Consider the following 55,015-nt stretch of genomic DNA (forward strand, 5'->3'; position numbering starts at 1 on the left):
TGATAGTGCGGATTCCCGTGTGAAAGTAGGTAATCGTCAGGCTCCCCTAAGCCAGAAACCCCCGCCCGAAAGGCGGGGGTTTTTGCGTTGGCGCGACGGAAAAGTCTTATGCCTTCGTGACTTGGTAGTAAGCTCTGCTGCCAGCGTGTCGCCCGAGGTCCCCTGCCTACATATATCGATCAGCCGCCCCAGCGGACGACGCATCGACAGGCCGAGAACGGATGCCTGTAGGCACAGCGCTAAGCAGTACACCCTCCCGGCTACCTGCTCCCTATAGTCACTTCGGCAGTCCGAACTGCGGGTTAATCTTGTGCTGCCCGCCAGAGCATGGTGCCGCTTGAGTGCGTCCCTCGGGCGGTCGGTAGCTCCTCGGAAATCGAACGGGTTATCGGCCCGCTGGACATCTATCGCTTCCAGCGATGGTGCACCACACCCCGCGATATCCGGACGCGTACTGCAATGAACTGCGGCCGATTTCCGATATCTCCCTCCGGCGACGAGCCGCAGCTGCGGTCCGTTCCGTCAAGATTTAGGGCTTGGCCGGCCGCGACCTGGTGGTCTCAGTCCGTGCAGCATGGGCGGCCCGGTGGCGTGTCCACGACATCGTCACTTGAGGGCGGCCAGGGTGGCGCGTAAGAGCGTGCACGGTGGGCACGTGTAGGTCGGGGCGAAGTTGTGCTGCCGATGTTTTGTGCCTTGGGCGCCTGCTATTACTCGATTGCGCCGACCGGGAGTGGCCTAGCCGGAGGCATTTTCAGCTCGATCGGCGTATGGCGACCGTCCTAACGGTCGCCATACAGCGAACTATGGCTGCACGGGCACTGGGGGGGCTGCTTATAACGCGCCCCAGCCATCGCCGACGAAGAGCGCGTCCGCCGTCGTGCGGAGATCACGCGCTTCGTAGCGTGCGCGAGCAACAGCGGATCTGCGATCCCAGCTCCAGCACAACGAAGCGCATTATGTCGAGCCCGTCTCCACGACATCCGAACCGCCGCCAAACACTCCAACCGACGCCGTTCCAATTGCCCGGCATGGAAATTGCGAAATTTTTTCGTCTACCTGCTTGGCATTCCGGGCAGGAGGTCGTATGATGGCGGTCTTTCGTTTTCAGCAAAGATGCAAATCGCTGCTGAAGACGGGGTCTGACGAAGATGTGGACGCCGATCGGCGGTCCTCTCGAGCTTGCCTTTAGCCGGGCGAGTGCGGGCGTCGGGTGTGTCGGTCTGGTGCCTGGAAGAAAATGAAAATAATCTTCCGGATGTGCTTGACAAGAGTGTGATGCACCCCCATAATCGTCAGTTCTCTACGGAGGGGTGCCCGAGTGGCTAAAGGGGGCAGACTGTAAATCTGTTGGCTTACGCCTACGTTGGTTCGAATCCAACCTCCTCCACCAGAACATCAGCGCAGAGAGCGGTAGGGAATCGTTAGTGGCCCGTGCGGGTGTAGCTCAATGGTAGAGCAGAAGCCTTCCAAGCTTACGACGAGGGTTCGATTCCCTTCACCCGCTCCAGTCCGCGAAGTTGAAGCGTTACATGCCCATGTGGCTCAGTGGTAGAGCACTCCCTTGGTAAGGGAGAGGTCGGCAGTTCGATCCTGCCCATGGGCACCAGCAGTAAAAAGTCAGTGTCTGTTTGCGCGCGGCGCAACATGTGAAATTCCTTTCGGGAGTTGAAAATGGCCAAGGAAAAGTTTGAGCGGACCAAGCCGCACGTCAACGTTGGTACGATCGGTCACGTTGACCACGGCAAGACGACGCTGACGGCAGCGATCACGACGGTGCTGACGAAGAAGTTCGGCGGCGAAGCGAAGGCCTACGACCAGATCGACGCGGCACCGGAAGAGAAGGCGCGCGGCATCACGATCAACACGGCACACGTCGAGTACGAAACGGCGAACCGCCACTACGCACACGTCGACTGCCCGGGCCACGCCGACTACGTGAAGAACATGATCACGGGCGCAGCGCAGATGGACGGCGCGATCCTGGTTTGCTCGGCAGCAGACGGCCCGATGCCGCAAACGCGCGAGCACATCCTGCTGGCACGTCAGGTTGGCGTTCCGTACATCATCGTGTTCCTGAACAAGTGCGACATGGTGGACGACGCTGAACTGCTCGAGCTGGTCGAGATGGAAGTTCGCGAACTCCTGTCGAAGTACGACTTCCCGGGCGACGACACGCCGATCGTGAAGGGTTCGGCCAAGCTGGCGCTGGAAGGCGACACGGGCGAGCTGGGCGAAGTGGCGATCATGAACCTGGCAGACGCACTGGACACGTACATCCCGACGCCGGAGCGTGCAGTTGACGGCGCGTTCCTGATGCCGGTGGAAGACGTGTTCTCGATCTCGGGTCGCGGCACGGTGGTGACGGGTCGCGTCGAGCGCGGCATCGTGAAGGTCGGCGAGGAAATCGAAATCGTCGGTATCAAGCCGACGGTGAAGACGACCTGCACGGGCGTTGAAATGTTCCGCAAGCTGCTGGACCAGGGTCAGGCAGGCGACAACGTCGGTATCCTGCTGCGCGGCACGAAGCGTGAAGACGTGGAGCGTGGCCAGGTTCTGGCGAAGCCGGGTTCGATCACGCCGCACACGCACTTCACGGCTGAAGTGTACGTGCTGAGCAAGGACGAAGGCGGCCGTCACACGCCGTTCTTCAACAACTACCGTCCGCAGTTCTACTTCCGTACGACGGACGTGACGGGCTCGATCGAGCTGCCGAAGGACAAGGAAATGGTGATGCCGGGCGACAACGTGTCGATCACGGTGAAGCTGATCGCGCCGATCGCGATGGAAGAAGGTCTGCGCTTCGCAATCCGCGAAGGTGGCCGTACCGTCGGCGCTGGCGTCGTCGCCAAGATCATCGAGTAAGCCAGTTATTCGTTGATCGACAGTTTTGGGGCTGGCAACAGCCGGCCCCAACATGGTTTAGGGGTATAGCTCAACTGGCAGAGCGTCGGTCTCCAAAACCGAAGGTTGGGGGTTCGATTCCCTCTGCCCCTGCCAAAAATCGCCACGTGTCACACGTGGCATTTGTTTTAAGGTGTTATGGCGAATCCATCCGTCGAAACTGTAAATACCTCCGGCGATAAGCTGATGCTGGCCCTGGGCGTATTGCTGGTCTTGGCCGGATTCGTGGGCTTCTTCTGGCTGGGCAACCAGCAGTGGTATGTCCGCGGTGCCGCATTGGCGGTAGGTATCATCGCCGGCGTGGCCGTCGGTCTGATGTCCGCACCTGGCAAGAGCCTCATCGCCTTTGCTAAGGATTCGTACAAGGAAGTCCGCAAGGTCGTTTGGCCCACCCGCAAGGAAGCAACGCAAACCACACTCGTCGTGTTCGGTTTCGTGCTCGTGATGGCGATTTTCCTCTGGTTGAGTGATAAATCGATCGAATGGGTGATTTTCTCGGCGATTCTGGGTTGGAAATGATATGAGCGATACTCCGGCATCCCCGAGCGGAAAGCGTTGGTACGTCGTGCACGCCTACTCCGGCATGGAGAAGAGCGTGCAGCGTGCGCTTCAAGAGCGCATCGAACGTGCCGGCATGCAGGACAAGTTCGGTCAGATACTCGTTCCGACCGAAGAAGTGGTCGAAGTCAAAGGCGGTCACAAGGCAGTGACCGAGCGTCGTTTTTTCCCCGGCTACGTGCTGGTGGAAATGGAAATGACGGACGAAACGTGGCACCTCGTGAAGAACACCGCGAAGGTCACCGGTTTTGTCGGCGGTGCGCGCAACCGCCCGACCCCGATTTCCCCGAAGGAAGTCGAAAAGATCATGTCGCAGATGCAGGAAGGCGTGGAAAAGCCGCGTCCGAAGACCCTGTTCGAAGTTGGCGAGATGGTGCGTGTCAAGGAAGGCCCGTTTACGGACTTCAACGGCACCGTCGAGGAAGTCAACTACGAGAAGTCGCGCGTGCGTGTATCGGTCACGATCTTTGGCCGGTCCACTCCGGTCGAGCTCGAGTTCGGCCAGGTCGAAAAAGTTTGATCCCGATTCGGTGGGCAGCCCAGGCTGCCCACCTTCGCGCTTACGGCCCGCGTCATGGCCGTTGAGGAGCGTCAGTAGCCAGCGGCGAACGCGCGTTATCACTCACCGAACGCCGCCTGGCGTTCCAACGAGGTTTTCAAATGGCAAAGAAGATTGTCGGCTTTATCAAGCTGCAGATCCCTGCAGGTAAAGCCAACCCGTCGCCGCCGGTCGGTCCGGCACTGGGCCAGCGCGGCCTGAACATCATGGAGTTCTGCAAGGCGTTCAACGCGCAGACTCAAGGCATGGAGCCGGGTCTGCCGGTGCCGGTGGTCATCACGGCATTCGCTGACAAGAGCTTCACGTTCGTGATGAAGACGCCGCCGGCGACCGTCCTGATCAAGAAGGCGGCGAAGGTGGACAAGGGCTCGAGCAAGCCGCACACCGACAAGGTCGGTTCGATCACGCGCGCTCAAGCCGAAGAAATCGCGAAGACCAAGATGCCGGACCTTACGGCAGCTGATCTGGACGCAGCCGTTCGCACCATCGCTGGTAGCGCACGCTCGATGGGCATCACCGTGGAGGGCGTGTAAATGGCTAAGATCTCCAAGCGCCGTCAGGCATTCGAAGCGAAGGTCGATCGTCAGAAGCTGTACGCGATCGAAGACGCACTGGCACTCGTGAAGGAATGCGCGAGCGCGAAGTTCAACGAGTCGATCGACGTCGCAGTTCAGCTCGGCATCGATGCGAAGAAGTCGGACCAGGTCGTTCGTGGTTCGGTCGTTCTGCCGGCAGGTACGGGCAAGTCGGTTCGCGTTGCGGTGTTCGCGCAAGGCGAAAAGGCCGAGCAGGCTCGCGCAGCAGGCGCCGAAATCGTCGGTATGGAAGACCTGGCTGAGCAGATCAAGGCCGGCCAGATGGACTTCGACATCGTGATCGCTTCGCCGGACACGATGCGTATCGTCGGTACGCTCGGTCAGATCCTCGGCCCGCGCGGCCTGATGCCGAACCCGAAGGTCGGCACGGTCACGCCGGACGTCGCAACCGCAGTGAAGAACGCAAAGGCAGGTCAGGTGCAGTTCCGCGTCGACAAGGCCGGTATCATCCACGCAACGATCGGCCGTGCGTCGTTCGAAGCGACCGCACTGCGTTCGAACCTGTCGGCACTGATCGAAGCGCTGCAAAAGGCCAAGCCGGCAACGAGCAAGGGCGTCTACCTGCGCAAGATCGCACTGTCGAGCACGATGGGCGTCGGCGTGCGCGTCGACCAGGCTACGCTGGCAGCGCAGTAAGCAAGTATTCGGGCCGCCTCGTTCGCGAGGCGGCCTAAATGGGCTTTGGGCGGTTGTTCGTGCAGCAAGGCGAACAACCGGTTATCAAAGACCGTTGGTGGGACGCAGCAGGCAGGCGATCCCTTAATTCAAGCCAACGCAGATGGCGAACCCGAAAAAGTTTTGCAGTGGTGAAGCCGCAGGTCGTGAAGCGATTCACGGCATGAGGTGGAAATACTCCTAACGAGGTCGGACGCCGTTGTTGAACGAGGTACGTGAGGTAGCCCTATCGGCAAGCCGAACGTATCGTTTCTGGAGGCTAACCGTGCCGCTTAATAGAGAAGACAAGCAAGCCGTCGTCGCTGAGGTTGCCGCGCAAGTCGCGAAGGCCCAGACCGTTGTGCTGGCTGAGTATCGTGGAATTGCGGTTGGCGATCTGACCAAGCTGCGCGCGAAAGCGCGTGAGCAACAGGTTTACCTGCGCGTGTTGAAGAACACGCTGGCGCGTCGCGCCGTCGAAGGTACGCCGTTTGCTCCGCTGGCAGAGCAGATGACTGGTCCCCTGATCTACGGCATCTCGGAAGATGCCATTGCTGCTGCTAAGGTCGTCAACGACTTCAGCAAGGGCAATGAAAAGTTGGTCATCAAGGCTGGTTCGTTCGATGGCAAGGTGATGGACAAGGCTGGCGTGCAAGCGCTGGCAAGCATCCCGAGCCGCGAAGAACTGCTCTCGAAGCTGCTGTTCGTTATGCAATCGCCTGTTTCGGGCTTCGCGCGCGCTCTCGCCGCGCTGGCCGAGAAGAAGCAAGCGGAAGCTGCGTAAGCGAACGTGCATCAGCGTCATTGATCGCTGGCTGTATCCGAATTCAATTTAGGAGTATTTCAAATGGCAATCGCAAAAGAAGACATCCTGGCAGCAGTCGAAGGGATGACCGTTCTGGAACTGAACGAACTGGTCAAGGCATTCGAAGAGAAGTTTGGCGTGTCGGCAGCTGCAGTGGCAGTCGCTGGCCCGGCAGGCGGCGCAGCCGCTGCTGTGGAAGAGAAGACCGAATTCACGGTCGTCCTGACTGAAGCAGGCAGCAACAAGGTTGCAGTCATCAAGGCAGTTCGCGAACTGACGGGCCTGGGCCTGAAGGAAGCGAAGGACGTCGTTGACGGCGCACCGAAGGCTGTCAAGGAAGGCGTCGACAAGGCTGCTGCTGAAGAAGCCAAGAAGAAGCTGGAAGAAGCAGGCGCGAAGGTCGAAGTCAAGTAAGTTTCGACGCGCTGTGCGAAGGCTGGCGGTATTTTCACCGCCGGCCTTTTTGTGCTTTGTGGGGACGTTATTCTGGCACTCTTTCGGGAGCCCGAATGATCGGCCCCAGAAGCCAAAGAAAACCGTCAAATCGTTGCCGATGTCGCGACTGGCGTTTCTCTTTGTCTTCTGAAGCGACTGCAGAAGGCAAGTTTGGTCGGGTAGCGGGCAACACAGGCATCCGCTGCCGTCAGCCAGCGGTTGGTAGCGGCCAACCACCAAGCTTCTCGGCTCGTTCAAGCCATCGGGCGGCCATCGGGTCTCAGTCGGTGAACACTCGGGTTTGAAACGTCCAGGTATCCCGCCTCGACAGCACCCGCCGTGATTCGGAGATCGTATGCAATATTCCTTCACCGAGAAGAAGCGCATTCGCAAGAGTTTCGCGAAGCGCCCCATCGTTCACCAAGTTCCGTTCTTGCTGGCCACCCAGCTTGAATCATTCAGCACGTTTCTGCAAGCTGATGTGCCGGCAACGCAACGCAAGCCCGAAGGCTTGCAGGCCGCGTTCACGTCGGTATTTCCCATTGTTTCGCACAACGGTTTCGCGCGCCTCGAGTTCGTGAGCTATGCGCTGTCCTCGCCGGCATTCAACATCAAGGAATGCCAGCAGCGGGGCCTGACCTACTGCTCGGCGCTGCGCGCGAAGGTCCGCCTCGTCATCCTCGACAAGGAATCGCCGAACAAGCCGGTCGTCAAGGAAGTGAAGGAGCAGGAAGTGTACATGGGCGAAATTCCGCTCATGACGCCGACGGGCTCGTTCGTCATCAACGGCACCGAGCGTGTCATCGTCTCGCAGCTGCACCGTTCGCCGGGCGTGTTCTTCGAACACGACAAGGGCAAGACGCACAGCTCGGGCAAGCTGCTGTTCTCGGCACGGATCATTCCGTACCGCGGCTCGTGGCTCGACTTCGAATTCGATCCGAAGGACATCCTGTACTTCCGCGTCGACCGTCGCCGCAAGATGCCGGTCACGATCCTGCTGAAGGCCATCGGCCTCACGCCGGAACAGATCCTCGCGAACTTCTTCGTGTTCGACAACTTCACGCTGATGGACGAAGGCGCGCAACTCGAGTTCGTGCCCGAGCGCCTGCGCGGTGAAGTCGCGCGTTTCGACATCACCGATCGCGACGGCAAGGTCATCGTCCAGAAGGACAAGCGGATCAACGCGAAGCACATTCGCGACCTCGAAGCCGCGAAGACCAAGTTCATCTCGGTGCCGGAAGACTATCTGCTCGGCCGCGTGCTGGCGAAGAACGTCGTTGACGGCGACACCGGGGAAGTGATCGCGAGCGCGAACGACGAAGTCACGGAAAGCGTGCTCGAGAAGCTGCGCGAAGCCGGCATCAAGGACATCCAGACGCTCTACACGAACGATCTGGATCAGGGTCCGTACATTTCGTCGACGCTGCGCGTCGACGAAACGACCGACCGTACGGCCGCGCGCATCGCGATCTACCGCATGATGCGTCCGGGCGAACCGCCGACCGAAGAAGCGGTCGAGGCGCTGTTCAACCGTCTGTTCTACAGCGAAGAAGCGTACGACCTGTCGAAGGTCGGCCGCATGAAGTTCAACCGCCGCGTCGGCCGTGACGAAATCGTCGGCCCGATGACGCTGCAGGACGACGACATCCTCGCGACGATCAAGATCCTCGTCGAGCTGCGCAACGGCAAGGGCGAAGTGGACGACATCGACCACCTCGGCAACCGTCGCGTGCGTTGCGTCGGCGAACTGGCGGAAAACCAGTTCCGCGCCGGTCTCGTGCGTGTCGAGCGCGCGGTGAAGGAACGCCTCGGCCAGGCCGAAAGCGAAAACCTGATGCCGCACGACCTGATCAACTCGAAGCCGATTTCGTCGGCGATCCGCGAGTTCTTCGGTTCGTCGCAGCTGTCGCAGTTCATGGACCAGACCAACCCGCTGTCGGAAATCACGCACAAGCGCCGTGTTTCCGCACTGGGCCCGGGCGGTCTGACGCGCGAGCGCGCAGGCTTCGAAGTCCGCGACGTGCACCCGACCCACTACGGCCGCGTGTGCCCGATCGAAACGCCGGAAGGTCCTAACATCGGCCTGATCAACTCGCTCGCACTGTACGCGCACCTGAACGAGTACGGCTTCCTCGAGACGCCGTACCGCAAGGTCGTGGACAGCAAGGTGACCGACCAGATCGACTACCTGTCGGCGATCGAGGAAGGCCGCTACATGATCGCTCAGGCGAACGCCGCGATCGACGAGAACGGCCAGCTGATCGACGAACTCGTGTCGTCGCGTGAAGCCGGCGAAACGATGATGGTCACGCCGGATCGCATCCAGTACATGGACGTCGCGCCGTCGCAGATCGTGTCGGTGGCAGCTTCGCTGATTCCGTTCCTCGAGCACGACGACGCGAACCGTGCACTGATGGGCTCGAACATGCAGCGTCAGGCCGTGCCGTGTCTGCGTCCGGAGAAGCCGGTCGTCGGTACGGGCATCGAGCGCACCTGCGCGGTCGACTCGGGCACGACGGTTCAGGCGTTCCGCGGCGGTGTGGTCGACTACGTCGACGCAGGCCGTATCGTGATTCGCGTGAACGACGACGAAGCGGTCGCAGGTGAAGTCGGTGTCGACATCTACAACCTGATCAAGTACACGCGTTCGAACCAGAACACGAACATCAATCAGCGTCCGATCGTGAAGATGGGCGACAAGGTCTCGCGCGGCGACGTGCTGGCCGACGGCGCCTCGACGGACCTGGGCGAGCTCGCGCTCGGCCAGAACATGCTGATCGCGTTCATGCCGTGGAACGGCTACAACTTCGAAGACTCGATCCTGATCTCGGAGAAGGTGGTCGCGGACGATCGCTACACGTCGATCCACATCGAAGAGCTGAACGTCGTTGCACGCGACACGAAGCTCGGGCCGGAAGAAATCACGCGCGACATCTCGAACCTGGCGGAAGTCCAGCTCGGCCGTCTCGACGAATCGGGCATCGTGTACATCGGTGCTGAAGTCGAAGCGGGCGACGTGCTGGTCGGCAAGGTCACGCCGAAGGGCGAGACCCAGCTGACGCCGGAAGAGAAGCTGCTGCGCGCGATCTTCGGCGAGAAGGCTTCGGATGTGAAGGACACGTCGCTGCGCGTGCCGTCGGGCATGAGCGGCACGGTGATCGACGTCCAGGTGTTCACGCGCGAAGGCATCCAGCGCGACAAGCGTGCGCAACAGATCATCGACGACGAACTGAAGCGCTACCGTCTCGACCTGAACGACCAGCTGCGCATCGTGGAAGGCGACGCGTTCCAGCGTCTCGCCCGCATGCTGGTGGGCAAGGTCGCGAACGGCGGTCCGAAGAAGCTCGCGAAGGGCACGAAGATCGACCAGGCTTACCTGGAAGATCTCGACCACTACCACTGGTTCGACATCCGCCTCGCGGACGACGAAGCAGCGGCGCAGCTCGAAGCGATCAAGAACTCGATCGAAGAGAAGCGTCACCAGTTCGACCTCGCGTTCGAAGAGAAGCGCAAGAAGCTCACGCAAGGCGACGAACTGCCGCCGGGCGTGCTGAAGATGGTCAAGGTGTACCTCGCGGTGAAGCGCCGCCTGCAGCCTGGCGACAAGATGGCAGGCCGTCACGGTAACAAGGGTGTCGTGTCGAAGATCGTCCCGATCGAAGACATGCCGTACATGGCCGACGGCCGTCCGGCCGACGTCGTGCTGAACCCGCTCGGCGTGCCGTCGCGGATGAACGTGGGTCAGGTGCTCGAAGTTCACCTCGGCTGGGCCGCGAAGGGTCTCGGCTGGCGGATCGGCGAAATGCTGCAGCGTCAGGCGAAGATCGAGGAACTGCGCGTGTTCCTGACGAAGATCTACAACGAGTCGGGCCGCCAGGAAGATCTGGAAAGCTTCACCGACGAAGAGATCCTCGAACTCGCGAAGAACCTGCGCGAAGGCGTGCCGTTCGCGACGCCGGTGTTCGACGGTGCAACCGAGGAAGAAATGGGCAAGATGCTCGACCTCGCGTTCCCGGACGACATCGCGCAACAGCTCGACATGAACCCGTCGAAGAACCAGGTCCGCCTGTACGACGGTCGCACGGGCGAGCAGTTCGAACGTCGCGTGACGCTCGGCTACATGCACTACCTGAAGCTGCACCACCTTGTCGACGACAAGATGCACGCGCGTTCGACGGGCCCGTACTCGCTCGTCACGCAGCAGCCGCTGGGTGGTAAGGCGCAGTTCGGCGGCCAGCGTTTCGGTGAAATGGAAGTGTGGGCACTCGAAGCGTACGGCGCGTCCTACGTGCTGCAGGAAATGCTGACGGTGAAGTCGGACGACGTGACCGGCCGGACGAAGGTCTACGAGAACCTCGTCAAGGGCGATCACGTGATCGATGCAGGCATGCCGGAATCCTTCAACGTGCTGGTGAAGGAAATCCGCTCGCTCGGTATCGACATCGATCTCGACCGCAATTAATCGGACTACGGAGAGAAGGCAATGAAAGCTCTGCTCGATCTATTCAAGCAAGTCCAACAGGAAGAAGTTTTCGACGCGATCAAGATCGGTCTGGCCTCGCCGGACAAGATCCGTTCGTGGTCGTTCGGCGAAGTGAAGAAGCCGGAGACCATCAACTACCGTACGTTCAAGCCGGAACGCGATGGTCTGTTCTGCGCGAAGATCTTCGGGCCGATCAAGGACTACGAGTGCCTGTGCGGCAAGTACAAGCGCCTGAAGCACCGCGGCGTGATCTGCGAGAAGTGCGGCGTCGAAGTGACGCTGGCGAAGGTGCGTCGCGAACGCATGGGCCACATCGAACTGGCCTCGCCGGTCGCGCACATCTGGTTCCTGAAGTCGCTGCCGTCGCGTCTGGGCATGGTGCTCGACATGACGCTGCGCGACATCGAACGCGTGCTGTACTTCGAAGCGTACGTGGTGATCGAACCGGGCATGACGCCGCTGAAGGCGCGGCAGATCATGACCGAAGAGGATTACTACAACAAGGTCGAGGAATACGGCGACGAATTCCGCGCCGAGATGGGCGCGGAAGGCGTGCGTGAGCTGCTGCGCGCGATCAACATCGACGAGCAGGTCGAGACGCTGCGCACCGAGCTGAAGAACACCGGCTCGGAAGCGAAGATCAAGAAGTATGCGAAGCGTCTGAAGGTCCTCGAGGCATTCCAGCGCTCGGGCATCAAGCCCGAGTGGATGATCCTCGAAGTGCTGCCGGTGCTGCCGCCGGAACTGCGTCCGCTCGTGCCGCTGGACGGCGGCCGTTTCGCGACGTCGGACCTGAACGACCTGTATCGCCGCGTGATCAACCGTAACAACCGGTTGAAGCGTCTGCTCGAGCTGAAGGCGCCTGAAATCATCGTCCGCAACGAAAAGCGGATGCTGCAGGAAGCCGTCGACTCGCTGCTCGACAACGGCCGTCGCGGCAAGGCGATGACGGGCGCGAACAAGCGTCCGCTGAAGTCGCTTGCCGACATGATCAAGGGCAAGGGCGGTCGCTTCCGTCAGAACCTGCTGGGCAAGCGCGTCGACTACTCGGGCCGTTCGGTCATCGTGGTCGGCCCGACGCTGAAGCTGCACCAGTGCGGTCTGCCGAAGCTGATGGCGCTCGAACTGTTCAAGCCGTTCATCTTCAACAAGCTGGAAGTGATGGGCGTCGCGACGACCATCAAGGCTGCGAAGAAGGAAGTCGAGAACCAGACGCCGGTCGTGTGGGACATCCTCGAAGAGGTGATCCGCGAGCATCCGGTGATGCTGAACCGTGCGCCGACGCTGCACCGTCTCGGTATCCAGGCGTTCGAGCCGGTGCTGATCGAAGGCAAGGCGATCCAGCTGCACCCGCTCGTCTGCGCGGCGTTCAACGCCGACTTCGACGGTGACCAGATGGCCGTTCACGTGCCGCTGTCGCTCGAAGCGCAGATGGAAGCGCGCACGCTGATGCTGGCGTCGAACAACGTGCTGTTCCCGGCCAACGGCGATCCGTCGATCGTGCCGTCGCAGGATATCGTGCTGGGTCTGTACTACGCGACCCGCGAAGCGGTCAACGCGAAGGGCGAAGGCCTCTCGTTCACCGGCGTGTCGGAAGTGATCCGCGCGTACGAGAACAAGGAAGTCGAGCTCGCATCGCGCGTGAACGTGCGGATCACCGAAATGGTCCGCAACGAGGACACGTCGGAAGGCGCGCCGCAATTCGTGCCGAAGATCTCGCTGTACGCGACGACCGTCGGCCGCGCGATCCTGTCGGAGATCCTGCCGCACGGCCTGCCGTTCTCGGTGCTGAACAAGCCGCTGAAGAAGAAGGAAATCTCGCGCCTGATCAACACCGCGTTCCGCAAGTGCGGTCTGCGTGCGACGGTCGTGTTCGCCGACCAGCTGATGCAGTCGGGTTTCCGTCTCGCGACGCGTGCCGGTATTTCGATCTGCGTGGACGACATGCTCGTGCCGCCGCAGAAGGAAACGATCGTCGGCGACGCCGCGAAGAAGGTGAAGGAGTACGACCGTCAGTACATGTCGGGTCTCGTCACCGCGCAGGAACGCTACAACAACGTGGTCGACATCTGGTCGGCAACGTCGGAAGCGGTCGGCAAGGCGATGATGGAGCAGCTGTCGACGGAGCCGGTGATCGACCGCGACGGCAACGAGACGCGCCAGGAGTCGTTCAACTCGATCTACATGATGGCCGACTCGGGCGCCCGGGGTTCGGCGGTGCAGATTCGTCAGCTGGCCGGTATGCGTGGCCTGATGGCGAAGCCGGACGGCTCCATTATCGAGACGCCGATTACCGCGAACTTCCGCGAAGGCCTGAACGTGCTGCAGTACTTCATCTCGACCCACGGTGCACGTAAGGGTCTGGCTGATACGGCACTGAAGACCGCGAACTCGGGTTACCTGACGCGTCGTCTCGTCGACGTCACGCAGGATCTGGTGGTGGTCGAGGACGATTGCGGCACGTCGAACGGCGTCGCGATGAAGGCGCTGGTCGAAGGCGGTGAAGTCGTCGAAGCGCTGCGCGACCGTATCCTCGGCCGCGTCGCGGTGGCGGACGTCGTCAATCCGGAAACGCAGGAAACGCTGTACGAATCGGGCACGCTGCTCGACGAAACGGCGGTCGAGGAAATCGAACGCCTCGGCATCGACGAAGTGCGCGTGCGCACGCCGCTGACCTGCGAAACGCGCTACGGTCTGTGCGCGGCCTGCTACGGCCGCGACCTCGGCCGCGGCTCGCTGGTGAACGTCGGCGAAGCAGTCGGCGTGATCGCGGCACAGTCGATCGGCGAACCGGGCACGCAGCTGACGATGCGTACGTTCCACATTGGTGGTGCGGCATCGCGTGCGGCAGTGGCGTCGTCGGTCGAAGCGAAGAGCAACGGTATCGTGCGTTTCACGGCGACGATGCGCTACGTGACGAACGCGAAGGGCGAGCAGATCGTCATTTCGCGCTCGGGCGAGGCGCTGATCACCGACGATATCGGCCGCGAGCGCGAACGTCACAAGATCCCGTACGGCGCGACGCTGCTGCAGCTCGACGGTGCGACGATCAAGGCCGGCACGCAGCTGGCGACGTGGGACCCGATGACGCGTCCGATCATCACCGAGTACGGTGGTACGGTGAAGTTCGAGAACGTCGAGGAAGGCGTGACCGTCGCGAAGCAGATCGACGACGTGACCGGTCTGTCGACGCTGGTCGTGATCGACGTGAAGCGCCGCGGTTCGCAGGCGTCGAAGAGCGTGCGTCCGCAGGTGAAGTTGCTCGACGCGAACGGCGAGGAAGTGAAGATCCCGGGCACGGAGCACGCGGTGCAGATCGGCTTCCAGGTCGGCGCACTGATCACCGTGAAGGACGGTCAGCAAGTGCAGGTGGGTGAAGTGCTCGCACGTATCCCGACCGAAGCGCAGAAGACGCGTGACATTACCGGCGGTCTGCCGCGGGTGGCGGAACTGTTCGAAGCGCGTTCGCCGAAGGATGCGGGCATTCTCGCGGAAGTCACCGGCACGACGTCGTTCGGCAAGGACACGAAGGGCAAGCAGCGTCTCGTCATCACGGACCTCGAAGGCAATCAGCACGAGTTCCTGATCGCGAAGGAAAAGCAGGTGCTGGTCCACGATGCTCAGGTCGTCAACAAGGGCGAAATGATCGTGGACGGCCCGGCCGATCCGCACGACATCCTGCGTCTGCAGGGTATCGAGGCGCTGTCGCGCTACATCGTCGACGAAGTGCAGGACGTGTACCGTCTGCAGGGCGTGAAGATCAACGACAAGCACATCGAGGTGATCGTTCGCCAGATGCTGCGTCGTGTGCAGATCACCGACAACGGCGATACGCGCTTCATCCCGGGCGAACAGGTCGAGCGTTCCGACATGCTGGACGAGAACGATCGCATGATCGCCGAGGGCAAGCGCCCGGCTTCGTACGACAACGTGCTGCTCGGTATCACGAAGGCGTCGCTGTCGACCGACTCGTTCATCTCCGCGGCATCGTTCCAGGAAACGACCCGCGTGCTGACCGAAGCGGCGATCATGGGCAAGCGGGACGATCTGCGCGGCCTGAAGGAAAACGTGATCGTCGGCCGTCTGATTCCGGCCGGTACGGGTCTCGCGTTCCACAAGGCACGCAAGGCGAAGGAGATGTCCGACCGCGAGCGTTTCGACCAGATCGCAGCGGAAGAGGCATTCGACTTCGGCACGCCGAGCGCGCCCGCGGAAGAGCCGCAACACCCGGCAGCCGAATAAGCGCGGGGCGGCGCGAGCCGCTTCCCGTTGCCTTATTCGCTGTCGTCGAAACCGCCCGGTCCGCCGGGCGGTTTTTTTTGTCCGTCGTCCACGCGCATGACGGGCTTGCCGCACGATCGGGCAGGCCCGTCATGCGCGCGCGCGAACCCGTCCGATCGGCCGACGTTGCACGATACGCCGTGCGTTGTGCGGGCGGGTTGTTAAAATTGCGGTCATCCTTCCGCTGTCCTATCTCTCATTCATGTCCCGCGCCCTCGAAATCCTCGACGAAGTCTTCGGTTATTCCGCCTTTCGCGGCCAGCAGGGCGAGATCGTCGAACACGTCGCCGGCGGCGGCGATTGCCTCGTGCTGATGCCGACGGGCGGCGGCAAGTCGCTGTGCTACCAGATTCCTGCGCTGCTGCGCCGCGAGGCCGGGCAGGGCGCCGGCATCGTCGTGTCGCCGCTGATCGCGCTGATGCAGGACCAGGTCGCCGCGCTGCGCGAAGTCGGCGTGCGCGCCGCGTACCTGAACTCGACGCTGTCCGGCGCCGAGGCCGCCGCGACCGAGCGCGCGCTGCGCGAAGGCGAGATCGATCTGCTGTACGTCGCGCCGGAGCGTCTGATGACCGGCCGCTTCCTCGAGTTGCTCGAGCGCGCGAGGATCGGCCTGTTCGCGATCGACGAGGCGCACTGCGTGTCGCAGTGGGGGCACGATTTCCGGCCTGAATACATCCAGCTGTCGGTGCTGCACGAGCGTTTCCCGTCGGTGCCGCGCATCGCGCTGACGGCCACCGCCGACGCGATCACGCGCGACGAGATCATCCATCGTCTCGCGCTCGACGATGCGCGCGTGTTCGTGTCGAGCTTCGACCGCCCGAACATCCGCTACCGGATCGTCGAAAAGGACAACGCGCGCGCGCAGCTGCTCGACTTCATCCGCGCCGAACACACGAACGCGGACGGCACGACCGACGCGGGCGTCGTCTACTGCCTGTCACGTCGCAAGGTCGAGGAGACGGCCGAATGGCTGAAGGCGCAAGGCGTGCGCGCGCTGCCGTATCACGCGGGGATGGAGTTCGAGGTGCGGCAAAAGCACCAGGAAATGTTCCAGCGCGAAGAAGGCGTCGTGATGTGCGCGACGATCGCGTTCGGCATGGGCATCGACAAGCCCGACGTGCGCTTCGTCGCGCACCTCGATTTGCCGAAGAGCGTCGAGGGCTACTACCAGGAAACCGGCCGCGCCGGGCGCGACGGTTTGCCGGCGAACGCCTGGATGGCGTACGGCCTCGGCGACGTCGTGCAGCAGCGCAAGATGATCGACGAATCCGATGCGGACGACGCGCACAAGCGCGTGCAAACGTCGAAGCTCGACGCGCTGCTCGGGCTGTGCGAGACGATCTCGTGCCGGCGCGTGCGCTTGCTGAATTACTTCGGCGAGGCGAGCGAGCCGTGCGGCAACTGCGATACCTGTCTCGAGCCGCCCGATTCGTGGGATGCGACGCGCGAGGCGCAGATGGCGCTGTCGTGCGTGTTCCGCGCGCAGCGCGCGAGCGGCTTCAATTTCGGCGCGAGCCATCTGATCGAGATCCTGCGCGGCGCGCGCACCGAGAAGGTCCTGCAGCGTGGCCACGATCAATTGAGCACCTTCGGGATCGGCGCGGCGCTGTCCGAGCCCGAGTGGCGCGCGATTTTCCGGCAACTGGTCGCGTACGGCTATCTGGCCGTCGATCACGGGGGCTTCGGCGCGCTCGTGCTGACCGAGGCCGCGAAGCCGGTGCTGAAGAATGAGGAGAAGGTGACGCTGCGCCGCTACGTGAAGCCGCAGCGCTCCTCGCGCCAGTCGTCCAGCCGCAGCGGCACGCGCGTCGACCCGACGGCCGGCATGGGCGCGCGCGAGCGGGCACGCTGGGACGCGCTGCGCGCATGGCGCGCGGAAACCGCGAAGTCAGACGGCGTGCCGGCGTATGTGATCTTCCACGACGCGACGCTCGCCGAAATCGCGCGCAACGCGCCGGAGACGATCGAAGACCTGCGCCATATCCCCGGCATGGGCGTGCGCAAGCTCGAACGCTTCGGCGACGAGATCATCGACGTCGTCGAATCGGCGTGATCGAAGCGTGACGGCGGCGCGCGGGCAGCACGACCGTGTCCGTCCCAACCGTCGACGTAAACCGGCCGCGCGCCCGGCAAATCACGCAAGCCGTTGACTTAGTTGGTATTTCCGGAATATGATGTTGGGTTCCGGTATTCGGTGGGCCGAGTCGCGTCGAGCGCTGTTCGAAGGTTCGTGCCCGTATCGCCGGTTCGGAAGTCAACTGTGCGCCGATTTTCGCTTTGCCCGAAATCGGTGTGCAGATTTTGTTCAATTTCAGGAATAAACAATGCCAACCATCAACCAACTGGTTCGCAAAGGCCGTCAGTCGGAAACGACGAAGAGCAAGAGCCCGGCCCTGCAGGACTGCCCCCAGCGTCGCGGCGTGTGCACCCGTGTGTACACGACGACGCCGAAGAAGCCGAACTCGGCACTCCGTAAGGTTGCCAAGGTTCGTCTGACGAACGGCTTCGAAGTGATTTCGTACATCGGCGGTGAAGGCCACAACCTGCAGGAACACTCGGTTGTGCTGATCCGCGGCGGCCGTGTGAAGGACTTGCCGGGTGTGCGTTACCACATGGTTCGCGGCTCGCTGGATACCCAGGGCGTCAAGGACCGTAAGCAAGCGCGCTCGAAGTACGGCGCGAAGCGTGCAAAGGCTGCCAAGTAAGCAGTTTTTGATCAGGGATCGCCGCAGGGCGGTCAAGGCGGGAGTGCCGGATTGCCGGTGCTGTCGAGTAAGTGGTCACCCGGCCAAGCTGGTTAGTCGTGAAGATGTGATCGGGTTTGTTGGTGGCCGCGGAGCTGGATGCAGCTCCAACTGAACAGGTAAAGGAAGAATCATGCCGCGTCGTCGCGAAGTCCCCAAGCGGGAAGTGTTGCCGGATCCGAAGTTCGGCAACGTTGATGTAGCCAAGTTCATGAACATGCTGATGCTGTCCGGCAAGAAGTCGGTTGCAGAACGCATCGTTTATGGCGCATTCGAACAGATCCAGACCAAGGGTGGCAAGGACCCGCTGGAAGTGTTCACCGTTGCGCTCAACAACGTGAAGCCGGTGGTCGAAGTGAAGAGCCGCCGCGTTGGTGGTGCCAACTATCAAGTTCCGGTCGAAGTGCGCCCGTCGCGTCGTATGGCATTGGCGATGCGCTGGCTGCGTGAGGCTGCGAAGAAGCGCAGCGAGAAGTCGATGGCTCTGCGTCTGGCAGGCGAACTCTCCGAAGCGGCCGAAGGCCGTGGCGGCGCGATGAAGAAGCGCGATGAAGTTCACCGCATGGCAGAAGCCAACCGCGCGTTCTCGCATTTCCGTTTCTAAGCGCCTGGCTGGGCTGTAGCGGAAATAAATTCCGGGCGGGTGCGCTTTTCAGGCGCCTCGCCCGTTTGTGTTGAGGCGTGATGCAGCAGGGCTGCGTCACGTCATCCCAGTAGAGGATCAAAGTGGCTCGCAAGACTCCCATCGAGCGCTACCGCAATATCGGTATTAGCGCTCACATCGACGCCGGCAAGACGACGACGACCGAGCGCATTCTGTTTTACACCGGTGTGAACCACAAGATCGGTGAAGTCCACGACGGCGCAGCAACGATGGACTGGATGGAGCAGGAACAGGAGCGTGGCATCACGATCACGTCCGCTGCAACCACGGCCTTCTGGAAGGGCATGGGCGGCAACTATCCGGAACACCGCATCAACATCATCGACACCCCGGGCCACGTCGACTTCACGATCGAAGTCGAGCGCTCGATGCGCGTGCTCGACGGTGCGTGCATGGTCTACTGCGCAGTGGGCGGCGTGCAGCCGCAGTCGGAAACGGTGTGGCGCCAGGCGAACAAGTACAAGGTGCCCCGTCTCGCGTTCGTCAACAAGATGGACCGTACCGGCGCGAACTTCTTCAAGGTCTACGACCAGCTCCGTCTGCGCCTGAAGGCGAACCCGGTTCCGGTCGTGGTGCCGATCGGCTCGGAAGAAAACTTCAAGGGCGTGGTCGACCTGATCAAGATGAAGGCGATCATTTGGGACGAAGCGTCGCAAGGCACGAAGTTCGACTACGTCGACATCCCGGCCGAGCTCGCGGAAACCTGCAAGGAATGGCGCGAAAAGATGGTCGAAGCGGCTGCTGAAGCCAGCGAAGACCTGATGAACAAGTACCTGGAAGAAGGCGATCTGCCGGAAGCCGACATCATCAAGGCGCTGCGCGACCGTACGATCGCGTGCGAAATCCAGCCGATGCTGTGCGGTACCGCGTTCAAGAACAAGGGCGTGCAGCGCATGCTCGACGCCGTGATCGACTTCCTGCCGTCGCCGGTCGACATTCCGCCGGTCAAGGGCGAACTCGAAAACGGTGAAGCGGCAGAGCGCAAGGCATCGGACGAAGAGAAGTTCTCGTCGCTGGCGTTCAAGATCATGACCGACCCGTTCGTCGGCCAGCTGATCTTCTTCCGTGTGTACTCGGGCGTCGTCAACTCGGGCGACACGCTGCTGAACTCGACCAAGGGCAAGAAGGAACGCCTCGGCCGGATTCTGCAGATGCACGCGAACCAGCGTGAAGAAATCAAGGAAGTTCGCGCCGGCGACATCGCCGCTGCGGTCGGCCTGAAGGAAGCAACCACGGGCGACACGCTGTGCGACCCGGCGAACCCGATCGTTCTCGAACGCATGGTGTTCCCGGAGCCGGTGATTTCGCAGGCCGTCGAGCCGAAGACGAAGGCCGACCAGGAAAAGATGGGCCTCGCGCTGAACCGTCTGGCGCAGGAAGACCCGTCGTTCCGCGTGCAGACCGACGAAGAATCGGGCCAGACCATCATTTCGGGCATGGGCGAGCTCCACCTCGAAATTCTGGTCGACCGGATGAAGCGTGAATTCGGCGTGGAAGCAACCGTCGGCAAGCCGCAGGTTGCATACCGCGAAACGATCCGTTCGACGGCGAAGGACGTCGACGGCAAGTTCGTCAAGCAGTCGGGTGGTCGCGGCCAGTACGGTCACGCGGTCATCACGCTCGAGCCGAACGAGCAGGGCAAGGGCTACGAGTTCTTCGACGAGATCAAGGGTGGTGTGATTCCGCGTGAATACATCCCGGCGGTCGACAAGGGTATCCAGGACACGCTGAAGTCGGGCGTGCTGGCCGGCTTCCCGGTCGTCGACGTGAAGGTTCACCTGACGTTCGGTTCGTACCACGACGTCGACTCGAACGAAAATGCGTTCCGCATGGCCGGTTCGATGGCGTTCAAGGAAGCAATGCGCAAGGCGAACCCGGTCGTCCTCGAGCCGATGATGGCTGTCGAAGTCGAGACGCCGGAAGACTACATGGGCAACGTGATGGGCGACCTGTCGGGCCGTCGCGGTATCGTCCAGGGCATGGAAGACATGGTTGGCGGCGGCAAGATCGTTCGCGCCGAAGTGCCGCTGTCGGAAATGTTCGGTTACTCGACGTCGCTGCGCTCGCTGACGCAAGGTCGCGCAACGTACACGATGGAGTTCAAGCACTACGCCGAAGCTCCGCGCAACGTTGCTGACGCGATCATCAGCGCGAAGTCGAAGTAAATCTGAAGCTACCCAACCGATATTTTTTGAAAGAAGAGAATCATGGCAAAAGAAAAGTTTGAGCGGACCAAGCCGCACGTCAACGTTGGTACGATCGGTCACGTTGACCACGGCAAGACGACGCTGACGGCAGCGATCACGACGGTGCTGACGAAGAAGTTCGGCGGCGAAGCGAAGGCCTACGACCAGATCGACGCGGCACCGGAAGAAAAGGCGCGCGGCATCACGATCAACACGGCACACGTCGAGTACGAAACGGCGAACCGCCACTACGCACACGTCGACTGCCCGGGCCACGCCGACTACGTGAAGAACATGATCACGGGCGCAGCGCAGATGGACGGCGCGATCCTGGTTTGCTCGGCAGCAGACGGCCCGATGCCGCAAACGCGCGAGCACATCCTGCTGGCACGTCAGGTTGGCGTTCCGTACATCATCGTGTTCCTGAACAAGTGCGACATGGTGGACGACGCTGAACTGCTCGAGCTGGTCGAGATGGAAGTTCGCGAACTCCTGTCGAAGTACGACTTCCCGGGCGACGACACGCCGATCGTGAAGGGTTCGGCCAAGCTGGCGCTGGAAGGCGACACGGGCGAGCTGGGCGAAGTGGCGATCATGAACCTGGCAGACGCACTGGACACGTACATCCCGACGCCGGAGCGTGCGGTTGACGGCGCGTTCCTGATGCCGGTGGAAGACGTGTTCTCGATCTCGGGTCGCGGCACGGTGGTGACGGGTCGCGTCGAGCGCGGCATCGTGAAGGTCGGCGAGGAAATCGAAATCGTCGGTATCAAGCCGACGGTGAAGACGACCTGCACGGGCGTTGAAATGTTCCGCAAGCTGCTGGACCAGGGTCAGGCAGGCGACAACGTCGGTATCCTGCTGCGCGGCACGAAGCGTGAAGACGTGGAGCGCGGCCAGGTTCTGGCGAAGCCGGGTTCGATCACGCCGCACACGCACTTCACGGCTGAAGTGTACGTGCTGAGCAAGGACGAAGGCGGCCGTCACACGCCGTTCTTCAACAACTACCGTCCGCAGTTCTACTTCCGTACGACGGACGTGACGGGCTCGATCGAGCTGCCGAAGGACAAGGAAATGGTGATGCCGGGCGACAACGTGTCGATCACGGTGAAGCTGATTGCGCCGATCGCGATGGAAGAAGGTCTGCGCTTCGCAATCCGCGAAGGCGGCCGTACCGTCGGCGCTGGCGTCGTCGCCAAGATCATCGAGTAACATCGACGATCCGCGGGCCCTTCACGGGCTCGCGCGTCACGGCAGCTGTCGTGCCGTCGAAACCGGGTGTCCAGTTTGATCTGGCGCCCGGTTTTTTTGTGGTGCACGCAGCGCGGTATTGACAAATGCGCGCCACCGCTTTGATTTTTCGTGTAGAATCGCGGGCTTAGCAGTGGAAGTACCGTTCGGGACGTGTCGCCTCGCTCCCCGCAGGCAACAGGTCTCGCGTTCTTTTAGTGTCCGGCGATGCAAGATCGCCTCGCTCTTTTCAAGGAATCGTCATGCAGCAACAGAAAATCCGCATTCGCCTGAAGGCTTTCGACTATCGTCTGATCGATCAATCGGCTGCCGAAATCGTCGATACCGCGAAGCGGACTGGCGCAATCGTCCGTGGCCCGGTGCCGCTGCCGACGCGCATTCAGCGTTTTGACATTCTGCGTTCGCCGCACGTCAACAAGACGTCGCGCGATCAGCTTGAAATCCGTACCCACCAGCGCCTGATGGACATCGTCGACCCGACGGACAAGACGGTTGACGCGCTGATGAAGCTCGATCTGCCGGCAGGCGTCGACGTAGAAATCAAGCTGCAGTAAGGCTTCTGGCGCTGCCGGGCTTGCCGGGCGGTGCTAAGTCTTTGTATTGCTTGCGGAAATCGAAGAGTCGGGCTATACTGCTTGGCTTTTCGCGCATTCGCGTAAAAAAGTCGGGCCTTGCGTGCCCGGCATTTTGTAAATCAGCCCCGACCAATCGCAGTCGGGAATGGAGAAAATGATGAGCCTTGGACTCGTAGGTCGCAAGGTTGGCATGACCCGTATCTTCACGGCTGAAGGGGATTCGATTCCCGTCACCGTGCTGGACGTGTCGGACAACCGCGTGACGCAGATCAAGACTGTTGAAACCGACGGCTACACGGCCGTGCAGGTTGCATTCGGCTCCCGCCGCGCATCGCGCGTGACGAAGCCGCTGGCAGGTCATCTCGCCAAAGCCGGTGTCGAAGCCGGTGAAATCCTCAAGGAATTCCGCATTGACGCGGCCAAGGCAGCCGAGCTGTCGAATGGCGCCGTGGTCGGTGCAGATCTTTTCGAAGTAGGCCAGAAGGTCGACGTGCAAGGCGTGTCGATCGGTAAGGGCTACGCCGGTACGATCAAGCGTTACAACTTCTCCTCCGGCCGTGCCACGCACGGTAACTCGCGCTCGCACAACGTGCCGGGCTCGATCGGTATGGCGCAGGATCCGGGTCGCGTTTTCCCGGGTAAGCGCATGACGGGTCACCTCGGTGACGTTACGGTGACGGTGCAGAACCTCGAAATCGCTCGTATCGACGCAGAGCGCAAGCTGCTGCTCGTCAAGGGCGCGATTCCGGGCGCGAAGGGCGGCAAGGTTTTCGTGACGCCGGCCGTCAAGACCAAGGGGGCGAAATAATGGAACTCAAGCTCCTGAACGAAAATGGTCAGGAAGGTGCAGTGGTCAACGCGTCGGACGTCGTGTTCGGTCGTGATTACAACGAAGCGCTGATCCACCAGGTCGTCGTCGCGTACCAGGCGAATGCTCGCCAGGGTAACCGCGCACAGAAGGACCGTGAGCAAGTCAAGCACACCACCAAGAAGCCGTGGCGTCAGAAGGGTACGGGCCGCGCTCGTGCCGGTATGTCGTCGAGCCCGTTGTGGCGTGGCGGTGGTCGCATCTTCCCGAACTCGCCGGAAGAGAACTTCTCGCACAAGGTCAACAAGAAGATGCATCGCGCAGGTCTCTGCTCGATCTTCTCGCAGCTGGCCCGTGAAGGCCGTCTGTCGGTCGTCGAGGACATCATCCTCGAAGCGCCGAAGACCAAGCTGCTGGCCGACAAATTCAAGACCATGGGTCTCGACTCCGTCCTGATCATCACGGATACGGTCGACGAGAACCTGTACCTGGCTTCGCGCAACCTGCCGCACGTGGCGATTGTCGAGCCGCGCTACGCTGACCCGCTGTCGCTGATCTACTTCAAGAAAGTGCTGGTCACGAAGGCTGCGGTCGCCCAGATCGAGGAGTTGCTGTCATGAGCGAGATTCGCAAGAACGATCATCGTTTGATGCAGGTCCTGCTCGCACCGGTGATTTCCGAAAAGGCGACGCTGGTTGCCGACAAGAACGAGCAGGTCGTGTTCGAAGTCGCACCGGATGCCACGAAGCAGGAAGTGAAGGCGGCTGTCGAGCTGCTGTTCAAGGTTGAGGTTGATTCGGTCAACGTGCTGGTTCAGAAGGGCAAGCAAAAGCGCTTCGGCCGTTCGATGGGCCGTCGCAAGGACGTGAAGAAGGCGTACGTTTGCCTGAAGCCCGGCCAGGAAATCAACTTTGAAGCGGAGGCCAAGTAATCATGGCAATCGTGAAAGTTAAACCGACTTCGCCGGGTCGCCGCGCGATGGTCAAGGTGGTCAACAAGGATCTGCACCAGGGCAAGCCGCACGCGGCACTGCTCGACACGCAGAGCTCGACCGCCGGCCGTAACAACAACGGTCGCATCACCACCCGCCATAAGGGCGGTGGTCACAAGCATCACTATCGTATCGTCGACTTCCGTCGCACGAAGGATGGCATTCCGGCAAAGGTCGAGCGTCTCGAGTACGACCCGAACCGCAGCGCGAACATCGCGCTGGTGCTCTACGCTGACGGCGAACGTCGCTACATCATCGCCCCGAAGGGCCTGACCGTCGGCCAACAGCTGATGTCGGGTTCGGAAGCGCCGATCCGTGCAGGCAACACGCTGCCGATCCGCAACATTCCGGTCGGTACGACGATCCACTGCATCGAGATGCTGCCGGGCAAGGGCGCGCAAATGGCGCGTTCGGCTGGCACGTCGGCCATGCTGCTGGCGCGTGAAGGCGTCTACGCGCAGGTTCGTCTGCGCTCGGGCGAAATCCGCCGCGTGCACATCGAGTGCCGTGCAACGATCGGTGAAGTCGGCAACGAAGAGCATAGCCTGCGCCAGATCGGCAAGGCTGGCGCGAACCGCTGGCGCGGTATCCGCCCGACGGTGCGTGGCGTTGCGATGAACCCGGTCGATCACCCGCACGGTGGTGGTGAGGGCAAGACGGCTGCAGGTCGCGATCCGGTGAGCCCGTGGGGCACGCCGACCAAGGGTTATCGCACCCGCAGCAACAAGCGCACGACGACGATGATCGTCCAGCGCCGTCACAAGCGTTAAGGAGTAGGCAATGGCACGTTCTGTAAAAAAAGGTCCGTTCTGCGACGCCCATTTGCTGAAGAAAGTTGAGGCGGCTGCAGCTTCGCGCGACAAAAAGCCGATCAAGACCTGGTCGCGTCGCTCGACGATTCTGCCGGATTTCATCGGCCTGACGATCGCTGTTCACAACGGCCGTCAACACGTTCCGGTGTACATCTCGGAAAACATGGTCGGCCACAAGCTTGGCGAGTTCGCACTGACCCGTACGTTCAAGGGTCACGCAGCCGACAAGAAGGCCAAGAAATAAGGGGCAATCAAGATGGAAGTGAAAGCAATTCATCGCGGTGCCCGCATCTCGGCGCAAAAAACGCGCCTTGTGGCTGACCAGATCCGCGGTTTGCCGGTCGACAAGGCGCTGAACGTTCTGACGTTCTCGCCGAAGAAGGCGGCTGGCATCGTGAAGAAGGTTGTGCTGTCGGCAATCGCGAATGCGGAGCACAACGAAGGCGCCGATATCGACGAGCTCAAGATCAAGAGCATCTACGTCGACAAGGCTGCATCGCTCAAGCGTTTCACCGCGCGCGCCAAGGGCCGCGGTAACCGCATCGAGAAGCAATCCTGTCACATCACTGTGACGGTCGGGAATTAAGGAGCCATACGATGGGACAGAAAATTCATCCGACTGGCTTCCGCCTGGCTGTCAGCCGCAATTGGGCTTCGCGTTGGTACGCGAACAACAACAATTTCGCGGCGATGCTGCAGGAAGACATCGGTGTTCGTGAATACCTGAAGAAGAAGCTGAAGAACGCTTCGGTCGGTCGGGTCGTCATCGAGCGTCCGGCAAAGAACGCGCGCATCACGATTTACAGCTCGCGTCCGGGCGTCGTCATCGGCAAGAAGGGCGAGGATATCGAACAGCTGAAGACGGAACTGCAACGCCGCATGGGCGTGCCGGTTCATGTCAACATCGAAGAGATCCGCAAGCCGGAAACCGATGCTCAACTGATCGCTGACTCGATCACGCAACAGCTCGAGCGCCGGATCATGTTCCGTCGCGCGATGAAGCGTGCGATGCAGAACGCGATGCGTCTGGGTGCCCAGGGCATCAAGATCATGAGCGCAGGCCGTCTGAACGGTATCGAAATCGCTCGTACGGAGTGGTATCGCGAAGGTCGCGTGCCCCTTCACACGCTGCGCGCCGATATCGACTACGCAACCTCGGAAGCGAAGACGACCTACGGCATCATCGGTGTCAAGGTTTGGGTTTACAAGGGCGACACGCTCGGCCGCAATGACGCGCCGGTGGTCGAAGAAGTAGCCGAAGACAAGCGTCCGCGTCGCAATGCGCGTCCGGGCGACCGTCGTCCGCGCCGTGACGGCGAAGGCGGCGCTCCGGGTGCTCGTCGTGGCGCACCGCGCCGCGGCGCCGGCAAGCCGGAAGACGGCAAGACTGGAGAATAACGATGCTGCAACCGAAACGCAGGAAGTATCGCAAAGAGCAGAAGGGTCGTAACACCGGCAAGGCGACGCGCGGCAACGCGGTGTCGTTCGGTGAATTCGGCCTGAAGGCGATCGGTCGCGGCCGTTTGACCGCGCGTCAAATTGAAGCAGCGCGTCGTGCAATGACGCGTCACATCAAGCGTGGCGGCCGCATCTGGATCCGGATCTTCCCGGACAAGCCGATCTCGCAAAAGCCGGCCGAAGTGCGTATGGGTAACGGTAAGGGTAACCCGGAGTACTACGTCGCCGAGATCCAGCCGGGCAAGATGCTCTATGAAATGGACGGCGTAACCGAAGAACTGGCACGCGAAGCGTTCCGTCTGGCTGCAGCGAAGCTGCCGCTGAAGACGGCGTTCATCGTGCGCCAGCTCGGCGCCTAAGGAGAAAACATGAAGGCTTCCGAACTTCTCCAGAAAGACCAGGCCGCGCTCAACAAGGAGCTGGCGGACCTGCTGAAGGCGCAATTCGGCCTGCGCATGCAACTCGCGACCCAGCAGCTCACGAACACGAGCCAGCTGAAGAAGGTTCGTCGCGACATCGCACGTGTGCGGACCGTCATGACTCAGAAGGCGAACCAGAAATGAACGATAGCGTGAAAACCTCGCTGAAGCGGACGCTGGTCGGTCGGGTCGTCAGCAACAAGATGGACAAGACCGTCACCGTGCTGATCGAGCACCGCGTCAAGCACCCGATCTACGGCAAGTATGTCGTGCGTTCGAAGAAGTACCACGCGCACGATGAAGCGAACACCTGCAACGAAGGCGATCTCGTCGAAATCCAGGAAACCCGTCCTGTTTCGAAGACGAAGGCCTGGACGGTGTCGCGCCTCGTCGAAGCAGCTCGCGTCATCTAAGCGGGCAGAGCAGTAGGCAGTAACAGGCACTTCGCCATGAAGTGCTTGAAATCGCAAAGTTTTTGCTTGCGTGACCGGGATTATTTGTTATAATCCCGGTCTTCCCTCTTTATGGGAGCCCCGTCGCGGGCGAAGTTGGTGGGGGAAGCGGACTGGCGCCAGCCTGTCCGAAAGATTCACCGAATTGCGATGGCGGGTTTCGTTTGCCGTCGCTGCTGTTCCAACCCAAGCAGCCGATTGGCTGACGGGACCAAGACTGACCGTATGCATCATGGTGGTGCATCCGGATTAAGTTGGGAAAGACAAACCATGATCCAGACCGAATCTCGGCTCGAAGTAGCCGACAACACGGGTGCGCGTGAAGTCATGTGCATCAAGGTGCTCGGCGGCTCGAAGCGTCGTTATGCCGGCATTGGCGACATCATCAAGGTGACCGTCAAAGAAGCAACGCCGCGCGGGCGCGTGAAGAAAGGCGAAATCTACAACGCCGTGGTGGTCCGCACCGCCAAGGGTGTTCGCCGTCAAGACGGCTCGCTGATCAAGTTCGACGGCAACGCCGCTGTGCTTTTGAATAACAAGCTTGAGCCGATCGGCACCCGCATTTTCGGGCCGGTGACGCGTGAGCTGCGTAGCGAACGATTCATGAAGATCGTTTCGCTGGCGCCGGAAGTGCTGTAAGGAGTCGCGATGAACAAGATTCGCAAAGGTGACGAAGTGATCGTCGTCACTGGCAAGGACAAGGGCAAGCGCGGCGTCGTGCTGGCTGTCGGTGCTGAACATGTGACGGTTGAGGGTATCAACCTCGTCAAGAAGCATGTGAAGCCGAACCCGATGAAGGGTACGACGGGCGGCGTGGAAGCGAAGACGATGCCCCTGCATATTTCGAACGTCGCACTGGTCGACGCGAATGGCAAGGCGTCGCGTGTTGGCATCAAGGTCGAGGAAGGCAAGAAGGTTCGCTTCCTGAAGACGACCGGTGCCGTACTGAGCGCCTGACGCAGCGGAGTAAAAAATGGCTCGTTTTCAAGAGTTTTACAAAGAAAAGGTTGTGCCCGGCCTGATCGAGAAGTTCGGTTACAAGTCGGTCATGGAAGTGCCGCGCATCACCAAGATCACGCTGAACATGGGTCTTGGCGAAGCGATCGCTGACAAGAAGGTTATCGAGAACGCCGTTGGCGACCTCACGAAGATCGCCGGTCAGAAGCCGGTCGTCACGAAGGCACGCAAGGCAATCGCAGGCTTCAAGATCCGCCAGGGCTATCCCATCGGCGCGATGGTGACGCTGCGCGGCCGTGCGATGTACGAGTTCCTCGACCGTTTCGTGACCGTTGCCCTGCCCCGCGTGCGTGACTTCCGCGGCGTGTCGGGTCGTGCCTTCGATGGCCGCGGCAACTACAACATCGGTGTGAAAGAGCAGATCATTTTCCCCGAAATCGACTACGACAAGATCGACGCACTGCGTGGGCTGAACATCAGCATCACGACGACTGCGAAGACCGACGACGAAGCAAAGGCTCTGCTCGCCAGCTTCAAGTTCCCGTTCAGAAACTGAGGTTACCGTGGCTAAACTGGCACTGATCGAACGTGAAAAGAAGCGCGCCCGCCTGGTCGCGAAGTTCGCAGCAAAGCGCGAAGCGCTGAAGGCGATCGTCGAAGACCAAAGCAAGTCGGAAGAAGAGCGCTACGAAGCACGCCTGGAGCTGCAGCAACTGCCCCGCAACTCGAACCCGACCCGCCAGCGTAACCGCTGCGCGATCACGGGCCGTCCGCGTGGCACGTTCCGTAAATTCGGCCTCGCGCGCAACAAGATTCGTGAAATCGCATTCCGTGGCGAGATTCCTGGCCTGACCAAGGCGAGCTGGTAATAGGAGAAACGTAAATGAGCATGAGTGATCCTATCGCCGATATGCTGACTCGCATCCGCAACGCGCAGATGGTCGAGAAGGTATCGGTCGCGATGCCCTCGTCGAAGGTCAAGGTTGCAATCGCGCAAGTCCTGAAGGACGAAGGTTATATCGACGATTTCGCCGTGAAGGCGGAAGGTGCGAAGTCCGAACTGAATATCGCGCTGAAGTACTACGCAGGTCGCCCGGTCATCGAACGCCTCGAGCGCGTGTCGAAGCCTGGTCTGCGCGTGTACCGCGGTCGTAACGACATTCCGCAGGTCATGAACGGCCTGGGCGTGGCAATCGTTTCGACGCCGAAGGGCGTGATGACCGACCGCAAGGCGCGCGCTACCGGCGTCGGCGGCGAAGTCATCTGCTACGTCGCTTAAAGCCGAGGAGAGAGAAACATGTCTCGAGTAGGTAAGAGCCCGATCGCGCTGCAAGGCGCGGAAGTCAAGCTGGCCGACGGTGCGATCACCGTCAAGGGCCCGCTGGGCACCATCACGCAGCCGGTGAATCCGCTCGTGAACGTGGCGAACAACGACGGCACGCTGAATCTGGCGCCGGTCAACGAAAGCCGCGAAGCAAACGCAATGTCGGGCACGATGCGCGCGATCATCGCGAACGCCGTGCACGGCGTGACCAAGGGTTTCGAGCGCAAGCTGACGCTGGTTGGCGTCGGTTACCGTGCGCAAGCGCAAGGCGACAAGCTGAACCTGTCGCTGGGTTTCTCGCACCCGGTGGTGCACCAGATGCCGGAAGGCGTCAAGGCTGAAACTCCGACGCAAACCGAAATCGTGATCAAGGGGATCAACAAGCAACAAGTCGGTCAAGTAGCTGCGGAAGTTCGCGGTTACCGTCCGCCGGAGCCCTACAAGGGCAAGGGCGTGCGCTATTCCGACGAGGTTGTGATCCTCAAAGAAACGAAGAAGAAGTAAGGGTGCGCAATCATGGATAAGACTCAATCTCGCCTGCGCCGCGCTCGCCAGACGCGTATCAAGATCGCTGAGCTGCAGGTCGCGCGTCTCGCCGTGCATCGCACGAACACGCACATCTACGCTCAAGTGTTCTCGCCCTGCGGCACCAAGGTGCTCGCCAGCGCGTCGACGCTCGAAGCAGAAGTGCGCGCCGAACTCGCCGACAAGTCGGGCAAGGGCGGCAACGTTAATGCCGCGACGCTGATCGGCAAGCGTATTGCCGAAAAGGCAAAGGCTGCCGGCATCGAATCCGTCGCCTTCGACCGCTCGGGCTTCCGCTACCACGGCCGCGTCAAGGCGCTGGCTGAGGCAGCTCGCGAAGCTGGGCTCAAGTTCTAAGGGAAGGAATTCGTCATGGCAAAGATGCAAGCGAAAGTTCAGGCTGACGAACGCGACGACGGCCTTCGCGAAAAGATGATTTCGGTCAATCGCGTGACCAAGGTCGTGAAGGGTGGCCGTATTCTCGGCTTCGCCGCACTGACCGTGGTCGGCGATGGTGATGGCCGCATCGGTATGGGCAAGGGCAAGGCGAAGGAAGTGCCGGTCGCTGTCCAGAAGGCAATGGAACAGGCTCGCCGCAACATGTTCAAGGTGCCGCTCAAGAACGGCACGCTGCAGCACGAAGTGCACGGCAAGCATGGCGCATCCGCAGTCCTCCTCGCTCCGGCGAAGGCAGGTACGGGCGTGATCGCCGGCGGCCCGATGCGCGCAGTGTTCGACGTGATGGGCGTGCAGAACGTCGTGGCGAAGAGCCACGGTTCGACGAACCCGTACAACCTCGTTCGCGCCACGCTGGACGGTCTGCGCAAGCAGTCGACCCCGGCAGACATCGCGGCGAAGCGCGGCAAGTCCGTCGAAGATATTTTGGGCTAAGCCCGGGTGGTCACCATGTCTGAAAAAACTGTCAAGGTTCAGCTCGTAAAGAGCCTGATCGGGACCCGCGAATCGCACCGTGCGACCGTGCGTGGCCTGGGCCTGCGCCGACTCAACTCGGTTAGCGAGCTGCAGGATACGCCGGCGGTCCGCGGCATGATCAACAAGGTCTCGTACCTCGTTAAGGTCATCGCGTAAGCGGCCCTACGGATCAAGGAGTTGATATGGAATTGAATAACCTGAAGCCGGCCGCTGGTGCAAAGCACGCCAAGCGTCGCGTCGGCCGCGGCATCGGTTCGGGCCTCGGCAAGACGGCTGGCCGTGGTCACAAGGGGCAGAAATCGCGTTCGGGCGGCTTCCACAAAGTCGGTTTCGAAGGCGGTCAGATGCCGCTGCAACGTCGTCTGCCGAAGCGCGGCTTCACGTCGCTGACGAAGGAATTCGTCGGTGAAGTGCGCCTGGGCGACCTCGAGAAGCTGCCGGTCGATGAAATCGATCTGCTCGCACTGAAGCAAGCCGGCCTGGTCGGCGAGCTGACGAAGAGCGCAAAGATCATCGCGACGGGCGAACTGAAGCGCAAGATCGTCGTGAAGGGTCTGGGCGCCACCAAGGGTGCGCGCGCTGCGATCGAAGCGGCTGGCGGTTCGTTCGCCGAGTGACACGCGTAGCGCGTCGTTACTTGCATTCATCGGAGAAGGTACTTGGCTAACAGCCCGAGTCTTGCAAAACCCGGTCGAAGCACGGCGAAATTCGGCGATCTGCGCCGGCGAGCGATGTTCCTGCTCCTGGCGCTGATCGTCTATCGCATCGGCGCGCACATCCCCGTGCCGGGCATCGATCCGGATCAACTGGCGAAGCTGTTCCAGAGTCAGGCGGGCGGCATCCTGGGCATGTTCAACATGTTCTCGGGTGGCGCACTGTCCCGCTTCACGATCTTCGCGCTGGGGATCATGCCGTACATCTCGGCGTCGATCATCATGCAGTTGCTGGCGATCGTCTCGCCGCAGCTCGAGGCGCTGAAGAAGGAAGGGCAGGCAGGGCAACGGAAGATCACGCAGTACACGCGGTATTTCACCGTGGTGCTCGCGACCTTCCAGGCGTTCGGTATCGCGGCTGCGCTGGAAAACCAGCCTGGCCTCGTGATCGATCCCGGCATGCTGTTCCGGCTGACGACGGTCGTGACGCTGGTTACCGGCACGATGTTCCTGATGTGGCTGGGTGAGCAGATCACCGAGCGTGGTCTCGGCAACGGCATCTCGATCATCATCTTCGGCGGGATCGCAGCAGGGTTCCCGAATGCCGTCGGTGGGCTGTTCGAGCTGGTGCGTACGGGTTCGATGAGCATCATTTCGGCGATCATCATCGTCGTTCTGATCGCCGCGGTGACTTACCTGGTCGTGTTCATCGAACGCGGGCAGCGCAAGATCCTCGTGAACTACGCGAAGCGCCAGGTCGGCAACAAGATCTACGGTGGCCAGTCGTCGCACTTGCCGCTGAAGCTGAACATGTCGGGCGTGATTCCGCCGATCTTCGCATCGTCGATCATCCTGTTCCCGGCCACGATTCTCGGCTGGTTCAGCACGGGTCAACCGTCGGGAAGCTGGATCTCCAACACGTTGCATAACGTCGCGGAGGCGCTGAAGCCGGGCCAGCCGGTCTATGTGCTGCTGTACACGCTGGCGATCGTGTTTTTCTGCTTCTTCTACACCGCACTGGTGTTCAACAGCAGGGAAACCGCGGACAACCTGAAGAAGAGCGGGGCGTTCGTTCCTGGCATCCGTCCGGGCGACCAAACCGCGCGATATATCGACCGCATCCTCACGCGTCTGACGCTGGCCGGTGCGATCTACATCGTCTTCGTTTGTTTGCTGCCGGAATTCCTGGTGCTGCGCTGGAACGTGCCGTTTTATTTTGGTGGAACGTCGCTGCTGATCATTGTCGTCGTCACGATGGACTTCATGGCGCAGGTGCAGTCGTACGTTATGTCGCAACAGTATGAGTCGCTGCTCAAGAAGGCAAACTTCAAGGGCGGCAACATCCCAATGCGTTAATTAAGGACTATGGCCAAAGACGATGTAATCCAGATGCAGGGTGAGGTGATCGAAAACCTCCCGAATGCGACCTTCCGTGTGAAGCTGGAAAACGGCCATGTCGTGTTGGGGCATATCTCCGGGAAGATGCGGATGCACTACATCCGTATCTTGCCGGGCGACAAGGTCACGGTTGAATTGACGCCTTACGATCTGTCTCGTGCGCGGATCGTGTTCCGGGCGAAGTGATTTGAAAAAAGGGTATTATCATGAAAGTGATGGCATCGGTTAAGCGCATTTGCCGCAATTGCAAGATCATCAAGCGCAAAGGCGTCGTTCGCGTGATCTGCAGCTCGGATCCGCGCCACAAGCAGCGCCAAGGCTGACCGCGCGTTTGTTTGCGCTTTTTGTTTGAGGAAAAACAATGGCTCGTATCGCAGGGGTTAACATCCCGAATCACCAGCATACCGAGATCGGCCTGACGGCAATCTTCGGTATCGGCCGCACGCGCTCGCGCAGCATCTGCTCGGCAGCTGGCGTGGAATTCTCGAAGAAGGTCAAGGACCTGACCGACGCAGACCTCGAAAAGCTGCGTGAGGAAGTGGGCAAGTTCATCGTCGAAGGCGACCTGCGCCGTGAAGTGACGATGAACATCAAGCGCCTGATGGACCTCGGTTGCTACCGTGGTGTTCGTCATCGCAAGGGCCTGCCGATGCGTGGTCAGCGTACGCGTACGAACGCACGTACCCGCAAGGGTCCGCGTCGTGCAGCGCAAGCGCTGAAGAAGTAAGCGGAACTGACAGTTACAGGAAAACGTAATGGCTAAGGCTTCGAACACCGCGGCGCAACGCGTTCGCAAGAAGGTCAAGAAGAACGTCGCTGAAGGCGTGGTGCACGTTCACGCGTCGTTCAACAACACGATCATCACGATCACCGATCGTCAGGGCAATGCTCTGGCATGGGCGACGTCGGGCGGCCAGGGCTTCAAGGGCTCGCGCAAGTCGACGCCGTTCGCTGCTCAGGTTGCTGCTGAGTCGGCCGGTCGTGTGGCGATGGAATACGGCGTGAAGAATCTGGAAGTGCGGATCAAGGGCCCGGGCCCGGGTCGTGAGTCGGCAGTGCGCGCACTGCACGGCCTCGGCATCAAGATCACCGCGATTTCGGACGTCACCCCGATTCCGCACAACGGCTGCCGTCCGCCGAAGCGCCGTCGTATCTAAGAATGCTGCTGGCACGTTCGTGCTGGCGCATTGCCTGTCGTCGCATAGCGCCGACGGGCGTTGCTTTTTTGATTGACTAAGCCCACCGTTCGCCCCAAAGGGCGCGAACTAGCGCGGATTTCGATCCGCGTGACCGATTGATAAAGGAATGCAACGTGGCACGTTATATCGGCCCCAAGGCCAAGCTGTCCCGCCGTGAAGGCACCGACCTGTTCCTGAAGAGCGCGCGCCGCTCGCTCGCCGACAAGTGCAAGCTCGACAGCAAGCCGGGTCAGCACGGCCGTACCTCGGGCGCTCGTACGTCCGACTATGGTACGCAGCTGCGCGAAAAGCAAAAGGTCAAGCGTATCTACGGCGTGCTGGAACGTCAGTTCCGCCGCTACTTCGCTGAAGCCGACCGCCGCAAGGGCAACACGGGTGAAAACCTGCTGCAACTGCTCGAGTCGCGTCTCGACAACGTCGTGTATCGCATGGGCTTCGGCTCGACCCGCGCAGAAGCGCGTCAGCTGGTGAGCCACAAGTCGATCACCGTGAACGGCGTCGTCGCGAACGTGCCGTCGCAACAAGTGAAGGCTGGCGACGTGATCGCGATCCGCGAAAAGGCGAAGAAGCAGGCGCGTATCATCGAAGCGCTGTCGCTCGCCGAGCAAGGCGGCATGCCGAGCTGGGTTGCAGTCGATGCGAAGAAGTTCGAAGGCACGTTCAAGCAAATGCCGGAACGCGCTGACATCGCAGGCGACATCAACGAAAGCCTGATCGTCGAATTGTATTCGCGTTAATCCGATTGACGGCCGAGGTACCCCGATTGCGTTTCGCAAGGAGGGGCCTCGGCTGTTTATTTTCTGGTTGTTACCGGTCAGCCTTATCGGTGTAACGAGCCGAGGGTATTGAAAAGGAAAGCCCATGCAAACCAGTTTGCTGAAACCCAAGATCATCGCCGTGGAATCGCTGGGCGAGAACCACGCGAGGGTGGTCATGGAACCGTTCGAACGCGGTTACGGCCACACCTTGGGCAACGCGCTGCGCCGCGTGCTGCTGTCGTCGATGGTCGGCTACGCGCCGACCGAAGTGACGATCGCCGGCGTGGTGCACGAGTATTCGACGCTCGACGGCGTGCAGGAAGACGTGGTCAACCTGCTGCTGAACCTGAAGGGCGTGGTGTTCAAGCTGCACAACCGTGACGAAGTCACGGTCACGCTGCGCAAGGAAGGCGAAGGCGTCGTCACGGCCGGCGATATCGAGCTCGCGCACGATTGCGAAGTCATCAACCCGAATCACGTGATCGCACATCTGTCCAAGGGCGGCAAGCTCGACGTTCAGATCAAGATCGAGAAGGGTCGCGGCTACGTGCCGGGCAACGTTCGTCGCTACGGCGAAGACACGGCCAAGATCATCGGCCGCATCGTCCTCGACGCATCGTTCTCGCCGGTTCGCCGCGTGAGCTATGCAGTCGAAAGCGCACGTGTCGAGCAGCGTACCGACCTCGACAAGCTCGTGATGAACATCGAGACGAGCGGCGTGATCACCCCGGAAGAGGCGATCCGTCAATCGGCCCGCATCCTGGTCGACCAGCTGTCCGTGTTCGCGGCGCTGGAAGGCACGGAAACGGCTGCCGAAGCACCGTCGCGTGCACCGCAGATCGATCCGATCCTGCTGCGTCCGGTGGACGATCTCGAGCTGACGGTTCGTTCCGCGAACTGCCTGAAGGCCGAGAACATCTACTACATCGGCGACCTGATCCAGCGCACGGAAAACGAACTGCTGAAGACGCCGAACCTCGGTCGCAAGTCGCTGAACGAGATCAAGGAAGTGCTGGCTTCGCGCGGCCTCACGCTGGGCATGAAGCTCGAAAACTGGCCGCCGGCTGGTCTCGACAAGTAAGCCCGACTGTAGCTGCGCTGTAGTCGTAGTTGGCAAAGATGCGGATTTTCCTTTAAAATCCGCATCTTGCCTTTTTCGTTACCGGCCCGTGCACCCGCCGAGGTGCGATAGAAGAGCTGGATCAAAACTTTGAATCAAGGAAACTGAAATGCGCCATCGTCATGGTCTGCGGAAACTGAACCGCACGAGCAGCCACCGTCTGGCTATGCTCCGTAACATGTCCAACTCGCTGATCGAGCACGAAGTCATCAAGACGACGCTGCCGAAGGCGAAGGAACTCCGTAAAGTCGTCGAGCCGCTGATCACGCTCGGCAAGAAGCCGTCGCTGGCAAACCGTCGCCTGGCATTCAACCGCCTGCGCGATCGTGACTCGGTCGCGAAGCTGTTCGACGTCCTCGGTCCGCGTTTCGCGAACCGTCCGGGCGGCTACCTGCGCGTGCTGAAGTTCGGCTTCCGCGTCGGCGACAACGCACCGATGGCACTGGTCGAGCTGCTCGATCGTCCGGAAGTCGACGAAACGGAAAACGTGCAAGAAGCTGAATAAGCTTCGGTACGTAGCAGAATCCGAAAGGGCCGAGCAATTGCTTGGCCCTTTTTGCTTTTTGGCGGCGCCGCGTCGCGATCGATTTTCACCGGCCGCTGCCGGCAACGTTGCGCGCGCTGCGCTACGATAAGGGGCTGTCGAGGGCGCGAGGTGCGCGCAGCGGGCGGCCGAAGCGCGGAAATCAGCCAGGAGAGTGCGTATGGTGGTGTTGATGCTGACGACGGTGCCCGATGCAGCAACGGCTGAGGCCCTTGCCACCGGCGCGCTCGACGCGCGGCTTGCCGCCTGCGTATCGGAGCTCGGTACGATCAAGTCGCGCTATCACTGGCAGGGCAAGGTCGAAACGGCCGACGAGATCCAGTTGCTGTTCAAGACGAGCGCGGTGCGCTCGCTGGAACTGGAGCGATTCATCCTCGCGCATCATCCTTACGAGACGCCCGAAATCGTCTCGTGGCAGGCCGCGGCCTCTGCCGCGTACGGCCAGTGGGTGACGAGCGAAACTCAACGTCTATTTCATGTTTAACGGTATGGCGCTTTCCGTGCGCGCGCTGCGCGCATTCGCGGCTCTGTTGTCGTTCGTGCTGGTGCTGGGCGGCCCGTCGGTCGCGCGCGCGGCCGACGATTTTCTCGATCCGTCGGTCGCATTCAAGTTCAGCGCGAGCGAAGCCCCGGGACAGGTCGACGTCCGCTTCAAGATCGCCAACGGCTATTACCTTTACCGCGAGCGGTTCGCGTTCGCGGTGAAGAGCGGCAATGCGACGCTCGGCGCGCCGCAGTTTCCGCCCGGCCACGTGAAGTTCGACCAGACGTTCCAGAAGGAAGTCGAAACCTATCGCGACGACGTCGTGGTCCACGTGCCGGTCAAGCAGGCGGCCGGGCCGTTCGAGCTCACGGTGACGTCGCAAGGGTGCGCCGACGAAGGGATCTGCTACCCGCCCGCCGAACACGTCGTGAAGATCGACGGCGCGGCGCTCGGCGCGGCCGCAGCGGCTGACGGCGCGGCCGCATCGGGCAGCTGGTTCGACAAGGTCACCAGCGCGGATTTCGCGCAATCGCTGCTCGAGGGGCACGGCTTCCTCACGATCGTCGCGCTGTATTTCGTCGCAGGCGTCGTGTTGAGCCTGCTGCCGTGTTCGTACCCGATGATTCCGATCGTCTCCGCGATCATCATCGGCCAGGGCACGCGCGCAACGCATGCGCGCGGCTTTGCGCTGTCGCTGACGTATGTGGTCGGCATGGCGCTCGTCTATACGGCGCTCGGCATCGCTGCCGCGCTGGTCGGCCAGAGCCTCGGCGCATGGCTGCAGAATCCGTGGGTGCTCGGCGCCTTCGGCTTGCTGCTCACCGCGTTCGCGGTGTCGCTGATCTCCGGCAAGGACCTCATGCTGCCGGCGCGCTGGCAGAACGGCGCGGCGCAGGTGTCGAGCGCGCGCCAGGGCGGCCATTTCGCCGCGGTTGCCGCGATGGGTGCACTGTCGGCGCTGGTCGTCGGCGCATGCATGACGGCGCCGCTGTTCGCGGTGCTCGCCTTCATCGCGCACACCGGCAACGCGTTCCTCGGCGGCGCGGCGCTGTTCGCCATGGGGCTCGGGCTCGGCGTGCCGCTGCTCGTCGTGGGGCTCGGCGCCGGCACGGTGCTGCCGCGCGCCGGCGCATGGATGGATGGCGTCAAGGTGTTCTTCGGCATCGTGCTGCTCGCCGCCGCGCTCTGGATCGTATGGCCGGTGCTGGCGGGCGGCCTGAAGATGATGCTCGCCGCGTTGTGGTTGCTGATCGCCGCAGCGGCGCTCGGACTGTTCACGCCCCATGCCGGAGCCGCCTCCATCTGGCGCCGGTTCGGCCGCGGCCTCGGCGCCGCGCTCGCGATCTGGGCGGCGACGCTGCTCGTCGGCCTGGCCGCCGGTTCGACCGATCCGGTGAAGCCGCTCGCCGTGCTGGCCGCGCGTACGGTTGCGTCGGGCGCTGCGACGTCGGCGGCCGGCCAGGCGGCCGGGCAGGCCGCGCCCGCGTTCGCGGCGGTGCGCTCCAGCGGGGAGCTCGATGCGCTGCTGAAGGCGTCGAGCCGGCCCGTGATGCTCGATTTCTATGCGGACTGGTGCGTGAGCTGCAAGGAGATGGAGCATCTGACGTTCACCGATTCCCGCGTGCAGGCGCGGCTCGCGCAGCTGCACCTGGTGCGCGCGGACGTCACCGCGAACAATTCCGACGATCAGGCACTGCTCAAGCGGTTCAACCTGTTCGGCCCGCCGGGCATCATCTTCTTCGATCGCAACGGTAACGAGATCGGCCGGGTGGTCGGCTATCAGGCAGCCGACACGTTCCTGCGCAGCCTCGATCGCGCAGCGGTGCCGACGGTCTGATCCGAGCTGGACCGACCTGGCCGCCCAGCGCACAAAAAAACGGCGGGACACTTCGGTGTCCCGCCGTTTTTTCATCCTGCGTGCCGATCGGCAGCGCGGCTCAGCGCTGCGCCTTCAGCAGCCGCGCCGCATCGAGCGCGAAGTACGTGAGCACGCCGTCGGCGCCCGCACGCTTGAATGCGAGCAGCGATTCGAGCACGACCTTGTCGTGGTCGAGCCAGCCGTTCATCGCGGCCGCCTTCAGCATCGCGTATTCGCCGCTCACCTGGTACACGTACGTCGGGAAGCGGAACTCGTCCTTCACGCGGCGCACGATGTCGAGATACGGCATGCCCGGTTTGACCATCACCATGTCGGCGCCTTCGTCGATGTCGAGGCGCACCTCGCGCAGCGCTTCGTCGCTGTTCGCCGGGTCCATCTGGTAGGTCATCTTGTTGCCCTTGCCCAGATTCGACGCCGAGCCGACCGCGTCGCGGAACGGACCGTAGAACGCGGACGCGAACTTGGCCGAATAGGCCATGATGCGCGTATGGATATGCCCGTCGCTTTCGAGCATTTCACGCACCGCGCCGATGCGGCCATCCATCATGTCGGACGGCGCGACGATGTCGACGCCGGCTTCCGCCTGCGCGCGCGCCTGTTCGATCAGGATTTCGATCGTGTCGTCGTTGATCACGTAGCCGTTCTCGTCGAGCACGCCGTCCTGGCCGTGGCTCGTGTACGGATCGAGCGCGACGTCGGTCAGCACGCCGAGTTCGGGGAAGCGCTTCTTCAGCTCGCGCACCGCGCGCGGAATCAGCCCTTCCGGGTTGGCCGCCTCGCGGCCGTCAGGCGTTTTCAGCGACGTTTCGATGGCCGGAAACAGCGACAGCACGGGCACGCCGAGTTCGACGCACTGTTCGGCGACGTGCATCAGCAGGTCGACCGATACGCGCTCGACGCCCGGCATCGACGGCACCGGCTGGCGTTGGTTGGTGCCGTCGACGACGAACACCGGATAGATCAGGTCGTCGGTGGTCAGGCGGTTTTCGCGCATCAGGCGCCGGGAGAAGTCGTCGCGGCGCATGCGGCGCGGACGATGAAGAGGATGGAAGCTCATGTGCGATGTGAATGAAATCGGGGCAAGAAGGACCTTACGGATCCCTTAGGTCATTTTCGAGATCATTGGTATATGATAGCGATCGAGCGGCGCGCGTTGCGTGCTGCTCCCCGCTTCTCCTCCCTGAGCGGGTGCCTGTCGTTTTTCGATTAGGCTGTTTGACCCGCCGTTCGACGGCGGGTTTTTTTATGAGCCGGCCGAATCCGCAGACACCGTCAGGTGCGCCCGGCCGCTGCCGGCCGAGCGCTGCCCGTTCATTGTGCTACAGGTGCGCCTTCTGCGTCGGCGACGGACGGCCGCAGCCAGCTCTCGATCAATTCGTGCGCCTCGTCGAGCCCCGTGCGCTTCAGCGCCGAGAACAGCTGGACGGTCAGCTTGCCCTTCACGCCCTGGTCGCGGTACGCGTCGAGCCCTTTCTGCGTGTTGCGCAGCGCGTTGATGCTCTCTTGTCGCGTCAATTTGTCGCACTTCGTCAGCAGCGTGTGGATCGGCTTGCCGGTCGGGGCGAACCACTCGATCATCCGGCGATCGAGGTCGGTCAGCGGGCGGCGCGAATCCATCATCAGGATCAGGCCGCAGAGCTGCGAGCGCGTCGCGAGATAGGACGACAGCAGCATTTCCCAGTGGGCCTTCGCGGCCCCGGGCACTTCCGCATAGCCGTAGCCGGGCAGGTCGACGAGGTTCGCGACGGGCTCCGCGGCGGGGCCGACCGAGAAGTAGTTGATGTGCTGCGTGCGGCCGGGCGTCTTCGACGCGAACGCGAGCCGCTTCTGATTGCACAGCACGTTGATCGCCGTCGATTTGCCGGCATTCGAACGGCCCGCGAATGCGATTTCCGGCTGCACCGTCGGCGGCAGGTCGCGCAGATGGTTGACGGTCGTGTAGAAGCGAGCTTGATGGAGCAAAAAGGCCATGGGGGGAAACCGGTGGGACGGGCGGCGCGAGCCGCTTGGTGGAGGCGGGGTAGCCCCGATAGGCGCGGGAGCTTTCAACGCGATATTGTACAATACGGCGGTTTTGCCGAAGGGTTGCGGGCGCCCGCCTCGCGCTTTTATGCAGCTTCTGCGGTAGACTGGTCGACGTCGTTTTTTGCAGAACCTCAAATTCCCACAAGACGAAACAGGGTGTGCGAATGAATCGACTGTGCAAGTCTCTGATGGTGCTTCAGGTTGCAGCAGGATTCGTAGGTTTCGTGGCGGAGGTAAATGCGGCAGGTGCGGCAAAGCCGGATCTGGACCGCGGCAAGGCGATTGCCGGGCAGGTGTGCGCGTCGTGTCACGGCGCCGACGGCAACAGTGCGTCGGGCAGTTTCCCGAAGCTCGCCGGTCAGCATCCCGAATATTTGGTCAAGCAGTTGAACGACTTCAAGACGCAGCCGGGCGCGAAGGGGCCGGCGCGGAACAATTCGGTGATGGTCGGATTTGCGAGCGCATTGAGCGCGGACGACATGCGCAACGTCGCCGCGTATTACGGCTCGCAAACGACCAAGCTCGGCACCGCACGCGATGCGGCGACCGTGCCGATCGGTCAGAAGATCTATCGCGGCGGCATCGCGGAAAAGGGCGTACCGGCCTGCGCGAGCTGCCACGGGCCGACGGGGCAAGGGATACCGGTCCAGTACCCGCGTCTGTCGGGGCAGTGGGCCGATTACACGGTGGCCCAGTTGACCGCGTTCCAGCAAGGTGCCGGCGCGCGCAACAACAACGAGGCGATGCATCAGATCGCCTCGCGTCTGTCGGACACCGAGATCAAGGCCGTGGCGGATTACATCGCGGGCCTGCGTTGAGCGGTCCGTCGCGAATGGAATGACCGGTCGCCGGAACGGCGGCCGGAGTCAGAACAAGAAAAGGGTGGGGCGCCGCATGCTTGCGGCCGCCTTGCCCTTTTTTGTTGTCAGTCGGAGTTTGAATGAGCGTTACCACGTCGGGGTTGCAGTCGAAGTCGGGTCAAAGTGCGTCCAGGCGCGCGATCGAGCTGATCAGCTCGATGCGCTTCGCGATCGCACTGCTGGTGGTGCTGTCGATCGCGAGCATCATCGGCACGGTGCTGACCCAGGACGACCCCTATCCGAACTACGTGAACCAGTTCGGGCCGTTCTGGGCGGACATCTTCCGCTCGCTCGGCCTGTACAACGTGTACAGCGCGTGGTGGTTCATGCTGATCCTGATCTTCCTGGTCGCGTCGATCTCGCTGTGCGTGATCCGCAACGCGCCGAAGATGCTCGCCGACGCGAAGAGCTGGAAGGACAAGGTCCGCGAAGGCAGCCTGCGCGCGTTCCATCACAAGGCCGAATACACCGTTGCCGGCACGCGCGCGAGCGTCGCGGCGACGCTCGCCGCATTCGTCGCGAAGGGCGGCTACAAGCACGTCGTGCGCGAAACCGACGGCGCGACGCTGATCTCTGCGAAACGCGGCGCGCTGACGAAGTGGGGCTACATTTCCGCGCACCTGGCGATCGTCGTGATCTGTATCGGCGGCCTGCTCGACAGCAACCTGCCGATCAAATTCCAGATGTGGATGTTCGGCAAGAGCCCGGTCAACACGAGCGCGACGATCAGCGAGATCTCGCCCGATCACCGGCTGTCCGCGTCGAACCCGACGTTCCGCGGCTACGCGTGGGTGCCCGAAGGCCAGTTCGTGTCCACCGCGATCCTCAACCAGCCGAACGGCTCGTTGATCCAGGACCTGCCGTTCTCGATCCAGCTGAACAAGTTCATCGTCGATTACTACACGACCGGGATGCCGAAGCTGTTTGCGAGCGACATCGTCGTGATCGATCGCGAGACGGGCCGCAAGATCCCGGCGCGCGTCGAAGTGAACAAGCCGTTCACCTACAAGGGCGTGTCGATCTATCAGTCGAGCTTCCAGGACGGCGGCTCGCAGATGCAGATGACGGCCTATCCGATGACGGGCGACACCGCGAAGACGTTCGCCGTGAAGGGCACGATCGGCAGCACGGCGCCGCTGCAGATGCCGGGCAGCGACGGCGACACGATCGAGTTCTCGGACTTCCGCGCGATCAACGTCGAGAACATGGCCGACGCGAACGGCAAGCCGGACGTGCGCGGCGTGGCGAAGACGGAGTCGCTGAAGCAGGCGTTCGACGAACGGCTCGGCTCGGGCGCGAAGACGTCGAAGCCGATGCAGCTTCATAACATCGGGCCGTCCGTGCAGTACAAGATCCGCGGCAAGGACGGCCAGGCGCGCGAGTTCAACAACTACATGCTGCCGGTCGACATGGGCGGCGCGCGCGTGTTCCTCGCGGGCGTGCGCGCGAGCCCGAACGACGCGTTCCGCTACATGCGGATTCCGGCCGACAGCGAGGATTCGATCGGCGAATGGATGCGCCTGCGCGCCGCGCTCGAGGATCCGGCGGTGCGCGCGGACGCCGCCGCCCGTTTCGCCCAGCGTTCGCTGCCGACCACCGACGCGTCGCTGCGCGGCCGGCTGCAGGACAGCGCGTTCAAGGTGTTGACCCTCTTTGCGGCGAGTGACGACAGCGTCGGTCGCGGTGCGGACGGGCAGCCGGTCGGCGGCTTCCAGGCGGTGGCCACCTTCATCGACCGGTCGGTGCCGAAGGCCGAGCAGGAAAAGGCGGCGAGCCTGCTGCTGCGCATGCTCGAGGGCTCGATGTGGGAGGTCTGGCAGATCGCGCGCGAGCGGGCCGGCGAGCCGGCCGTCCAGCAGGGCGCCGACACGGTCCGCTTCGTGCAGAACGCGATCAATGCGCTATCCGACAGCTTCCTGTACGGATCGCCGGTCTATTTGCAGCTCGATTCCTTCAAGCAGGTGCAAGCCTCGGTATTTCAGCTGACGCGCGCGCCCGGCAAGAATCTGGTGTATCTTGGCAGCCTGCTGTTGGTCGCCGGCATCTTCTCGATGTTCTACGTGCGTGAGCGGCGCCTGTGGTTCTGGCTCAAGGATGCCGGTGCGGGCGTCGAAGTGGTGATGGCGATGTCCACGGCGCGCAAGACGTTCGATTTCGAGAAAGAATTCGTGCAGACGCGCGATGCGGCCGGCGCCGCCCTGGGCGCCGCACCCCGCGACGCCGCGCCCGCCGGCGCGGCTGCAACTGCCCGCCCGCCCGTCGGCGGCGATTCCGATTCCGAGAATTCCACCCGGTAACATCATGGATCTCACTCAAGCCTCCTCTTCCCGTCCGGGGACCGTCAAGGCCCCGAATCCGGCGCCGTTGTTCGACGGCCGTCCGTTCCTCTCGCGCCTGTCCGTGCTCGACTGGCTGTTCGCGCTGGCGCTCGTGGTCGGCGCGGGCTATGCGTTCGTGCACTACAACGAGCACATGAATTACTACGACAAGGCAGTGATGATCGGCACGGTGCCGGCGCTCGTCGTGCTCGGCTGGCGCTGGAAACCCGCGCGGCTGCTGATGGCGGCGATCGCCGTGCTGTCCTTGCTGTCGATCCAGATCTACCAGGGCGACCTCGCGCGCGCCGATTCGGCGTTCTTCCTGAAGTACTTCCTGTCGAGCCAGTCGGCGATCCTCTGGATGAGCGCCTTGTTCGTGCTCGCGACGATCTTCTACTGGATCGGCCTGCTCGCGCGCGCCGCGACGGGCTCCGCGATCGGCCAGAAGCTCACGTGGGCCGCCGTGCTGATGGGCTTCGTCGGCCTGATGGTACGTTGGTACGAGTCCTATCTGATCGGTGCCGACGTCGGGCATATCCCCGTGTCGAACCTGTATGAAGTGTTCGTGCTGTTCAGCCTGATCACCGCGCTGCTCTACCTGTATTACGAAGGCCATTACGGCACGCGTGCGCTCGGTGCGTTCGTGCTGCTCGTGATCAGCGCGGCCGTCGGCTTCCTGATGTGGTACTCGGTCGCGCGCGACGCGCAGCAGATCCAGCCGCTCGTGCCGGCGCTGCAGAGCTGGTGGATGAAGATCCACGTGCCGGCGAACTTCATCGGCTACGGCAGCTTCGCGCTGTCGGCGATGGTGGCGGTCGCGTATCTGATGAAGGAACGCGGCATGCTGGCCGATCGGCTGCCGACGCTCGACGTGCTCGACGACGTGATGTACAAGTCGATCGCCGTCGGCTTCGCGTTCTTCACGATCGCGACGATTCTCGGCGCGCTGTGGGCGGCGGAAGCGTGGGGCGGCTACTGGAGCTGGGACCCGAAGGAAACCTGGGCGCTGATCGTGTGGCTCAATTACGCGGCGTGGCTGCACATGCGCCTGATGAAGGGGCTGCGCGGCACGGTCGCCGCATGGTGGGCGCTCACGGGCCTGCTCGTGACGACATTCGCGTTCCTCGGCGTCAACATGTTCCTGTCCGGGCTGCACAGCTACGGCAAGCTGTAAGATTTCCGATGCGGGTCCGACAAAAGACCGCCGGCGCACTGTGTGCCCCGGCGGTTTTCTTTTGTTACCGACGGGCGCGCCGCGTGTCGAACGGCGCATGACGGGCCGGGTCGAACGCAGATGAAGCGTGCGCGCCGCGCATGCATGAGGAGCAGCACCATGTGGATCAGGGATTCCCTGCGCAACCTGTTGACCGGCGCCGACATTGCGCCGAGCGAGATCACCGCGCGCGCGGTGTTCGAGAACCGGCGGCGCGTATTGCAGGCGGCTGGCCTTGCGGCGGCGGGCGGATTGCTCGGCGGCAGCGGCGCGGCATTCGGCGCGTATGCGTCGCCCGACGCGCGGGCCGCGAAGCTCGCGGCGAAGACCAATCCGAAATTCATCGCGGCCGACAAGGTCACGCCGTTCAAGGACATCACGTCCTACAACAACTTCTACGAATTCGGCACCGACAAGGGCGACCCGGCGCAGAACGCCGGCACGCTGCGGCCGCGCCCGTGGCGGGTGAGCGTCGAAGGCGAGGTGCTGCATCCGAAGGTGTTCGATCTCGACGAACTGCTGAAGCTGGCGCCGCTCGAGGAGCGCGTGTACCGGCTGCGCTGCGTCGAGGGCTGGTCGATGGTGATTCCGTGGATCGGCGTGCCGTTCTCCGAACTGGTCAAGCGCGTGCAGCCGACCGGCAACGCGAAATATGTGCAGTTCATCACGCTGGCCGATCCGTCGCAGATGCCGGGGCTGTCGACGCCGGTACTCGACTGGCCTTACTCCGAAGGGCTGCGCATGGACGAGGCGATGAACCCGCTCACGCTGCTGACGATGGGCGTTTACGGCCAGGTGCTGCCGAATCAGAACGGCGCGCCGGTGCGTATCGTCGTGCCGTGGAAGTACGGCTTCAAGAGCGCGAAGTCGCTGGTGAAGATCCGCTTCGTCGACAAGCAGCCGAAGACGAGCTGGAACACCTACGCATCGAACGAATACGGCTTTTATTCGAACGTGAATCCGAATGTCGACCACCCGCGCTGGAGCCAGGCGACAGAGCGGCGGATCGGCGACGACGGGTTCTTCACGCCGAAGCGCAAGACGCTGATGTTCAACGGCTACGGCGATCTGGTCGCATCGATGTATCAGGGCATGGACCTGAAGAAGAACTTCTGAGTGCGACGACCGTGAGAAACGACATGCATCCGTCGACGCTGGAGCCGCGGCGGGCGTCCAGCCCGCGTGCGGCGGCCGCCGGTGTTGCGCGGGCGGGCACTGCGGCGCGGGCTGCGCCGCAGCGCTGGCTTGCGCCGGCCAAGCTGCTGGTGTTCGCGGCCGGCCTTTATCCGCTCGCGCGTCTGGTGCTGTTCGGGCTGACCGACCGGCTCGGCGCGAACCCGATCGAATTCATCACGCGCTCCACCGGCCGGTGGACGCTCGTGATCCTCTGCGCCACGCTCGCTGTCACGCCGCTGCGGCGCATGACGGGCGTGGCCGCGTTGCTGCGCTTTCGCCGGATGATCGGGTTGTTCGCGTTCTTTTACGCGACGCTGCACTTCGCAACGTACGTGTGGTTCGACAAGTGGTTCGACGTGCTGGCGATCCTGAAGGACGTCGGCAAGCGTCCGTTTATCACCGTCGGTTTCGCCGCGTTCGTGCTGTTGATTCCGCTGGCCGCGACGTCGCCGCGTGCGATGGCGCGTCGGCTCGGCCGTCATTGGGCGACGTTGCACCGGGCGATCTATGCGATCGCGCTGTTCGGCGTGCTGCATTTCTGGTGGATGCGGGCCGGCAAGCACGATCTCTCGCAGCCGAAGCTGTACGCGGCGATCGTCGCAGTGCTGCTCGGCTGGCGGCTGTTCGAATGGAGCCGGCGCCGCATTCGCGCGTGACGATGAACGACGCACGCGCAGAAAAACAAAAGGCGATGACGGGGAGTCATCGCCTTTTGTCGTGTCGACAGGTGAACCGCGAGCGGCGCAGCGCTCGATTACTTCGCGGCCGCCGGGCTCGATGCTGCCGTTGCCGCCTTCGACGTGCTGCTCGAGAGCTCCGGCGACAGTGTCAGCGGCGTGCCGGAAGAGTCGGGGATGCTGTCGTACGACGCGTTTTCATCGGTCGGCGTGACGTCCGACGGCGGCGTGTCCTGCTGCTGAATGGGCTTGGCTGGCAACGGGGGCACGGTGGGCAGATAGAGCGGACCGCGTTGACCGCAGCCGGCAAGAATCGCCAAAGCCGCTACAATCGCGCTCATCCGGAAAACGACTCGCATGATCGTCCCTGAACAATTTAACCGATAGAGTTTAGCATGTCCGATACTGAATACCTGGCTCGCGCAGAGGCCGTGCTGGCGGCCGTGGAACGTACCGTCGACGCCGCGAACGACGGCGATCACGACATCGATCTGGAGCGCAACGGCAGCGTGCTGACGCTGACGTTCGAGAACGGCTCGAAGATCATCGTCAATCTGCAGCCGCCGATGAAGGAGCTGTGGATCGCCGCGAAGGCCGGTGGATTCCACTACCGGTTCGTGGACGGCGAATGGCGCGATACGCGCACCGGCACCGAGTTCTTCTCCGCACTGACCGACTACGCGACGCAACAGGCCGGCCTGCCGATCACGTTCCGCGCGTGACGCCGGCGCTCGGCGCAGCAGCATGAAAAAAAGCGCCCGCGGGCGCTTTTTTCATTTCCGGGCCGCCGGAGCGTCAGTGGCCGCGGAACAGGTTCATGATGTCCTGCTTTTCCTGCTCGTCGACATGCGGCGCTTCTTCGTCGACGTTCTGCGGAGTCGCCGCCTGCGGTACGCCGACCGTCGACACGAAGCCGTGACCCGGCGTGAACTCGGTGAAGTACAGCTCGCCGCCGAGCGACTGGACGTCGTCGGGCATGGTCGGCTTGAACTCGGGCACGTCCTTCAGCGCCGCACCCATGTAGTCGATCCAGACCGGCAGCGACAGCCCGCCGCCCGTTTCGCGATCGCCGAGGCTGCGCGGGTTGTCGTAGCCGATCCACGCGATCGCCGCGAGCGTGTGCTGATAGCCGGCGAACCACGCGTCGTGCGAATCGTTCGTCGTGCCCGTCTTGCCGGCGAGGTCGGTGCGCTTGAGCACGTTGGTGCGCGCGCCGGTGCCGCGCTGCGCGACGCTCTGCAGCAGGCTGTTCATCACGTATGCGTTGCGCGCGTCGATCGCGCGCGGCGCGTTCTGCTCGGCGATGAGCGGCTGCGCGCGCGCGACGATCGCGCCGCTCGGATCGGTCACTTCGGCGATCAGATACGGATTCACGCGGAAGCCGCCGTTCGCGAACACCGAGTACGCGCCGGCCATCTGCAGCGGCGTGACCTGGCCCGCGCCCAGCGCCATCGGCAGGTAGGCCGGATGGCGCTCGGCGTCGAAGCCGAAGCGCGTGATGTACTGCTGCGCGTACTTCGTGCCGATGTGGTTCAGGATCCGGATCGAGACGAGGTTGCGCGAGCGCTGCAGCGCGGTGCGCATCGACATCGGGCCTTCGAAGCCGCCGCCGTAGTTTTTCGGTTCCCACGGCTGGCCGCCGGTTTCGGCCGCGCTGAAATACAGCGGGCCGTCGTTGATCACGGTGGCCGGCCCGAGCCCCTTGTCGAGCGACGCCGAATAGATGAACGGCTTGAACGACGAGCCGGGCTGCCGCCACGCCTGCGTGACGTGATTGAACTTGTTCTTGTTGTAATCGAAGCCGCCGACGAGCGAGCGGATCGCGCCATCCTGCGGGACGATCGAGATGAACGCGCCTTCGACCTGCGGCAACTGCGTGATCGACCATTTGCCGGTGTCGTTCTTCACGACGCGCACGATCGCGCCCGGCCGGATGCGGCGGTTCGGCTGCGCGTTGGCCGACAGCGCGCTCGACGCGAAGCGCAGATTGTCGCCATCGATCGTCGCGCTGCTGCCGTCGATGAACGCCACGGTGATCTGGCGCGGGCTCGTCGCGGTGACGACTGCCGCGATCAGCTCGCCGTTGTCGGGATGCTCGAGCAGCGCGTCGTCGATCGCCTGCTCGCGATCGTCCGCGCCGGCCGGCAGCTCGATGAAGCCCTCCGGCCCACGATAGCCGTGACGGCGCTCGTAATCCATGATGCCCTTGCGCAGCGCGGTGTACGCGACCTGCTGATCGGCGGAGTCGATCGTCGTGACCACGTTGAAGCCGCGCGTGTAGGTTTCTTCCCGGTACTGCGCGTACATCATCTGCCGGACCATCTCCGCGACGTACTCGGCGTGCACGCTGAACTCGCGCCCCGCACCCTTGACGACGAGCGGCTGCGCGACGGCTTCGTCGTACTGCTCGCGCGTGATGAAGTTCAGCTCGAGCATCCGCTGCAGGATGTACTCCTGACGCACCTTCGCGCGCTTCGGATTGACGACCGGGTTATACGCCGACGGCGCCTTCGGCAACCCCGCGAGCATCGCCGCCTCGGCGAGCGTGATGTCCTTCAGGTCCTTGCCGAAGTAGACCCGCGCCGCGCTCGCGAAGCCGTATGCACGCTGGCCGAGGTAGATCTGATTCATATAGACCTCGAGAATCTGATCTTTCGTCAGCGCGCGCTCGATCCGGTACGCGAGCAGCATCTCGTAGATCTTGCGGGTGTAGGTCTTTTCGCTCGACAGGAAGAAGTTGCGCGCGACCTGCATCGTGATCGTGCTCGCGCCCTGCGACGCATGGCCGTTCGTCAACGCGACGAAGCCCGCGCGGGCGATGCCGGTGAGGTCGACGCCGCCATGATCGTAGAACCGTGCGTCCTCGATCGCGAGGATCGCCTTCTTCAGCGAATCCGGCACGTCCTTGAAATGGACGATGTCGCGCCGTTCCTCGCCGAATTCGCCGATCAGCACGTGATCGGACGTGTAGATGCGCAGCGGCACCTTCGGGCGGTAGTCGGTCAGCGCGTCGAGCGACGGCATGTTCGGCCATGCGACGACGAGCGCATAGCCGAGCACGAGGCCGCCGGCCACGACGATGGCCACGCACATCGCGGCGAGCCCGATCAGGGCCTTCAGCCACCAGGGGCGCTTCTTCGGCTCGGGCGCGGGAGGCGGGGACGTAGGAGACGTGGATTGCATAGGCATACCGGAAAACAGTCCCGCGATTATAGCTGCCCGGTACGACCGGTCCTGACACGGCGCGCGCCCGCGGCGAAGCGGCCAATCGCGGTGTCGCCGACACAGTGTCCACGCGCTCGGCTCGCGCCACAACTGGCCATTCGGCCGACTGTCGGCCGCGCCCGCCGCTCAGCAGAATCAGTGCTCGGAAACGCGGCGTGGGCCGCAACGATCGCGGGAGGCTGGGATGGCTGGACGATGGGCGGCGCGCTTCGCGCCGGGCAGGCACCGTTCGACGGGGATCGACGTCGCGGCTGACGAGGTGAGAGTGGCCGTGCTGAGCCGGCGCGGCCGGGCCGCGGAGGTGCGTGTCGACGGCCTTGAACGGGAGTCGGTGGGCCTCGCGGGCGGCCCCGACGATGCGCGCTGGGCCGCGGTCGCGCGCGCACTGGCGGCGGCCGTGGCGCGGCTGTCCGCGGCAGGCGTGCGCTGCGACACGCGCGGCGTGATGGCGCTGCGCGACGACGAGATGCGCACGGCGACGCTCGATCTGGCCGGGCGCGCCGACGTCGCTGACGCCGCCCGTCAGGCCGCCGAACGCATCTCGGGGCTGGCGCCCGACAGTCTCGCGTACGACTGGCGGCAGGACGACGGCGCATGCGTGGGCGAGATTGCGGTCGCCGTGGCGCCGCAGGCGTTGCTCGAGCGGCGGATCGACGTCGCCGCGCAGGCCGGCATCGACCTGACGGCCGTCGACGCAGAGTCGGCGGCCGCGCTGCGCGCGCTGCGCTATGCCGCGCAGTTCGAACCCGATGCGCACGGGCCGTACGCAGCGTTCTGGTTCGGCGATTCGGGCGTGTACGGTTGGCGGGTCGACGGACCGGTCGCCGCCTCGGTGCTCGCGATGTCGGGCAACGAGCGGTCGGGGTTGCCGGACGCGTTGCGGCGCTGCGCTCTCGAGCCCGTGCGCTGCGCGCTGGTGGCCGGCGACGAGCGCTGCATGGCCCGCTGCGGCACGTCGGTCGCCGACATCGGCGATGCGCTCGGCGTAGCGGCGGTGCCGTTCGACTGCACCGGATGGGACGGGCTGCCCAGCGGGCCCGTAGGCTGCGCGGGCGAGCCGGCATTTGCGCTCGCGATCGGGCTGGCGTTGCGCGGGGTGTGGGAATGATGGCCGGCATGGGAGCCGGGCCGGCTATCGCGAGCCGAGCCGCGCTCGGCGGCTTCAATCTGCTGCCGTACCGAGAGCGCGTCGCCCAGGTGTTGCGCCGTCGGCGCGCGACGCATCTGGGCGCGGCCATCGTGCTCGGCGTGCTCGCGGCCGGTCTTTGGACGGGAGCCGCGACCGTGTGGCGATGGAACCTCGACGCCGAGCGCGCGCGGCTGGACGCGCAGTTGCGCCAGTGGCAGCCGCAGCTGGATGTCGCCCGGCGTGCCGCCGGCGTGGCCGCGGATGCCGCGCAACGCGACGCGCGGGCCGCCGAGCTGGCTGCACCGTCCCGGCGCGTCGTCGCGTTGCTCGCGATACTGGCGCATGCGTCCGACGACTCGGTGCGACTCGACGCGCTGCGGACGACTTCGTCCGGCGCCGTGCTCGACGCGCGCGCGCCGACCTACGCTGCGGCCGCACGGTGGCTTGCCCGGATCGCGGGCGGGGAGCCCGGCTGGCAATTCGACCTCGGCGCGCTGACGCCCGCTTCGCGTGCGCCGGACGCGGGCGCCGCCGCGCCGTTCCGGTTCTCCGTGCAGGTGCGCTGGCACGATGCGTCGTCGCGGCCGAACGTGAAGGGAGGCGGCGCATGACGGCGCTCGCGCATCGCTCCATGCCCGGCGCGGCGCAGCGCCTCGGCCGCGTGACGCGGATGTCGCCGGCCGCCGCCCACGCGATAGGCTGCGTGCTGGCATTCGCCGCCGTCGCGTGCGGCGTCATATATCTGATGGACGCGGCCGACGCGAGCGGGCTCCATCGCAGCCGCGCACTGCTGGCGACCGCGCACGCGCGCGTCGCGGCTGCCCGGCGGATGCTTCCGACGGCAGCCGCCCAGCAGCGCGACCGCGGCACCGCCGCGCAGCGCGACACCGACGCGCCAGCCACACCGGCGTGGCCCGCGCTGCTGCTGGAACTGGCGGACCTGGCCGGCGCGAGCGGCTTGCGGATCGTGTCGATCGAGCCGGGCAGCACCGACCAGACGGCGCCGGAAGGCCGGCGAACCGTTCGAATGGTCGCGGAAGGCGGTTTCGCGGCGCTGCTGCGGCTGACGGACGGCGTGGCGCGCTTCCAAGCGCTGGTGGTGCCGACGCGCCTGCAGATCGAGCGGAAGGCGTCCGCCGCCCGGATGGACGTGACGCTCGACGTGTTCCCGGGGTTGCGGCCCGCTTCGATGCCCGGCGATGCCGCTGCGCCGCCTGCCGTAACGGCGGCCGGCGATCCGTTCGGCGGCACGGGCGAGCCGATGTCCGACGATTCCGCACCGCGCCTCGCCGGCACGATTCGCGACGCTCGTGCGGCGCTCGCATTGTTCGAATCCGGCAACGGCAAGTTCTCGACGGTCGCGCCCGGCGACGCTCTCGGCGCGGCGCGCGTGACGCGTGTCGAGGCTGGCGCGGTAACGCTCGCGACGGCCGACGGCGCACGCCGGTTCGTCGTGGACGACGGAGGCAACCCATGAGCCGGCATGCATGGTGGGCGATCGTACTCGGCGCCGGGCTGGGCGCGTCGGCGGCACAGGCGACGCTGCCGCCTTTGCCGCCGTCAGGATGGCCGATCGCGTCGATATCGCTGCACGGCGCCGACGTGCCGTTGCCGCAAGGCGCGCCCGACGGCCCGACCGTTGCCGCCGACGCGCCGGCCCGCGCGTCGGCCGAGCCAGCGCCGTTCAACGCGGCGGCGCGCACGGTGCACGACGCAGGCGCGAGCGCGTCGTCGGCGTTGCCGCAGCAGCAGCCGGTGCTGGAAGGTCCGCCGATTCCATTGCCGCCGCCCACGCGGATGAACGACCCCGCGGCGCGGCATGCGGGCGACGCGGACGATGCACGGCGAATCTCGCTGAATCTGCAAGGCGCCGCGCTGGCCGCTGCGTTCGACGCGCTCGCGCGCTTCACCGGCCTGAACATCATCGTCGGCGAGCAGGTGCGCGGCACCGTCACGTTGCGTCTGAACAATGTCCGTTGGCGCGATGCGTTCGATACGCTGCTCGACACGCACGGGCTCGCGATGTCCCGGCGCGGCAACGTGATCTGGGTCACGCCGGCGGCTGAACTGGCCGCACGGGAGCGCGAGCGCTTCGAAACCCATGCGCGCGCGGCCGAGCTGGAGCCGCTCGCGAGCCGCACCTTCGCGCTGCGTTACCCGCGTGCGGCGGACGTGCAGCGGCTGCTGTCCGGCGCGACCGGCCAGCGCCTGCTGTCCAGACGCGGCGCCGCGGCCGCCGATCCGCGGATGAACCTGCTGTTCGTCACCGATCTTGCGCCGCGCATCGCCCAGATTGCGGAGCTGATCGACGCGATCGACCGAGCTTCGCGACAGGTCCGGATCGAGGCGCGGATCGTCGAAGGCGAACAGGGCTTTTCGCGCAACCTCGGTGCGCGCGTCGCGCTGCGCGCCCACGGGCGCGCCCCGGCGGCCGACGGCGCGACGGCCGCAACCGACACGCGCAATGCGCTCGATCTGACGGCCCGCGCCATCGGCGGCCTCGACGCGGCCACGGCCGGCTTCACGCTGTTCGCCGCGCCGCTCAGTCGCGTGCTCGACATCGAGCTGAGCGCGCTGGAGGCGCAAGGGCGCGGCCAGATCGTTTCCAGGCCGCGCGTGGTGACGGCCGATCGCGTGAAGGCGATCGTCGAACAGGGTTCCGAGGTGCCGTACCAGGCAAAGGTCGGCAACGGCGTGAGCGGCGTGCAGTTCCGCCGCGCGACGCTGAAGCTCGAGGTCGAGCCGCAGATCACGCCCGACGGGCGCGTCGTGCTCGACCTCGACGTGACGAAGGACAGCATCGGCGAGCCGACCGCGGCCGGTCCGGCGATTCATACGAAGCACGTTCAGACGCGCGTGGAGGTGGAGGACGGCGGTACGGTCGCGATCGGCGGGATCTACGAGCAACTGAGGCGGGACGATGTGACGCGCGTGCCGCTGTTGGGCAGAATACCGGTTCTGGGCGCGCTGTTCCGGCACCGCG

Annotated in this window: 59 protein-coding genes and 4 tRNA genes (1 of these 63 cut by a window edge); 59 read left to right on the forward strand and 4 right to left on the reverse strand. The window is 63.2% G+C overall.

What is annotated here, in order from left to right; translation table 11 throughout:
• Positions 1 to 1,307: 1,307 nt before the first annotated feature.
• The 49 genes from C3Y15_RS06080 to dsbD all read left to right on the forward strand — a co-directional run bounded on the left by C3Y15_RS06080 (position 1,308) and on the right by dsbD (position 39,367).
• Positions 1,308 to 1,393 (forward strand) — tRNA-Tyr (locus tag C3Y15_RS06080).
• A gap of 43 nt (positions 1,394 to 1,436) precedes the next feature.
• Positions 1,437 to 1,510, forward strand: a tRNA-Gly gene (locus C3Y15_RS06085).
• A 24-nt stretch (positions 1,511 to 1,534) separates the two neighbouring features.
• A tRNA-Thr gene (locus C3Y15_RS06090) sits at positions 1,535 to 1,609 on the forward strand.
• 65 nt (positions 1,610 to 1,674) lie between these two features.
• On the forward strand, positions 1,675 to 2,865 hold the full coding sequence (gene tuf, locus C3Y15_RS06095) for an elongation factor Tu (protein ID WP_011882996.1): 1,191 nt from the start codon (positions 1,675 to 1,677) through the stop codon (positions 2,863 to 2,865).
• Between the two features lie 59 nt (positions 2,866 to 2,924).
• Positions 2,925 to 3,000: transfer RNA gene (locus tag C3Y15_RS06100), tRNA-Trp, on the forward strand.
• Between the two features lie 42 nt (positions 3,001 to 3,042).
• Positions 3,043 to 3,423: a preprotein translocase subunit SecE gene (gene secE, locus C3Y15_RS06105; RefSeq protein ID WP_059475040.1), complete on the forward strand. Its 381-nt coding sequence runs from the start codon at positions 3,043 to 3,045 to the stop codon at positions 3,421 to 3,423.
• Between the two features lies 1 nt (position 3,424).
• Positions 3,425 to 3,982: a transcription termination/antitermination protein NusG gene (gene nusG, locus C3Y15_RS06110; RefSeq protein ID WP_006400672.1), complete on the forward strand. Its 558-nt coding sequence runs from the start codon at positions 3,425 to 3,427 to the stop codon at positions 3,980 to 3,982.
• 140 nt (positions 3,983 to 4,122) lie between these two features.
• The gene (gene rplK / locus C3Y15_RS06115; protein ID WP_006753591.1) at positions 4,123 to 4,554 is read left to right on the forward strand and encodes a 50S ribosomal protein L11; all 432 of its coding nucleotides are present in this window, start codon (positions 4,123 to 4,125) and stop codon (positions 4,552 to 4,554) included.
• A complete protein-coding gene (gene rplA / locus C3Y15_RS06120) occupies positions 4,555 to 5,253 on the forward strand; it encodes a 50S ribosomal protein L1 (RefSeq protein WP_011882997.1) in 699 nt (232 codons plus the stop codon).
• Positions 5,254 to 5,557: 304 nt separating this feature from the next.
• The gene (gene rplJ, locus C3Y15_RS06125) at positions 5,558 to 6,055 is read left to right on the forward strand and encodes a 50S ribosomal protein L10 (protein WP_014722280.1); all 498 of its coding nucleotides are present in this window, start codon (positions 5,558 to 5,560) and stop codon (positions 6,053 to 6,055) included.
• 63 nt (positions 6,056 to 6,118) lie between these two features.
• Positions 6,119 to 6,490, forward strand: coding sequence for a 50S ribosomal protein L7/L12 (rplL, locus tag C3Y15_RS06130; RefSeq protein ID WP_011882999.1), 372 nt, complete (start codon positions 6,119 to 6,121; stop codon positions 6,488 to 6,490).
• Positions 6,491 to 6,866: 376 nt separating this feature from the next.
• A complete protein-coding gene (rpoB, locus tag C3Y15_RS06135) occupies positions 6,867 to 10,973 on the forward strand; it encodes a DNA-directed RNA polymerase subunit beta (protein ID WP_011883000.1) in 4,107 nt (1,368 codons plus the stop codon).
• Positions 10,974 to 10,994: 21 nt separating this feature from the next.
• Positions 10,995 to 15,236, forward strand: coding sequence for a DNA-directed RNA polymerase subunit beta' (gene rpoC / locus C3Y15_RS06140; protein WP_011883001.1), 4,242 nt, complete (start codon positions 10,995 to 10,997; stop codon positions 15,234 to 15,236).
• 241 nt (positions 15,237 to 15,477) lie between these two features.
• Positions 15,478 to 17,328, forward strand: coding sequence for a DNA helicase RecQ (recQ, locus tag C3Y15_RS06145; RefSeq protein ID WP_034194839.1), 1,851 nt, complete (start codon positions 15,478 to 15,480; stop codon positions 17,326 to 17,328).
• A 271-nt stretch (positions 17,329 to 17,599) separates the two neighbouring features.
• The gene (gene rpsL, locus C3Y15_RS06155) at positions 17,600 to 17,980 is read left to right on the forward strand and encodes a 30S ribosomal protein S12 (RefSeq protein ID WP_006400662.1); all 381 of its coding nucleotides are present in this window, start codon (positions 17,600 to 17,602) and stop codon (positions 17,978 to 17,980) included.
• 172 nt (positions 17,981 to 18,152) lie between these two features.
• The gene (rpsG, locus tag C3Y15_RS06160; RefSeq protein WP_006477195.1) at positions 18,153 to 18,623 is read left to right on the forward strand and encodes a 30S ribosomal protein S7; all 471 of its coding nucleotides are present in this window, start codon (positions 18,153 to 18,155) and stop codon (positions 18,621 to 18,623) included.
• Between the two features lie 122 nt (positions 18,624 to 18,745).
• Entirely contained in the window at positions 18,746 to 20,848 is a 2,103-nt protein-coding gene (gene fusA, locus C3Y15_RS06165) for an elongation factor G (protein ID WP_011883003.1), read from the forward strand.
• Positions 20,849 to 20,890: 42 nt separating this feature from the next.
• Positions 20,891 to 22,081 (forward strand): elongation factor Tu, encoded by a 1,191-nt coding sequence (gene tuf, locus C3Y15_RS06170; protein ID WP_011882996.1) that lies wholly within the window; start codon positions 20,891 to 20,893, stop codon positions 22,079 to 22,081.
• A gap of 281 nt (positions 22,082 to 22,362) precedes the next feature.
• Complete coding sequence (rpsJ, locus tag C3Y15_RS06175) at positions 22,363 to 22,674, forward strand: 30S ribosomal protein S10 (protein ID WP_004199280.1); 312 nt, start codon at positions 22,363 to 22,365, stop codon at positions 22,672 to 22,674.
• 178 nt (positions 22,675 to 22,852) lie between these two features.
• Positions 22,853 to 23,503 carry a 50S ribosomal protein L3 gene (gene rplC, locus C3Y15_RS06180; protein ID WP_006752926.1) on the forward strand — a complete coding sequence of 217 codons (651 nt, stop codon included), beginning with the start codon at positions 22,853 to 22,855 and terminating at the stop codon, positions 23,501 to 23,503.
• Positions 23,503 to 24,123: a 50S ribosomal protein L4 gene (rplD, locus tag C3Y15_RS06185; protein ID WP_006477192.1), complete on the forward strand. Its 621-nt coding sequence runs from the start codon at positions 23,503 to 23,505 to the stop codon at positions 24,121 to 24,123. The genes rplC and rplD overlap by 1 nt, the downstream gene beginning before the upstream one ends.
• Positions 24,120 to 24,434: a 50S ribosomal protein L23 gene (gene rplW, locus C3Y15_RS06190; RefSeq protein WP_004199275.1), complete on the forward strand. Its 315-nt coding sequence runs from the start codon at positions 24,120 to 24,122 to the stop codon at positions 24,432 to 24,434. The genes rplD and rplW overlap by 4 nt, the downstream gene beginning before the upstream one ends.
• A gap of 2 nt (positions 24,435 to 24,436) precedes the next feature.
• Positions 24,437 to 25,264, forward strand: coding sequence for a 50S ribosomal protein L2 (rplB, locus tag C3Y15_RS06195; RefSeq protein WP_011883004.1), 828 nt, complete (start codon positions 24,437 to 24,439; stop codon positions 25,262 to 25,264).
• 10 nt (positions 25,265 to 25,274) lie between these two features.
• Positions 25,275 to 25,550 carry a 30S ribosomal protein S19 gene (gene rpsS, locus C3Y15_RS06200; RefSeq protein WP_004199273.1) on the forward strand — a complete coding sequence of 92 codons (276 nt, stop codon included), beginning with the start codon at positions 25,275 to 25,277 and terminating at the stop codon, positions 25,548 to 25,550.
• Between the two features lie 12 nt (positions 25,551 to 25,562).
• Complete coding sequence (gene rplV, locus C3Y15_RS06205; RefSeq protein ID WP_004199272.1) at positions 25,563 to 25,892, forward strand: 50S ribosomal protein L22; 330 nt, start codon at positions 25,563 to 25,565, stop codon at positions 25,890 to 25,892.
• 11 nt (positions 25,893 to 25,903) lie between these two features.
• Positions 25,904 to 26,704, forward strand: a complete 801-nt coding sequence (gene rpsC, locus C3Y15_RS06210; RefSeq protein ID WP_006482899.1) for a 30S ribosomal protein S3 — start codon at positions 25,904 to 25,906, stop codon at positions 26,702 to 26,704.
• Positions 26,705 to 26,706: 2 nt separating this feature from the next.
• Positions 26,707 to 27,123 carry a 50S ribosomal protein L16 gene (gene rplP / locus C3Y15_RS06215; protein WP_006482873.1) on the forward strand — a complete coding sequence of 139 codons (417 nt, stop codon included), beginning with the start codon at positions 26,707 to 26,709 and terminating at the stop codon, positions 27,121 to 27,123.
• 9 nt (positions 27,124 to 27,132) lie between these two features.
• Positions 27,133 to 27,327: a 50S ribosomal protein L29 gene (gene rpmC, locus C3Y15_RS06220; RefSeq protein ID WP_006400652.1), complete on the forward strand. Its 195-nt coding sequence runs from the start codon at positions 27,133 to 27,135 to the stop codon at positions 27,325 to 27,327.
• Positions 27,324 to 27,596: a 30S ribosomal protein S17 gene (rpsQ, locus tag C3Y15_RS06225; RefSeq protein WP_006752928.1), complete on the forward strand. Its 273-nt coding sequence runs from the start codon at positions 27,324 to 27,326 to the stop codon at positions 27,594 to 27,596. Before rpmC ends, rpsQ begins: the two co-directional genes overlap by 4 nt.
• Positions 27,597 to 27,905: 309 nt before the next feature.
• On the forward strand, positions 27,906 to 28,274 hold the full coding sequence (gene rplN / locus C3Y15_RS06230) for a 50S ribosomal protein L14 (RefSeq protein ID WP_006752929.1): 369 nt from the start codon (positions 27,906 to 27,908) through the stop codon (positions 28,272 to 28,274).
• Positions 28,275 to 28,283: 9 nt separating this feature from the next.
• Positions 28,284 to 28,592: a 50S ribosomal protein L24 gene (gene rplX, locus C3Y15_RS06235; RefSeq protein WP_006477187.1), complete on the forward strand. Its 309-nt coding sequence runs from the start codon at positions 28,284 to 28,286 to the stop codon at positions 28,590 to 28,592.
• Positions 28,593 to 28,608: 16 nt separating this feature from the next.
• Positions 28,609 to 29,148, forward strand: a complete 540-nt coding sequence (gene rplE, locus C3Y15_RS06240; protein WP_011883005.1) for a 50S ribosomal protein L5 — start codon at positions 28,609 to 28,611, stop codon at positions 29,146 to 29,148.
• Between the two features lie 7 nt (positions 29,149 to 29,155).
• On the forward strand, positions 29,156 to 29,461 hold the full coding sequence (gene rpsN / locus C3Y15_RS06245) for a 30S ribosomal protein S14 (RefSeq protein WP_011883006.1): 306 nt from the start codon (positions 29,156 to 29,158) through the stop codon (positions 29,459 to 29,461).
• Between the two features lie 14 nt (positions 29,462 to 29,475).
• Positions 29,476 to 29,871 (forward strand): 30S ribosomal protein S8, encoded by a 396-nt coding sequence (rpsH, locus tag C3Y15_RS06250; protein WP_006477185.1) that lies wholly within the window; start codon positions 29,476 to 29,478, stop codon positions 29,869 to 29,871.
• 18 nt (positions 29,872 to 29,889) lie between these two features.
• On the forward strand, positions 29,890 to 30,420 hold the full coding sequence (rplF, locus tag C3Y15_RS06255; protein WP_011883007.1) for a 50S ribosomal protein L6: 531 nt from the start codon (positions 29,890 to 29,892) through the stop codon (positions 30,418 to 30,420).
• Between the two features lie 12 nt (positions 30,421 to 30,432).
• Positions 30,433 to 30,798 carry a 50S ribosomal protein L18 gene (gene rplR, locus C3Y15_RS06260; RefSeq protein WP_006477183.1) on the forward strand — a complete coding sequence of 122 codons (366 nt, stop codon included), beginning with the start codon at positions 30,433 to 30,435 and terminating at the stop codon, positions 30,796 to 30,798.
• Positions 30,799 to 30,813: 15 nt separating this feature from the next.
• Positions 30,814 to 31,332: a 30S ribosomal protein S5 gene (gene rpsE, locus C3Y15_RS06265; RefSeq protein WP_006752931.1), complete on the forward strand. Its 519-nt coding sequence runs from the start codon at positions 30,814 to 30,816 to the stop codon at positions 31,330 to 31,332.
• Between the two features lie 15 nt (positions 31,333 to 31,347).
• The gene (gene rpmD / locus C3Y15_RS06270; RefSeq protein ID WP_006400644.1) at positions 31,348 to 31,530 is read left to right on the forward strand and encodes a 50S ribosomal protein L30; all 183 of its coding nucleotides are present in this window, start codon (positions 31,348 to 31,350) and stop codon (positions 31,528 to 31,530) included.
• 26 nt (positions 31,531 to 31,556) lie between these two features.
• A complete protein-coding gene (rplO, locus tag C3Y15_RS06275; RefSeq protein ID WP_006482880.1) occupies positions 31,557 to 31,991 on the forward strand; it encodes a 50S ribosomal protein L15 in 435 nt (144 codons plus the stop codon).
• 42 nt (positions 31,992 to 32,033) lie between these two features.
• The gene (secY, locus tag C3Y15_RS06280; RefSeq protein WP_006400642.1) at positions 32,034 to 33,383 is read left to right on the forward strand and encodes a preprotein translocase subunit SecY; all 1,350 of its coding nucleotides are present in this window, start codon (positions 32,034 to 32,036) and stop codon (positions 33,381 to 33,383) included.
• Between the two features lie 9 nt (positions 33,384 to 33,392).
• A complete protein-coding gene (gene infA / locus C3Y15_RS06285; protein WP_004521905.1) occupies positions 33,393 to 33,611 on the forward strand; it encodes a translation initiation factor IF-1 in 219 nt (72 codons plus the stop codon).
• A 20-nt stretch (positions 33,612 to 33,631) separates the two neighbouring features.
• Positions 33,632 to 33,748: a 50S ribosomal protein L36 gene (gene rpmJ / locus C3Y15_RS06290; RefSeq protein ID WP_004199844.1), complete on the forward strand. Its 117-nt coding sequence runs from the start codon at positions 33,632 to 33,634 to the stop codon at positions 33,746 to 33,748.
• A 38-nt stretch (positions 33,749 to 33,786) separates the two neighbouring features.
• Positions 33,787 to 34,152, forward strand: coding sequence for a 30S ribosomal protein S13 (gene rpsM / locus C3Y15_RS06295; protein WP_006752933.1), 366 nt, complete (start codon positions 33,787 to 33,789; stop codon positions 34,150 to 34,152).
• Between the two features lie 28 nt (positions 34,153 to 34,180).
• Entirely contained in the window at positions 34,181 to 34,582 is a 402-nt protein-coding gene (rpsK, locus tag C3Y15_RS06300; RefSeq protein WP_004197937.1) for a 30S ribosomal protein S11, read from the forward strand.
• Between the two features lie 155 nt (positions 34,583 to 34,737).
• Positions 34,738 to 35,361: a 30S ribosomal protein S4 gene (gene rpsD, locus C3Y15_RS06305; RefSeq protein ID WP_014722284.1), complete on the forward strand. Its 624-nt coding sequence runs from the start codon at positions 34,738 to 34,740 to the stop codon at positions 35,359 to 35,361.
• Positions 35,362 to 35,485: 124 nt separating this feature from the next.
• Entirely contained in the window at positions 35,486 to 36,463 is a 978-nt protein-coding gene (rpoA, locus tag C3Y15_RS06310) for a DNA-directed RNA polymerase subunit alpha (protein WP_006477176.1), read from the forward strand.
• Between the two features lie 148 nt (positions 36,464 to 36,611).
• Entirely contained in the window at positions 36,612 to 37,007 is a 396-nt protein-coding gene (gene rplQ, locus C3Y15_RS06315) for a 50S ribosomal protein L17 (RefSeq protein WP_006477175.1), read from the forward strand.
• A 199-nt stretch (positions 37,008 to 37,206) separates the two neighbouring features.
• Positions 37,207 to 37,530 (forward strand): divalent-cation tolerance protein CutA, encoded by a 324-nt coding sequence (gene cutA / locus C3Y15_RS06320; protein ID WP_014722285.1) that lies wholly within the window; start codon positions 37,207 to 37,209, stop codon positions 37,528 to 37,530.
• On the forward strand, positions 37,523 to 39,367 hold the full coding sequence (gene dsbD / locus C3Y15_RS06325) for a protein-disulfide reductase DsbD (protein ID WP_045578593.1): 1,845 nt from the start codon (positions 37,523 to 37,525) through the stop codon (positions 39,365 to 39,367). Before cutA ends, dsbD begins: the two co-directional genes overlap by 8 nt.
• A 100-nt stretch (positions 39,368 to 39,467) precedes the next feature.
• Here the strand turns inward: dsbD and hemB are convergent, their stop codons facing one another.
• Together hemB and yihA are read right to left on the reverse strand one after the other, a co-directional pair.
• Entirely contained in the window at positions 39,468 to 40,466 is a 999-nt protein-coding gene (hemB, locus tag C3Y15_RS06330; RefSeq protein ID WP_011883011.1) for a porphobilinogen synthase, read from the reverse strand.
• Positions 40,467 to 40,720: 254 nt separating this feature from the next.
• A complete protein-coding gene (gene yihA / locus C3Y15_RS06335) occupies positions 40,721 to 41,380 on the reverse strand; it encodes a ribosome biogenesis GTP-binding protein YihA/YsxC (RefSeq protein WP_011883012.1) in 660 nt (219 codons plus the stop codon).
• A 218-nt stretch (positions 41,381 to 41,598) separates the two neighbouring features.
• On the opposite strand from yihA, the gene C3Y15_RS06340 reads away from it, so the two are divergent.
• The 5 genes from C3Y15_RS06340 to msrQ all read left to right on the forward strand — a co-directional run bounded on the left by C3Y15_RS06340 (position 41,599) and on the right by msrQ (position 47,657).
• Positions 41,599 to 42,252 (forward strand): c-type cytochrome, encoded by a 654-nt coding sequence (locus C3Y15_RS06340; RefSeq protein ID WP_011883013.1) that lies wholly within the window; start codon positions 41,599 to 41,601, stop codon positions 42,250 to 42,252.
• A gap of 122 nt (positions 42,253 to 42,374) precedes the next feature.
• Positions 42,375 to 44,591, forward strand: a complete 2,217-nt coding sequence (locus tag C3Y15_RS06345; RefSeq protein ID WP_014722288.1) for a cytochrome c biogenesis protein ResB — start codon at positions 42,375 to 42,377, stop codon at positions 44,589 to 44,591.
• Positions 44,592 to 44,595: 4 nt separating this feature from the next.
• Positions 44,596 to 45,786 carry a c-type cytochrome biogenesis protein CcsB gene (gene ccsB, locus C3Y15_RS06350; protein WP_011883015.1) on the forward strand — a complete coding sequence of 397 codons (1,191 nt, stop codon included), beginning with the start codon at positions 44,596 to 44,598 and terminating at the stop codon, positions 45,784 to 45,786.
• Between the two features lie 159 nt (positions 45,787 to 45,945).
• A complete protein-coding gene (msrP, locus tag C3Y15_RS06355; RefSeq protein ID WP_034194016.1) occupies positions 45,946 to 46,941 on the forward strand; it encodes a protein-methionine-sulfoxide reductase catalytic subunit MsrP in 996 nt (331 codons plus the stop codon).
• Positions 46,942 to 46,964: 23 nt separating this feature from the next.
• Positions 46,965 to 47,657 (forward strand): protein-methionine-sulfoxide reductase heme-binding subunit MsrQ, encoded by a 693-nt coding sequence (gene msrQ, locus C3Y15_RS06360; RefSeq protein ID WP_059739506.1) that lies wholly within the window; start codon positions 46,965 to 46,967, stop codon positions 47,655 to 47,657.
• Between the two features lie 98 nt (positions 47,658 to 47,755).
• Here the strand turns inward: msrQ and C3Y15_RS06365 are convergent, their stop codons facing one another.
• Positions 47,756 to 48,037: a lipoprotein gene (locus tag C3Y15_RS06365; protein WP_034194009.1), complete on the reverse strand. Its 282-nt coding sequence runs from the start codon at positions 48,035 to 48,037 to the stop codon at positions 47,756 to 47,758.
• Positions 48,038 to 48,073: 36 nt separating this feature from the next.
• Between C3Y15_RS06365 and cyaY the strand changes: the two genes are divergently transcribed.
• Entirely contained in the window at positions 48,074 to 48,400 is a 327-nt protein-coding gene (gene cyaY, locus C3Y15_RS06370; RefSeq protein WP_011883019.1) for an iron donor protein CyaY, read from the forward strand.
• A 73-nt stretch (positions 48,401 to 48,473) separates the two neighbouring features.
• Here cyaY and C3Y15_RS06375 read toward each other — a convergent pair whose 3' ends face one another.
• Positions 48,474 to 50,867 (reverse strand): penicillin-binding protein 1A, encoded by a 2,394-nt coding sequence (locus C3Y15_RS06375; protein ID WP_059719430.1) that lies wholly within the window; start codon positions 50,865 to 50,867, stop codon positions 48,474 to 48,476.
• A 220-nt stretch (positions 50,868 to 51,087) separates the two neighbouring features.
• Between C3Y15_RS06375 and C3Y15_RS06380 the strand changes: the two genes are divergently transcribed.
• The 4 genes in view from C3Y15_RS06380 to pilQ are tightly spaced (at most 8 nt apart) and all read left to right on the forward strand, a layout consistent with a single transcriptional unit that may run on beyond the window.
• On the forward strand, positions 51,088 to 52,011 hold the full coding sequence (locus C3Y15_RS06380; RefSeq protein WP_060091953.1) for a hypothetical protein: 924 nt from the start codon (positions 51,088 to 51,090) through the stop codon (positions 52,009 to 52,011).
• Positions 52,012 to 52,019: 8 nt separating this feature from the next.
• Entirely contained in the window at positions 52,020 to 52,643 is a 624-nt protein-coding gene (locus C3Y15_RS06385) for a hypothetical protein (protein ID WP_060091975.1), read from the forward strand.
• Entirely contained in the window at positions 52,640 to 53,509 is an 870-nt protein-coding gene (locus tag C3Y15_RS06390; RefSeq protein WP_060091956.1) for a hypothetical protein, read from the forward strand. Before C3Y15_RS06385 ends, C3Y15_RS06390 begins: the two co-directional genes overlap by 4 nt.
• On the forward strand, positions 53,506 to 55,015 hold the 5' portion of the coding sequence (gene pilQ, locus C3Y15_RS06395) for a type IV pilus secretin PilQ (protein ID WP_060091958.1). It continues 155 nt past the right edge of the window; 1,510 of the gene's 1,665 nt are visible here — the first part of the coding sequence; the start codon lies at positions 53,506 to 53,508; its stop codon lies off the right edge, out of view. The genes C3Y15_RS06390 and pilQ overlap by 4 nt, the downstream gene beginning before the upstream one ends.

The organism is Burkholderia sp. B10 (assembly GCF_004368385.1).
GTDB classification, from domain to species: Bacteria; Pseudomonadota; Gammaproteobacteria; order Burkholderiales; family Burkholderiaceae; genus Burkholderia; species Burkholderia vietnamiensis.

Coding starts and splice junctions, on each gene's coding strand:
- recQ (WP_034194839.1), top strand. CDS start 15,478: ATGTCCCGCGCCCTCGAAATCCTCGACGAAGTCTTCGGTTATTCCGCC.
- C3Y15_RS06390 (WP_060091956.1), top strand. CDS start 52,640: ATGACGGCGCTCGCGCATCGCTCCATGCCCGGCGCGGCGCAGCGCCTC.
- msrQ (WP_059739506.1), top strand. CDS start 46,965: ATGCATCCGTCGACGCTGGAGCCGCGGCGGGCGTCCAGCCCGCGTGCG.
- ccsB (WP_011883015.1), top strand. CDS start 44,596: ATGGATCTCACTCAAGCCTCCTCTTCCCGTCCGGGGACCGTCAAGGCC.
- rplB (WP_011883004.1), top strand. CDS start 24,437: ATGGCAATCGTGAAAGTTAAACCGACTTCGCCGGGTCGCCGCGCGATG.
- msrP (WP_034194016.1), top strand. CDS start 45,946: ATGTGGATCAGGGATTCCCTGCGCAACCTGTTGACCGGCGCCGACATT.
- dsbD (WP_045578593.1), top strand. CDS start 37,523: ATGTTTAACGGTATGGCGCTTTCCGTGCGCGCGCTGCGCGCATTCGCG.
- rpsM (WP_006752933.1), top strand. CDS start 33,787: ATGGCTCGTATCGCAGGGGTTAACATCCCGAATCACCAGCATACCGAG.
- hemB (WP_011883011.1), bottom strand. CDS start 40,466: ATGAGCTTCCATCCTCTTCATCGTCCGCGCCGCATGCGCCGCGACGAC.
- infA (WP_004521905.1), top strand. CDS start 33,393: ATGGCCAAAGACGATGTAATCCAGATGCAGGGTGAGGTGATCGAAAAC.
- rplW (WP_004199275.1), top strand. CDS start 24,120: ATGAGCGAGATTCGCAAGAACGATCATCGTTTGATGCAGGTCCTGCTC.
- rplV (WP_004199272.1), top strand. CDS start 25,563: ATGGAAGTGAAAGCAATTCATCGCGGTGCCCGCATCTCGGCGCAAAAA.
- rplP (WP_006482873.1), top strand. CDS start 26,707: ATGCTGCAACCGAAACGCAGGAAGTATCGCAAAGAGCAGAAGGGTCGT.
- rplR (WP_006477183.1), top strand. CDS start 30,433: ATGGATAAGACTCAATCTCGCCTGCGCCGCGCTCGCCAGACGCGTATC.
- C3Y15_RS06380 (WP_060091953.1), top strand. CDS start 51,088: ATGGCTGGACGATGGGCGGCGCGCTTCGCGCCGGGCAGGCACCGTTCG.
- rpoA (WP_006477176.1), top strand. CDS start 35,486: ATGCAAACCAGTTTGCTGAAACCCAAGATCATCGCCGTGGAATCGCTG.
- rpsJ (WP_004199280.1), top strand. CDS start 22,363: ATGCAGCAACAGAAAATCCGCATTCGCCTGAAGGCTTTCGACTATCGT.
- rpsQ (WP_006752928.1), top strand. CDS start 27,324: ATGAACGATAGCGTGAAAACCTCGCTGAAGCGGACGCTGGTCGGTCGG.
- rpmJ (WP_004199844.1), top strand. CDS start 33,632: ATGAAAGTGATGGCATCGGTTAAGCGCATTTGCCGCAATTGCAAGATC.
- rplC (WP_006752926.1), top strand. CDS start 22,853: ATGAGCCTTGGACTCGTAGGTCGCAAGGTTGGCATGACCCGTATCTTC.
- rpoB (WP_011883000.1), top strand. CDS start 6,867: ATGCAATATTCCTTCACCGAGAAGAAGCGCATTCGCAAGAGTTTCGCG.
- C3Y15_RS06365 (WP_034194009.1), bottom strand. CDS start 48,037: ATGCGAGTCGTTTTCCGGATGAGCGCGATTGTAGCGGCTTTGGCGATT.
- rplX (WP_006477187.1), top strand. CDS start 28,284: ATGAACAAGATTCGCAAAGGTGACGAAGTGATCGTCGTCACTGGCAAG.
- rpsK (WP_004197937.1), top strand. CDS start 34,181: ATGGCTAAGGCTTCGAACACCGCGGCGCAACGCGTTCGCAAGAAGGTC.
- rpsE (WP_006752931.1), top strand. CDS start 30,814: ATGGCAAAGATGCAAGCGAAAGTTCAGGCTGACGAACGCGACGACGGC.
- C3Y15_RS06385 (WP_060091975.1), top strand. CDS start 52,020: ATGGGAGCCGGGCCGGCTATCGCGAGCCGAGCCGCGCTCGGCGGCTTC.
- rpsG (WP_006477195.1), top strand. CDS start 18,153: ATGCCGCGTCGTCGCGAAGTCCCCAAGCGGGAAGTGTTGCCGGATCCG.
- rplL (WP_011882999.1), top strand. CDS start 6,119: ATGGCAATCGCAAAAGAAGACATCCTGGCAGCAGTCGAAGGGATGACC.
- rplF (WP_011883007.1), top strand. CDS start 29,890: ATGTCTCGAGTAGGTAAGAGCCCGATCGCGCTGCAAGGCGCGGAAGTC.
- cutA (WP_014722285.1), top strand. CDS start 37,207: ATGGTGGTGTTGATGCTGACGACGGTGCCCGATGCAGCAACGGCTGAG.
- rpsH (WP_006477185.1), top strand. CDS start 29,476: ATGAGCATGAGTGATCCTATCGCCGATATGCTGACTCGCATCCGCAAC.
- C3Y15_RS06340 (WP_011883013.1), top strand. CDS start 41,599: ATGAATCGACTGTGCAAGTCTCTGATGGTGCTTCAGGTTGCAGCAGGA.
- rpsC (WP_006482899.1), top strand. CDS start 25,904: ATGGGACAGAAAATTCATCCGACTGGCTTCCGCCTGGCTGTCAGCCGC.
- secE (WP_059475040.1), top strand. CDS start 3,043: ATGGCGAATCCATCCGTCGAAACTGTAAATACCTCCGGCGATAAGCTG.
- yihA (WP_011883012.1), bottom strand. CDS start 41,380: ATGGCCTTTTTGCTCCATCAAGCTCGCTTCTACACGACCGTCAACCAT.
- tuf (WP_011882996.1), top strand. CDS start 20,891: ATGGCAAAAGAAAAGTTTGAGCGGACCAAGCCGCACGTCAACGTTGGT.
- rplE (WP_011883005.1), top strand. CDS start 28,609: ATGGCTCGTTTTCAAGAGTTTTACAAAGAAAAGGTTGTGCCCGGCCTG.
- C3Y15_RS06345 (WP_014722288.1), top strand. CDS start 42,375: ATGAGCGTTACCACGTCGGGGTTGCAGTCGAAGTCGGGTCAAAGTGCG.
- rpmC (WP_006400652.1), top strand. CDS start 27,133: ATGAAGGCTTCCGAACTTCTCCAGAAAGACCAGGCCGCGCTCAACAAG.
- rplQ (WP_006477175.1), top strand. CDS start 36,612: ATGCGCCATCGTCATGGTCTGCGGAAACTGAACCGCACGAGCAGCCAC.
- cyaY (WP_011883019.1), top strand. CDS start 48,074: ATGTCCGATACTGAATACCTGGCTCGCGCAGAGGCCGTGCTGGCGGCC.
- rpsL (WP_006400662.1), top strand. CDS start 17,600: ATGCCAACCATCAACCAACTGGTTCGCAAAGGCCGTCAGTCGGAAACG.
- rplN (WP_006752929.1), top strand. CDS start 27,906: ATGATCCAGACCGAATCTCGGCTCGAAGTAGCCGACAACACGGGTGCG.
- rpsS (WP_004199273.1), top strand. CDS start 25,275: ATGGCACGTTCTGTAAAAAAAGGTCCGTTCTGCGACGCCCATTTGCTG.
- rpmD (WP_006400644.1), top strand. CDS start 31,348: ATGTCTGAAAAAACTGTCAAGGTTCAGCTCGTAAAGAGCCTGATCGGG.
- tuf (WP_011882996.1), top strand. CDS start 1,675: ATGGCCAAGGAAAAGTTTGAGCGGACCAAGCCGCACGTCAACGTTGGT.
- rplA (WP_011882997.1), top strand. CDS start 4,555: ATGGCTAAGATCTCCAAGCGCCGTCAGGCATTCGAAGCGAAGGTCGAT.
- nusG (WP_006400672.1), top strand. CDS start 3,425: ATGAGCGATACTCCGGCATCCCCGAGCGGAAAGCGTTGGTACGTCGTG.
- rplD (WP_006477192.1), top strand. CDS start 23,503: ATGGAACTCAAGCTCCTGAACGAAAATGGTCAGGAAGGTGCAGTGGTC.
- rplK (WP_006753591.1), top strand. CDS start 4,123: ATGGCAAAGAAGATTGTCGGCTTTATCAAGCTGCAGATCCCTGCAGGT.
- rplO (WP_006482880.1), top strand. CDS start 31,557: ATGGAATTGAATAACCTGAAGCCGGCCGCTGGTGCAAAGCACGCCAAG.
- C3Y15_RS06375 (WP_059719430.1), bottom strand. CDS start 50,867: ATGCCTATGCAATCCACGTCTCCTACGTCCCCGCCTCCCGCGCCCGAG.
- rpoC (WP_011883001.1), top strand. CDS start 10,995: ATGAAAGCTCTGCTCGATCTATTCAAGCAAGTCCAACAGGAAGAAGTT.